The organism is Oceanobacillus luteolus, assembly GCF_023715655.1.
Lineage (GTDB): Bacteria > Bacillota > Bacilli > Bacillales > Amphibacillaceae > Oceanobacillus > Oceanobacillus luteolus.
The window spans coordinates 1-57,671 of sequence record NZ_JAMBON010000018.1 but is presented as its reverse complement, the minus strand read 5'-3'; the positions used below and the strand labels follow the sequence as shown (position 1 = coordinate 57,671).

49 protein-coding genes (1 of these 49 running past the window's edge) are annotated in these 57,671 nt (G+C 40.4%); 41 read left to right on the top strand and 8 right to left on the bottom strand.

Features of this window, described 5'->3' with window-relative positions:
• The 6 genes from M3210_RS11735 to M3210_RS11710 form a co-directional block, all read left to right on the top strand.
• Positions 1–1,212: the 3' portion of a 6-phospho-beta-glucosidase gene (locus tag M3210_RS11735; protein ID WP_251514563.1), read on the top strand. It extends 123 nt beyond the left edge of the window; the window shows 1,212 of its 1,335 coding nt (coding positions 124–1,335); its start codon lies beyond the left edge, outside the window; its stop codon occupies positions 1,210–1,212.
• A 69-nt stretch (positions 1,213–1,281) separates the two neighbouring features.
• Positions 1,282–2,721: a glycoside hydrolase family 1 protein gene (locus M3210_RS11730; protein WP_251514562.1), complete on the top strand. Its 1,440-nt coding sequence runs from the start codon at positions 1,282–1,284 to the stop codon at positions 2,719–2,721.
• Positions 2,722–2,803: 82 nt separating this feature from the next.
• Positions 2,804–3,124, top strand: a complete 321-nt coding sequence (locus tag M3210_RS11725; protein WP_251514561.1) for a PTS cellobiose transporter subunit IIB — start codon at positions 2,804–2,806, stop codon at positions 3,122–3,124.
• Between the two features lie 120 nt (positions 3,125–3,244).
• Positions 3,245–3,748, top strand: coding sequence for a hypothetical protein (locus tag M3210_RS11720; RefSeq protein WP_251514560.1), 504 nt, complete (start codon positions 3,245–3,247; stop codon positions 3,746–3,748).
• A 21-nt stretch (positions 3,749–3,769) separates the two neighbouring features.
• Entirely contained in the window at positions 3,770–5,125 is a 1,356-nt protein-coding gene (celB, locus tag M3210_RS11715; protein ID WP_251514559.1) for a PTS cellobiose transporter subunit IIC, read from the top strand.
• A gap of 724 nt (positions 5,126–5,849) precedes the next feature.
• Positions 5,850–11,000, top strand: coding sequence for a S8 family serine peptidase (locus tag M3210_RS11710; RefSeq protein WP_251514558.1), 5,151 nt, complete (start codon positions 5,850–5,852; stop codon positions 10,998–11,000).
• Between the two features lie 108 nt (positions 11,001–11,108).
• Here the strand turns inward: M3210_RS11710 and M3210_RS11705 are convergent, their stop codons facing one another.
• Complete coding sequence (locus tag M3210_RS11705; protein WP_251514557.1) at positions 11,109–11,354, bottom strand: alpha/beta-type small acid-soluble spore protein; 246 nt, start codon at positions 11,352–11,354, stop codon at positions 11,109–11,111.
• 368 nt (positions 11,355–11,722) lie between these two features.
• Here M3210_RS11705 and M3210_RS11700 point away from each other — a divergent pair, with 368 nt between their 5' ends.
• On the top strand, positions 11,723–12,127 hold the full coding sequence (locus M3210_RS11700) for a VanZ family protein (protein WP_251514556.1): 405 nt from the start codon (positions 11,723–11,725) through the stop codon (positions 12,125–12,127).
• A gap of 59 nt (positions 12,128–12,186) precedes the next feature.
• Here M3210_RS11700 and M3210_RS11695 read toward each other — a convergent pair whose 3' ends face one another.
• Together M3210_RS11695 and M3210_RS11690 are read right to left on the bottom strand one after the other, a co-directional pair.
• Positions 12,187–13,443 (bottom strand): Nramp family divalent metal transporter, encoded by a 1,257-nt coding sequence (locus tag M3210_RS11695; protein ID WP_251514555.1) that lies wholly within the window; start codon positions 13,441–13,443, stop codon positions 12,187–12,189.
• Positions 13,444–13,504: 61 nt separating this feature from the next.
• Positions 13,505–14,443, bottom strand: coding sequence for an agmatinase family protein (locus M3210_RS11690; RefSeq protein ID WP_251514554.1), 939 nt, complete (start codon positions 14,441–14,443; stop codon positions 13,505–13,507).
• A 216-nt stretch (positions 14,444–14,659) separates the two neighbouring features.
• Between M3210_RS11690 and M3210_RS11685 the strand changes: the two genes are divergently transcribed.
• On the top strand, positions 14,660–15,277 hold the full coding sequence (locus M3210_RS11685; RefSeq protein WP_251514552.1) for a flavodoxin family protein: 618 nt from the start codon (positions 14,660–14,662) through the stop codon (positions 15,275–15,277).
• Positions 15,278–15,321: 44 nt separating this feature from the next.
• On the opposite strand, the gene M3210_RS11680 is transcribed toward M3210_RS11685, so the two are convergent.
• Together M3210_RS11680 and M3210_RS11675 are read right to left on the bottom strand one after the other, a co-directional pair.
• Positions 15,322–16,371: an FUSC family protein gene (locus tag M3210_RS11680; protein ID WP_251514550.1), complete on the bottom strand. Its 1,050-nt coding sequence runs from the start codon at positions 16,369–16,371 to the stop codon at positions 15,322–15,324.
• Between the two features lie 85 nt (positions 16,372–16,456).
• Positions 16,457–17,596 carry an acyl-CoA dehydrogenase family protein gene (locus M3210_RS11675; RefSeq protein WP_251514548.1) on the bottom strand — a complete coding sequence of 380 codons (1,140 nt, stop codon included), beginning with the start codon at positions 17,594–17,596 and terminating at the stop codon, positions 16,457–16,459.
• 199 nt (positions 17,597–17,795) lie between these two features.
• Between M3210_RS11675 and M3210_RS11670 the strand changes: the two genes are divergently transcribed.
• The 16 genes from M3210_RS11670 to M3210_RS11595 all read left to right on the top strand — a co-directional run bounded on the left by M3210_RS11670 (position 17,796) and on the right by M3210_RS11595 (position 33,652).
• Positions 17,796–18,206 (top strand): acyl-CoA thioesterase, encoded by a 411-nt coding sequence (locus tag M3210_RS11670; protein WP_251514545.1) that lies wholly within the window; start codon positions 17,796–17,798, stop codon positions 18,204–18,206.
• A gap of 152 nt (positions 18,207–18,358) precedes the next feature.
• The gene (locus M3210_RS11665; RefSeq protein ID WP_251514543.1) at positions 18,359–19,309 is read left to right on the top strand and encodes a hydroxyacid dehydrogenase; all 951 of its coding nucleotides are present in this window, start codon (positions 18,359–18,361) and stop codon (positions 19,307–19,309) included.
• A gap of 328 nt (positions 19,310–19,637) precedes the next feature.
• Entirely contained in the window at positions 19,638–20,330 is a 693-nt protein-coding gene (locus M3210_RS11660) for a CoA transferase subunit A (RefSeq protein ID WP_432806985.1), read from the top strand.
• Positions 20,314–20,964, top strand: coding sequence for a 3-oxoacid CoA-transferase subunit B (locus M3210_RS11655; RefSeq protein ID WP_251514539.1), 651 nt, complete (start codon positions 20,314–20,316; stop codon positions 20,962–20,964). The genes M3210_RS11660 and M3210_RS11655 overlap by 17 nt, the downstream gene beginning before the upstream one ends.
• A 51-nt stretch (positions 20,965–21,015) precedes the next feature.
• On the top strand, positions 21,016–22,086 hold the full coding sequence (locus tag M3210_RS11650) for a TAXI family TRAP transporter solute-binding subunit (protein ID WP_251514537.1): 1,071 nt from the start codon (positions 21,016–21,018) through the stop codon (positions 22,084–22,086).
• Positions 22,087–22,127: 41 nt separating this feature from the next.
• The gene (locus M3210_RS11645) at positions 22,128–24,086 is read left to right on the top strand and encodes a TRAP transporter permease (RefSeq protein ID WP_251514535.1); all 1,959 of its coding nucleotides are present in this window, start codon (positions 22,128–22,130) and stop codon (positions 24,084–24,086) included.
• Between the two features lie 98 nt (positions 24,087–24,184).
• A complete protein-coding gene (locus M3210_RS11640) occupies positions 24,185–25,030 on the top strand; it encodes a 3-hydroxyacyl-CoA dehydrogenase (RefSeq protein ID WP_251514532.1) in 846 nt (281 codons plus the stop codon).
• 11 nt (positions 25,031–25,041) lie between these two features.
• Positions 25,042–25,824, top strand: a complete 783-nt coding sequence (locus tag M3210_RS11635; RefSeq protein ID WP_251514530.1) for an enoyl-CoA hydratase/isomerase family protein — start codon at positions 25,042–25,044, stop codon at positions 25,822–25,824.
• A 13-nt stretch (positions 25,825–25,837) separates the two neighbouring features.
• Positions 25,838–27,004 (top strand): acyl-CoA dehydrogenase family protein, encoded by a 1,167-nt coding sequence (locus tag M3210_RS11630; RefSeq protein WP_251514527.1) that lies wholly within the window; start codon positions 25,838–25,840, stop codon positions 27,002–27,004.
• The gene (locus tag M3210_RS11625) at positions 27,001–28,200 is read left to right on the top strand and encodes a thiolase family protein (RefSeq protein ID WP_251514525.1); all 1,200 of its coding nucleotides are present in this window, start codon (positions 27,001–27,003) and stop codon (positions 28,198–28,200) included. Before M3210_RS11630 ends, M3210_RS11625 begins: the two co-directional genes overlap by 4 nt.
• A gap of 110 nt (positions 28,201–28,310) precedes the next feature.
• Positions 28,311–29,300, top strand: a complete 990-nt coding sequence (locus M3210_RS11620) for an NAD(P)-dependent oxidoreductase (protein ID WP_251514522.1) — start codon at positions 28,311–28,313, stop codon at positions 29,298–29,300.
• A gap of 2 nt (positions 29,301–29,302) precedes the next feature.
• Positions 29,303–29,707 (top strand): PaaI family thioesterase, encoded by a 405-nt coding sequence (locus M3210_RS11615; protein ID WP_251514520.1) that lies wholly within the window; start codon positions 29,303–29,305, stop codon positions 29,705–29,707.
• 99 nt (positions 29,708–29,806) lie between these two features.
• Complete coding sequence (locus M3210_RS11610) at positions 29,807–31,144, top strand: hypothetical protein (RefSeq protein WP_251514518.1); 1,338 nt, start codon at positions 29,807–29,809, stop codon at positions 31,142–31,144.
• A gap of 16 nt (positions 31,145–31,160) precedes the next feature.
• Positions 31,161–31,940 carry an IclR family transcriptional regulator gene (locus M3210_RS11605; RefSeq protein ID WP_251514516.1) on the top strand — a complete coding sequence of 260 codons (780 nt, stop codon included), beginning with the start codon at positions 31,161–31,163 and terminating at the stop codon, positions 31,938–31,940.
• A gap of 11 nt (positions 31,941–31,951) precedes the next feature.
• On the top strand, positions 31,952–32,977 hold the full coding sequence (locus tag M3210_RS11600; protein WP_251514513.1) for an Ldh family oxidoreductase: 1,026 nt from the start codon (positions 31,952–31,954) through the stop codon (positions 32,975–32,977).
• A gap of 69 nt (positions 32,978–33,046) precedes the next feature.
• Positions 33,047–33,652 carry a short chain dehydrogenase gene (locus M3210_RS11595; RefSeq protein ID WP_251514511.1) on the top strand — a complete coding sequence of 202 codons (606 nt, stop codon included), beginning with the start codon at positions 33,047–33,049 and terminating at the stop codon, positions 33,650–33,652.
• A gap of 91 nt (positions 33,653–33,743) precedes the next feature.
• On the opposite strand, the gene M3210_RS11590 is transcribed toward M3210_RS11595, so the two are convergent.
• The 3 genes from M3210_RS11590 to M3210_RS11580 all read right to left on the bottom strand — a co-directional run bounded on the left by M3210_RS11590 (position 33,744) and on the right by M3210_RS11580 (position 37,700).
• Positions 33,744–35,204: a sodium/proline symporter gene (locus tag M3210_RS11590; protein ID WP_251514508.1), complete on the bottom strand. Its 1,461-nt coding sequence runs from the start codon at positions 35,202–35,204 to the stop codon at positions 33,744–33,746.
• 51 nt (positions 35,205–35,255) lie between these two features.
• A complete protein-coding gene (locus M3210_RS11585) occupies positions 35,256–36,218 on the bottom strand; it encodes an ornithine cyclodeaminase family protein (protein ID WP_251514506.1) in 963 nt (320 codons plus the stop codon).
• Positions 36,219–36,521: 303 nt separating this feature from the next.
• Positions 36,522–37,700: a CdaR family transcriptional regulator gene (locus M3210_RS11580; RefSeq protein WP_251514504.1), complete on the bottom strand. Its 1,179-nt coding sequence runs from the start codon at positions 37,698–37,700 to the stop codon at positions 36,522–36,524.
• 168 nt (positions 37,701–37,868) lie between these two features.
• Here M3210_RS11580 and M3210_RS11575 point away from each other — a divergent pair, with 168 nt between their 5' ends.
• The 17 genes from M3210_RS11575 to M3210_RS11495 all read left to right on the top strand — a co-directional run bounded on the left by M3210_RS11575 (position 37,869) and on the right by M3210_RS11495 (position 57,478).
• Complete coding sequence (locus tag M3210_RS11575; protein WP_251514502.1) at positions 37,869–39,029, top strand: NAD(P)/FAD-dependent oxidoreductase; 1,161 nt, start codon at positions 37,869–37,871, stop codon at positions 39,027–39,029.
• A 39-nt stretch (positions 39,030–39,068) separates the two neighbouring features.
• Positions 39,069–40,241 (top strand): LL-diaminopimelate aminotransferase, encoded by a 1,173-nt coding sequence (locus M3210_RS11570; protein ID WP_251514575.1) that lies wholly within the window; start codon positions 39,069–39,071, stop codon positions 40,239–40,241.
• A 42-nt stretch (positions 40,242–40,283) separates the two neighbouring features.
• On the top strand, positions 40,284–41,777 hold the full coding sequence (locus M3210_RS11565) for an aldehyde dehydrogenase family protein (protein ID WP_251514499.1): 1,494 nt from the start codon (positions 40,284–40,286) through the stop codon (positions 41,775–41,777).
• Positions 41,778–42,105: 328 nt separating this feature from the next.
• Positions 42,106–43,785 (top strand): sigma-54 interaction domain-containing protein, encoded by a 1,680-nt coding sequence (locus M3210_RS11560; RefSeq protein ID WP_251514497.1) that lies wholly within the window; start codon positions 42,106–42,108, stop codon positions 43,783–43,785.
• A 15-nt stretch (positions 43,786–43,800) separates the two neighbouring features.
• Entirely contained in the window at positions 43,801–44,745 is a 945-nt protein-coding gene (locus M3210_RS11555; RefSeq protein WP_251514495.1) for a ketopantoate reductase family protein, read from the top strand.
• 277 nt (positions 44,746–45,022) lie between these two features.
• Complete coding sequence (locus M3210_RS11550) at positions 45,023–46,171, top strand: acyl-CoA dehydrogenase family protein (protein ID WP_251514492.1); 1,149 nt, start codon at positions 45,023–45,025, stop codon at positions 46,169–46,171.
• Between the two features lie 95 nt (positions 46,172–46,266).
• Positions 46,267–48,240 (top strand): TRAP transporter permease, encoded by a 1,974-nt coding sequence (locus M3210_RS11545; protein WP_251514490.1) that lies wholly within the window; start codon positions 46,267–46,269, stop codon positions 48,238–48,240.
• Between the two features lie 5 nt (positions 48,241–48,245).
• The gene (locus M3210_RS11540; protein ID WP_251514488.1) at positions 48,246–49,259 is read left to right on the top strand and encodes a TAXI family TRAP transporter solute-binding subunit; all 1,014 of its coding nucleotides are present in this window, start codon (positions 48,246–48,248) and stop codon (positions 49,257–49,259) included.
• A gap of 25 nt (positions 49,260–49,284) precedes the next feature.
• Entirely contained in the window at positions 49,285–50,886 is a 1,602-nt protein-coding gene (locus M3210_RS11535; RefSeq protein WP_251514486.1) for a long-chain-fatty-acid--CoA ligase, read from the top strand.
• Between the two features lie 6 nt (positions 50,887–50,892).
• The gene (locus tag M3210_RS11530) at positions 50,893–52,086 is read left to right on the top strand and encodes a thiolase family protein (protein WP_251514485.1); all 1,194 of its coding nucleotides are present in this window, start codon (positions 50,893–50,895) and stop codon (positions 52,084–52,086) included.
• A 26-nt stretch (positions 52,087–52,112) separates the two neighbouring features.
• The gene (locus M3210_RS11525; protein ID WP_251514484.1) at positions 52,113–52,532 is read left to right on the top strand and encodes a PaaI family thioesterase; all 420 of its coding nucleotides are present in this window, start codon (positions 52,113–52,115) and stop codon (positions 52,530–52,532) included.
• 25 nt (positions 52,533–52,557) lie between these two features.
• Positions 52,558–53,331: an SDR family oxidoreductase gene (locus M3210_RS11520; protein WP_251514483.1), complete on the top strand. Its 774-nt coding sequence runs from the start codon at positions 52,558–52,560 to the stop codon at positions 53,329–53,331.
• A 92-nt stretch (positions 53,332–53,423) separates the two neighbouring features.
• Positions 53,424–54,602 (top strand): acyl-CoA dehydrogenase family protein, encoded by a 1,179-nt coding sequence (locus M3210_RS11515; RefSeq protein ID WP_251514482.1) that lies wholly within the window; start codon positions 53,424–53,426, stop codon positions 54,600–54,602.
• A 28-nt stretch (positions 54,603–54,630) separates the two neighbouring features.
• The gene (gene fabG, locus M3210_RS11510) at positions 54,631–55,395 is read left to right on the top strand and encodes a 3-oxoacyl-ACP reductase FabG (protein WP_251514481.1); all 765 of its coding nucleotides are present in this window, start codon (positions 54,631–54,633) and stop codon (positions 55,393–55,395) included.
• Positions 55,396–55,416: 21 nt separating this feature from the next.
• On the top strand, positions 55,417–55,866 hold the full coding sequence (locus tag M3210_RS11505; protein ID WP_251514480.1) for a MaoC family dehydratase N-terminal domain-containing protein: 450 nt from the start codon (positions 55,417–55,419) through the stop codon (positions 55,864–55,866).
• A complete protein-coding gene (locus tag M3210_RS11500; RefSeq protein ID WP_251514479.1) occupies positions 55,863–56,273 on the top strand; it encodes a MaoC family dehydratase in 411 nt (136 codons plus the stop codon). Before M3210_RS11505 ends, M3210_RS11500 begins: the two co-directional genes overlap by 4 nt.
• Positions 56,274–56,308: 35 nt before the next feature.
• Positions 56,309–57,478 (top strand): thiolase family protein, encoded by a 1,170-nt coding sequence (locus M3210_RS11495; RefSeq protein WP_251514478.1) that lies wholly within the window; start codon positions 56,309–56,311, stop codon positions 57,476–57,478.
• The last annotated feature ends 193 nt before the right edge of the window (positions 57,479–57,671 follow it).

Genomic DNA, 57,671 nt, shown 5'->3' with positions numbered 1-57,671 from the left:
ATTGAAGAGGGTAGAGAGAAACTTGAAATTGTTGGGAACCTCGCCAAACGAATGATTGAAAAGGCAGGCCTCCCAATTGATATTCATTTAACACTAGACCGAAAAGCTGCATTAAAAGATGCAGACTTTGTCACGACGCAATTTCGTGTTGGTCTTCTTAATGCACGGGAAAAAGACGAACGTATCCCACTTAAATATGGTGTTCTTGGTCAAGAAACAAACGGTCCGGGAGGATTATTTAAAGGGTTACGTACTATTCCGGTCATCTTAGATATTTGTAGAGATATGGAGGAACTTTGTCCAGATGCATGGTTAATTAATTTTACAAATCCAGCTGGGATGGTGACAGAAGCTGTTCTTCGTTATTCTAACATTGAAAAAGTTATCGGCCTATGTAATGTTCCTATTGGAATGGAAATGGGGATTGCTAAACTACTAGATGTTGATCATTCACGTATACGTATTGATTTTGCAGGATTGAACCATATGGTTTATGGATTAGACATTTATGTTGATGGTGTTAGTGTCAAAGAAGAAGTAATTGAGAAGTTATCTGATCCAAAAAATAGTAGTTTTGTTAAAAACATAGATGGTATGGGGTGGGAACCAGAATTTATTCAGGCATTGGATGCTCTTACGTGTCCGTATCACATGTATTACTATAAATCTCAAGAAATGGTAGATAAAGCACTCGAAAGCTCGAAAAATGAAGGAACTCGAGCGGAAATTGTTCAAAAGTTGGAAGATGAACTATTTGAATTATATAAAGACGAGAAGTTAAATACTAAACCACCACAATTAGAAGAGCGTGGGGGAGCATATTATTCAGATGCCGCAGTTCGCTTGATTACTTCTATTTATACAGATAAACGTGACATTCAACCTGTAAACACAAAAAATAATGGAGCAATAGCAAGTATTCCAGCGGATTCAGCTGTTGAAATAAGCAGTATCATTACAAAAGACGGACCAATCCCATTAACAATGGGAGATATTCCTGTAGCGGCACGTGGGCTCGTTCAACAAATCAAATCTTTTGAGCGGGTTGCAGCTCAAGCAGCTGTGACAGGGGACTATAATACAGCAATTCTCGCTCTAGCGATTAACCCGCTTACGCCCTCTGATACAATCGCAAAAGAAATAGTGGATGAAATGTTGGAAGCACATAAAGACTATTTACCACAATTTTTTCAAAGTGAAACAGTAAATTAGTGAGGTAGATGGTTATGGCGAGCTGCCTTCAGAACGATAGAAAGATCAAAAAAAGGAGTGGCTTTTACAATGTTACATGAAAAGCTTAAACCATTTCCAAATGATTTCTTATGGGGAGCGGCTTCTGCTGCCTATCAAGTAGAGGGTGCATGGGATACGGATGGAAAAGGGAAATCTAATTGGGACGAATTTGTCCGTATTCCGGGAAAAACATTCAAAGGAACAAACGGCGATGTAGCTGTTGATCATTACCATCGTTATAAAGAAGACATAGCTTTAATGGCTGAAATGGGTATGAAAACCTACCGATTCTCTGTAGCATGGACACGTATTTTTCCTGAAGGAAAAGGTGAAATAAATCAAAAAGGAATAGATTTTTATAATCGTTTAATTGATGAGCTGGTTAAACATGATATTGAGCCAATATTAACCATTTATCATTGGGATTTACCGCAAGCACTTCAAGATGAATATGGTGGTTGGGAGTCAAGGCAAATTGTCGAGGACTTTAAAAATTATAGTATTACATTATTTAAGGAGTTTGGAGATCGTGTGAAATATTGGGTTTCTTTGAATGAGCAAAATATATTCACTAGACTAGGATATCAAACAGGGATGCACCCGCCTGGGGTGAAAGATGATAAGTTATATTATCAAGTGAACCACCATGCTAATTTAGCAAATGCGATTGCTATTAAAGAATTTCGAAATTATATTCCTGATGGGAAAATTGGTCCAAGTTTTGCTTACTCACCCGCATATGCTGCTACATCAAAACCAGCAGATATTCTAGCGGCAGAAAATGCGGAGGAATTAACAAATCATTGGTGGATGGATGTCTATGCCTGGGGTGTATATCCGAAAGCAAGTTGGGATTACCTCGAACGTAGAGGAATAGCGCCAGAAGTAAATGTAGGCGATTTTGAATTACTAAAAGAAGGAAAGCCTGACTTTATGGGTGTGAACTATTATCAAACAACAACGTATGAAGAAAATCCTTTAGATGGCGCTACTTTGGAAGGTCATTTTAATACTACTGGTAAAAAAGGGACGATGGAGGATACAGGAATACCAGGCCTCTATAAAACTGTTATGAATGAGAACTTGGAGAGAACAAATTGGGACTGGAATATAGACCCACAGGGATTGCGAATAGGCCTTCGCAGAATTACAAACCGATATGGTTTACCAATCTTAATCAGTGAAAATGGACTTGGTGAACACGATAAGGTGGAAGACGGCTCCACAATTAATGATGATTATCGCATTGAGTATATTCGTACACATATAAAAGCAATTCAGGAATCGATTACTGATGGTGTGGAAATGATTGGTTATTGCGTATGGTCATTTACAGATTTGTTAAGTTGGTTGAACGGATTTCAGAAACGCTATGGCTTCGTATATGTTAATCAGCATGAAGAAGGGGTACATGACCTTCGCCGTATGAGAAAGAAAAGCTTCTATTGGTATAAGGAAGTTATTGAGAGCAATGGGAAAAGGATTTAATGACGTGTAAACGCTATCTTTGCATATTTCGCAATATAAATCAAAGAAATTTATAAAAAAATAATTCAACGGAGGAATAAAAATGAAAAAAGCATTAATTATTTGTGCAGGTGGTATGTCATCTTCGTTAATGGCAAAGAAAACGTCAGAACTTCTTAAAGATAAGGGGCATGATATTGAAATAGATGCAGCAGGATCTAGTGAGGGTCAGAAGTTGATTGAAAAAAATGACTTTGATTTATTTTTGATAAGCCCTCAGACAAAAATGTATTATAAAAGGCTTAAAGAAGCTGGAGATCGTGTAGGCAGACCAGTTGTAAATATCCCGCCCCAGGCGTATGTTCCTATTCCAATGGGGATTGAAAAGCTAGCAAATGTTATTTTGGAAGAACTGGATAAATGATTGATATATGTTGAAGACAGGTTGATTAAGTGAGAATTAGATATAAGTACGTAATATACAGATTCTTCGCTACTGCTTTTGCAAGTAGCGAGGAGCTGAATTGATAGAAGAGGGATTTTAATGAAAAATAGTGGAATGTCACAGATAGAACGCAATAGAAAGAATTTAAGTGTAAAGACAATGTATTTTAATAGATATTTACTTGTAAGATATGTTTCGTCACTATTCTTTTTTACGAATTTATATTGGTTAATTCTATTGGGAATGAGTAAATCGTCACTATTTTTAATTCCAGTTGTTTTACTTATTGTCTTTGTCGTTAGTGCTGCGGAACAGGTGAAGATATTTAGCAGTCATACTAATAATGCTAAGTATACAAAGTATTATTTTTACATTCAACTTGTTACAAATATTATATTGCTATTTCCGACTTATCTTTCTTCTACCTTTACTATATTTTATCCTTTCTTAATAGAAAAAGAGCAGTCTAAACTATTCATTATAGCGATTTTGATGATAGGAATATTTTTAAGTGCAATTATTGTTAAGCGTTTACATTCAATTCAGCACAATGAAGATAAACAGTATGAATGTATAAAGGAATATGAAGAGGCTATTTATTAAGAATAGATCGGGGGAATTACGATGGAAAATGAAAATAAAGTATTTGCTTTCTTGGAAAAGTATCTAATGAGTCCCATGGGTAAAATCGCATCCTTTCGTATAGTTCGTGCAATTATGGCTGCAGGGATGGCCTCTATTCCGTTTGTAATTGTAGGATCGATGTTCTTAGTATTAAACGTATTACCAGATACATTTACATTTCTAGAGAACCTTTTTGATAATACATTTTTTAGAATTAGCGATTTGTATATGTTAGCTAACAAAGCAACTATGGGATTATTAGCTTTATACTTTGGGCTTGTTATTGGTTATGAGTATACAAAAATATATGCTGAAGAAGAAGAATTAAACTTAAACCCATTAAATGGTGCATTACTATCTTTATTTGCATTTTTTATGACTGTTCCTCAGTTAGTTATTGAAAATGGGAAAATGTCTCTGATTCATCAAATCGATGAAAATAATACAATTGTTCATGGATGGGAAATGATTGCAGAGGGTGTAAGTCGATTAGGAGCCACAGGGATATTCACGTCCATCATCATGTCTATTATAGCAGTACAAATATATAGATTATGTGTGAGACAAAACTGGGTTATTAAAATGCCTGAAGCAGTACCAGAGGGTGTATCCAGATCGTTTACGGCATTAATCCCTGCATTTTTAGTAGCTTTCGTTGTTTTATTAATTAACGGTGTTCTAGTTGCAGTAGGGACAGACATATTTAAGATTGTTGCTATTCCATTTGGCTTCGTGGTTAATTTAACAAGTAGCTGGTTAGGTATTCTAGTTATTTACTTCCTTATCTCAGCACTTTGGATTGTAGGTATACATGGTGCAACTATTATATCAGGCTTCTTAACACCAATCGTTCTTACAAACTTGCAATCTAACATAAATGGGGAAAATATTCCATTCGCTGGCGAATTCCAGAATGCATTTGTATATATTGGTGGATCTGGAGCCACTTTAGGGCTGTGTATTTTCATTGCATTCTTAGCTAAATCAAAGCAATTAAAAGTTTTAGGCAAGGCAGCTCTAGCCCCTGGTATTTTTAATATTAATGAGCCATTAATATTCGGATTACCGATTGTATATAATCCGTTTTTAGCAATTCCGTTTTTCCTAGCACCAATGGTATCAGCTTCAGTAGGTTACTGGGCAATTAAACTAAATGTTATAGGACCTGTTATCGCGCAACTTCCTTGGCCTACTCCGATAGGTGCGGGTGCTTTCTTAAGTACAGGAGGAGACTATATGGCGATAATTCTTGCATTGATTTCCGCTTTTGCAGCATTTATTGTTTGGCTGCCATTTATTAAAATGTATGATAATAAGTTATTTAAGCAAGAAAAAGGTGAAGAAGCATTAATTTAGATGATGTAGTAATAGATGAAAAATAGTTTCTGTCTCAAATAAAATCCATATTGCAAATACGCAATATGGATTTTATTTTTTTATAAAGATATGATACCTATTAGAAAAATATAAGTACGAATATATATCATTCTACGGGTTACTTTTCATTGTCAATTACAGGTTAAGCTAGTAACTTGTATGGATAATATATTCATATAACAAGCTTCACTTTTTAAGTCTGAGTAGAAATGAAATCAAGTAATAGAAATTAATGGAAATTTCGGCCTCCTTTCACATGAGTCTTTTGCCTATATTACCTCATGTTATCTGAAAATGAAGTACTCCTTTCGGATGCATCTTAATAGTTCATAAGTCCCCTATTTCATGTGTTGAGAAAGTATAGCGTTTTTTTCGTTAATTGAATGAGTAAATATCATTATTTTTAGAAACAGGTCATTCGGCTGCTTATAAAGAAATAGTAGAAAAGTTATATTTTAAGGGAATCTTGTATCTTTGATCGATTAAAACAGGGTTTCTACCTATGAACAAAACTAGGAAAACTCATTACTAATCTATCAATTACAAAAACAAGAGTTTTTTTCGACAAGAATCGCCTTTATCTTTTCTCTCATTCTACTATAGTTATGTTAACAACTAGACTGAGGCAGTAGGTTTACAAGTAGATAAAAGGGGGGCAGGAGTTTAAATTTAGAAAACAAAAAAATGAGAGGAAGGATGAATCTTGAGGAAAAAACAAAGACAGGCTCGTGCATTTAGTATTTTCGCGTCCATCATCATGATTTTTACATTATTTACTCCAGGCTTGACCTTTGCACAGTCGAACGGAAAGATTAGTCACTCTCTAAACGACTCCAACGTTAACGTAGAGAACAAAGTGAGCAATAGCTTACAAAAAGAGTTGGAAAAAGAAGAGAGGGTAACGTTTTTAATTAAGTTTAAAGAGACGACTGATACGATGAAGGTTGCCGAAGAAGCTAAAGTGAGTGCACAAAAAGCAAATCTTTCGGCAATGAATCAGGAACATGCACAGCGATCTGCCGTTATTTCTGCATTGAAGCAGACTGCATTGGAGTCCCAACAAAATGTGTTGGATTACCTTGAAGAAGCAGAACAGAATGGACAAGCAGAAGATGTTCAACCGTATTTTATCGTTAATGGTATAGCTGTTACAGCGACAAAAGAAGTTGCAGAAAAAGTTGCTTCTTTCCAAGAAGTAGAAAAGATCCTTCCAAACGAAAAGCGTGAGTTGATTCGTACGGTAGATATAGAAGAAGCTCCGCAAAATGAAACAGCATCCGTCGAATGGAGTATCGAGCGCATCGGCGCACCGGCAGTTTGGGATATGGGTGTTGACGGTCAAGGAGCGGTTGTTGCGAGTATCGATACTGGTGTTGATTGGCAACATCCGGCACTTCGCGATAAATATCGAGGATATGACCCAGCTACCGGCGAAGTTGATCATACGTACAGTTTCTTTGATCCAGTAAATGGACGAGATGTACCGTATGACGATGACGGTCATGGAACACACGTAACTGGAACGATGGTAGGTAGTGAGCCAGACGGTTCCAACCAAGTGGGTGTTGCGCCAGGTGCGAAGTGGATTTCTGTTCAAGCATTTACGCCATTGGGAGCTTATGACAGGGATTTACTTGCTGCGGCAGAGTGGATTTTAGCTCCAGGCGGTGACGTAACGAAAGCACCAGATGTGGTGAACAACTCTTGGGGTGGCGGACCAGGTCTGAATGAGTGGTATCGTGATGCAGTAACTGCATGGAGAGCGTCAGATATTTTCCCTGCTTTTGCAGCTGGAAATACGACATTGTCCAATCCAGGTGGACCGGGATCAGTAGCTGTGCCGGCAAACTATCCAGAATCTTTTGCAGTCGGTGCGACGAATTCCAATGATGAACGGGCCACTTTCTCCTTATTAGGTCCATCACCATATGATGAAATCAAACCGGATATCGCAGCTCCAGGTCAAGGAGTTCGTTCCTCAGTTCCGGGTGGCGGTTATGCTGCGTACAACGGTACTTCAATGGCATCACCAGCAGTTGCCGGAACAGTTGCCTTGTTGAGGTCAGCGAATGCAGGTCTTGACGTGGATACGATAGAAGAAGTACTGATGGAAACAGCTGATTCGGCTGCAGGAACCGACGATCAATTCCCAGAGTCCCCGAATAACGGTTACGGGCATGGAATTGTCGATGCATTTGCTGCAGTTTCTTCTGTAATCTCCGGATTAGGAACCATTGAAGGGCAGGTTACGAAGGATGGAGAGGATACAACTCCTCCGACGTATGAGCATGAAGCACCTGCAGAAACGTATTCCCAATTGGATTTAGATTTAACGATTCAGGTTTCAGATGATGTGAGCGTCACTTCGGTAGAACTTCACTATGGTGATGAAGTTTTAGAAGCAACACGTACGGCTGGTGACTTCCGTTCTGGTGAGTATTCCGTCACTGTGCCAGGTGAAGCGATTGAAGAAGGGACATTCACATACACTTTCGTCATCAATGACTTCGGAAATAATACAGTGACAACAGAAGAATATACTGTCAACGTTATGTCCGGTATTACAATTGGTTACTCTGAAGATTTCGAAGGCAATAACGAGCCGGTTGGCTGGTTGAAAACTGGAACGAATAACGTTTGGGAATGGGGCGCACCAACCTCAGGTCCAGGTGAAGCAGTTTCTGGAGAAAATGTCTATGCCACGAATCTGGCTGATAACTATACCGGTAATATGCGTGCGGAATTAGTTATGCCGCCTATTGATATGCCGGAAGATGGGGATGCCTTTCTGCAACTGAAGAGCTGGCATAATTTTGAGCAAAGTTCGTCAGGTACGAACTATGATTATGGTCAGTTGGTCATTTCCACTGACATGGAAAACTGGGAGCCAATCCGCAACTTCTATGGGATTGAAGATTACTGGTCCAGTGTGGAAGTGGACTTACGTGACTACGTAGGAGAGCGTATCTATCTTGCTTATTACACGCATTCCGATGGTAGTGTTCATAGACCGGGCTGGTATATTGATGATGTCACGTTAACAGATGTATCTCAATATGCCGATGATGATGTAGCACCAACCTTTGAACATGAGTCACCTGTTGAAACGTATGAGGGTATGCCACTACGTTTAAGCATCGATGTCTATGATGACTTGTTGATTGGTGACGCGGTACTACATTATCTAGATGATAATGGTGAATTCCAAGACCTTGAAACAGAACTTGTTGAAGATAATGCGACACATGGCTTGTTCTCGGTAACTGTTCCAAGTGAATTTATTACAGGGGACGAGTTCACGTACAAATGGACAGTGAGTGACTATGCTGGAAATGAAGTGGAAACTCCGGAATATGTTGTAACGCTCGCGGATCCAATTACAGTCGGATACTCCGAAGACTTTGAAGATACAGCTGTCGGCTGGACGTCATTCGGGGAAAACGATGTATGGGAAAGAGGAGTACCAACCTCTGGACCAGGTGAAGCAGTATCCGGTGAAAATGTATATGCTACAGATCTTGATGCAAATTATCCGTCAAGAATGGATGCAACCTTGTTAATGCCGGCAATCAGCTTGCCTGAAGGAGAATCTTATTTACAATTCAAGAGCTGGCATAACTTTGAACGCTCCTCTTCTACTGGAAGAGACTGGGATTATGGTCAAGTAGTCATTTCCACTGATTTAGAGGAATGGACAGAGCTTCAACTATTTGGCGGCATTGAAGAAACTTGGCAGGATGCAAACATTGATTTATCAGCATATGCAGGTCAGCAAGTTTATATCGGTTTCTATGCTTACTCTGATGGAAGTGTAGTAAGACCGGGCTGGTATATCGATGATGTTGCATTAACCGATACTTCAGAAGGCGAAACGACGAACATGACGCCTGAAGAAATTGCTAAGTATTTACCAACTGAAACAAAAGACGAACTAGAGAAGAAGGAAGCGGAGAAAGAAGCAGAAAAGAAAGCGTCCCTAGGCGCTGAAAAGCCATCTAAATCCTCAGGAAAAGATGCTGATTCTGCTTCAGCAAAAGATGGTGAGCAAACTGCAGAAGAATCAAGTGGCATTCCACTTGCTGCTCAAGTGAGTGTGCTGGAAACGAATCGTTCGGTCAGCACAAACCCACAAGATGGTTCTTACCGGTTAATGCATGCAGCTGGTGAGTTCACAGTTGTAGCAGAGGCTTACGGTTTTGCTTCAGAAGAACAAAATGTTGAAGTGACAGCAGATGAAAGTGTCACTGCCAACTTTGTATTGGATGAACTTCCACAAGGAACGGTAAGTGGAACAATTACCAACGAACGTACTGGTAATCCAATCGAAGGAGCTACAGTTCTTTTAGCGGAAGATGCGAATGTGGAACCTGTCGTAACGGATGAAGACGGTAACTATGAATTAACCGGTTACGAGGGAACGTATACACTGAAAGTTGTTGCAAGAGACTATCAATCTAAAGAAGTTGAAGTCGACCTGAGTGGTGACGTTTCACTCGATATTGAGCTGGAGCCATTCTACACCGTACCAGGCGGCGAGATTTATTATGATGATGGAACAGCTGAAAACGCTCGTGCATTTTACGATGCAGGAAACAAATGGGCTGTGAAAATGTCTCTTCCTGAAGGCAGGGATACAGCGCTTGTAACGGATGGTGTGTTCCAGTTCCATGGTACAGATTGGCCGATACCGGGAGATACACCATTTGCAGTTGAAGTCTGGTCTGCTGGAGAAGACGGTATGCCTGCTGAGAAATTGGCTGGTCCAATTGAAGCAGAAGCAATTCGGGATCTAAATGAGTGGACGGTCGTGGACTTGAGAGAAGAAAGTATCCAAGTGGATGGGGACTTCTTTATGGTTTACGTACAAACTCAGGCAAATCCTAACGTCCCTGGTCTAGCGACAGATGAAAGCAGTCAAAATGCGGGGAGAAGCTATCAAGGTGTTGGAGGAAGCTGGTCACCATCTCCTGCATCAGAAGGTAACTATATGATTCGTGCCCGTGTAGCTTATGGTGTTGATGATCCAGTTATCACATCACCTGCGGACGGAACAGTGACAAATGAAGCGGAAGTTACGGTAGAAGGAACAGCTTCTCCGGAAACCACGCTTGAAGTCCAGCAAAATGGTGAGGTTATCGATTCTGTCGAAGTTGAAACAGATGGAAGCTTTGCAATAGACACAGAGCTGGAAGAGGGAGCAAACGAATTCGTCGCAGTAACGTATATTGATGGCGAAGACGCTGCAAACTCGGAAACAGTAACGGTAACCCTGGATACCGAAGCACCAGAATTGGTGGTTACTAGTCCAAAAGATGGTGAGAAGACCAATCGGGAAACGACAACGGTCGAAGGTACAGTGGAAGATGCCAACCTTGATAAAGTGACGGTAAACGGCCGCACAACAACTGTTTCTGAAGATGGTTCATTCTCTCAACGGATCATTTTGGATGAAGGTGAAAACGTGATTGAGGTTGTGGCAACTGACTTGGCCGGTAATGAGACGACTCAGGAAGTAACTGTGTTTGCCAAGTACACTGCACCTGAAATTACGAACTTGACACCGACTGAAGATGTAGAACTACAAGCAGGTCAATCAGTTAAAATCGAGTTCCAAAGTGAACCAGGATTACGTGCAACCTTCTCTATCCACATGCCATTGACGAATCTTGGCATTGCGAGGAATGTTACAGAGCTGCCGATGATGGAAACATCTCCTGGTAACTATGTAGGATTCTACACAGCGACAAGCAATGTTGTTGCTGATGGAGCGGTCATCGAAGTCAAAGTGGTTGATGACTTTAAGAATACAACAAGGGAGCAAGCAGAAGGTAAGTTGTATTTGAACGTAGAATAAGTATCTAAGAATAATGAGGGAGTACAGGGGACTATGTCCTTGTACTCCTTTATTTATAGTTAAGCGAAAGGGTAAATTCTCAAGTGGGGAACTCTATACATAAAAGATTCATTTTTTCTGTCTCATCTGTTCCTGTGCCATTCTTACCATTTCCTTTACCATGTTTCCTCCTATCGGGCCACCAACTTTTCCCGCTTGCTCGGAAGTTAGATGTCCATTGTAGCCTTCCTGCAAGGGGATTCCTTGCTCTTTGGCAACCTCGTATTTAACGTCATCAGGTTTCTCGCTGTTCACATTATACCCCTTTGCTTTCATGACGTTATTTTTAAATTGGTTTAATTCTTTCTTGCCCATATCTTCGCCTCCTTATATATAGGATTTCCGGTTTGTTTCGAATTACACGGATTCTTTCTTGATAAGGTAAGATAAGCCCGCTCACTATCCTAGTGAACGCGCTCATATTCCTAAATATCCGCTCACTTTTATGGGAAAAGCGCTCGTCATTACGTGAATTCCGCTCACAGACTATAAAAAGGCGCTCGCCCTCAATTGAAACCCGCTCGGACCTATAATAAATTCGCTCACTCCAGCTCCGTAGGCGCTCACCTTACCACCTCACCCATCTTCACAGGAAGTTCCCGCCCTTGCTATGAGCCCTTAAATAAGATAAAGTTTATATCATTCATGGAAACCGGATAAACATGATTAGAGAGGGAAGACCTATGGTATTCGTAATTTTGATATGGATGATTGCTATATTCTTGATGCTTTGTTCCACCCCAGCTTTTGCCGTATTTTCGGGAGATGTACATTTCCAGTTTCATCCAAATCCAAGCTGGTCTAATTTCTTACATGGAGAATTCAGCAACATTGAATTTACAGGTCACTTCCTGTTGTTTTTCGTATTGGCGTCCTTGCTGCGGCAAGTGACTAAGAAGTTCGTAATAGTATTCCTTCTAACATTTACGTATGGACTACTGATCGAGTTCATACAGCCATTCTTCGGCCGTGGTGCAGAATTAATTGATGTTGCTGCAAATGTTGCTGGTATTGTCAGCTATATTATTTTGCATGTCTTGTTATCGCCGCTATATCATCGAATCCCATCAAGTATGGTAGGAAAGTAAAAAATGCTAGAACATCTGGATAGCAACATCCACCTGTTCTAGCTTTTTTGATTCACATATTAACTAAGAAACGATTGAATCGCATCCACTAAGCTGTAGATACCTAATCCCGTACAAATCAGTGCCACAATTCCTCCGAAAATATTAGCCCTTAAAGTATTGGTATAGTTACCGAGGAATTTTTTATTATTCATGATGATAAGCAGCATGATCGCAATGACCGGAAGTAGAATTCCGTTCAATGCTTGAGCAAAAAGCAGGACGCTAAGTGGATTCAGGTTCAGTGCCGAACCGATAATACCAATTGAAATGATGATTACGAATACAATTTTGAAACGTTTATCTTTCATGTTGTTGCCCCATTTTAACACACTGCTCACTGTCATTGCTGCTCCAAGTGGTGCGGCAAGCGCGGAAGAGAATCCGGCTGCAAACAACCCGATACTCATGAAAACAAGTGCCCATTCACCCAATATTGGTTCGAGCTGTAATGAAAGGTCTGCGGCACTTTTTATTTCCAGACCTTTAATCGTAGCGCCCGCAGTGATGATGATTGCTGCAGTAATCAATCCTCCGACACTAATGGAAATGATGGTGTCCCAACGTGAATCTCTTAAATCTGAGGGCTTGTTCCAACGTTCTTGAACATTGGAAGCATGCAGGAATAAATTATAGGGAACGACTGTTGTCCCGATTAGTGCAATAATCATAATGATTGATCCAGCAGGGATGTTAGGCATAAATGCACCTTGGAATAATTCTCCTAAGTCTGGCTTTGTCATAAACATCGTAGTGATAAAGGTAAGACACATAGTGACAATAAGTACAATCATTAATTTCTCAATCAGTCTATAACTGCCGGAAAGGCCTAGAATCAAAAGGATGACCCCTACTATTGGTCCAAGTATGTTTGGTGAAATACCGGTTAATGTCGAAATGCCTAGTGAAGTGCCGAGCAGGTCACCGGCCATGTAAGCGGCACATCCTATACTGATTGCAATGATGACGAGCCACATGGAACCGTATTTAAGTATGGGATTTACGAATTGTTCGCGGACCGCATCACCAAGTCCTTTGCGCGAGATGATTCCGAGTCTTGCCGTCATTTCCTGTAGTATAATTGTGGCGATAATGGAAAAAAGTATCGCCCATAATAATGCAAAACCAAATGATGCACCGGCCCTAGTCGCAGTGGTGACCGTTCCTGGACCAATGAAGGACGCAGTAACGATTGCCCCGGGTCCAATGACTTTCAGCCTGTCTTTCCACGTTCTTTTCTGTGGTTCTGTATTTTCCTCGCTTTTGGTCAATGCCATAAAATTTCCTCCAATTTATTACATGTCTTACTTTTATCTCTATGCGTTCTACTCATCTTTATCACTTTTTCGAATGGATCCACCCTGCCAAGGCATATAAAATAACTGTAGAAACAAAGTGGGCAGAATTTTGGTTGTTATCCTGCTGTGGGTATACTTCTACAAAGTCCATGCCGATGACACCCTGCTTACAGATTTCATGAACAAGTGTCACAAGCTCATAAGAGGTTAATCCGTTGCCGTCGACAGGACCACCGGGATTAAAAGCAAAGTCCAATACATCACTGCAAATGCTTAAGTAGACACAGTCGACATCTTTGCTAGCCATTGCGTATAGTTCACGGGCATACTTCGCCAGATCATCTTGCTTACGGATATCATTAATCGTCACTGTGACCGCACCTGCATCCCGTGCATTTCTTCCGGCTTCAGGAAGATTTCTTGGTCCATGAATACCTGTATGGATGATGCTTTCGTTGCGCACACCTTCTTGTTCGTACAAACGGGCGAAAGGACTGCAACGTGCATATTGATCTCCATTATGTGAGGGGAGGTTGTCGTAATGTGCATCCAGGTGAAGGATACCGACCTTTTTACCTTGTTCTGCCAGTGCTCTTACGATCGGAAATGTGATTCCATGGTCACCACCGAGGCCGATTAGAAATTTGTCGCTTTGCCAAAGCTTGCTCGTAAAATCAGTAATTCTCTTCATCGTTTCCTCGACATCTGCTGGAACGACATCCACATCTCCGACATCTCCAAGCTTCACATGTTCAAATACGTCAATATGGTCAAGTTCCGGCAAATAGCCGCTATATCTTCCAGATGTCAAACGCATGACTTTTGGCCCTAGTTCGCATCCTGTATAATCACCCCAAGTGACGGCACCTTCCCAAGGCACTCCGTAAACTACAGCATCCACATCTTCTAGAGACTCTCCAGCAGATAGATTCTTTGCGCCGAGAAAAGTCGGTGTGTTCCCATAAAGATATTTACTCAAAATGAATCCAATCCTTTCTTGTCATTAATTGATAAGTTGCTATATAAATGTCTATACTGCAGGTGATTCCCTTATGTATGGAGAATGAAACGTGGAATTGAGCGTGTCATACAAGTATTTCATCCTGTATTATCAAGCGACATAGTGAAATAAGATTATATTTCAGTAAAACAGGGAACAGGACCTATATATCAAAGATAAAAAAGGAGTGTTTTCGTGAAAGCTTTAATCTTAAACTGTTCATTAAAGAAATCTACTGAGACATCCAATACAGATGCATTATTAGAGGAATTCATTCAGGTCTTTGACCAAAATGGAGTGGAATCAGAAACGGTCCGAGTGGTTGATTACAATGTAGCTTTTGGCGTAGAGGCAGATATGGGAGAGGGTGATGAGTGGCCGCTTATTGCTGACAAAATTAAGCAGGCAGATATTCTGCTTGTTGGAACGCCAATATGGCTTGGAGAAAAAGCGAGTGTGGCTAAAATGGTCATGGAACGAATTAGTGGATCGGGTTCGGAGACGAATGAAAAAGGACAACCTATTTACTATAATAAAGTTGCTGGTGTAGTAGTGACTGGAAATGAAGATGGTGCCAAACATGCGGCTAGAGATATACTCTTCAGTTTAGGACATTATGGCTTCACGTTACCGCCTAATCCGCTTGCTTATTGGGTGGGCGAAGCAGGACCTGGAGCTTCTTATATCGAAGCAAATGGACAAGAAAATGAATTTACACAGCAGAACGCAAAAACAGCAAGCCATAATCTTGTTCACATGGCAAGAATCTTAGCAGAAACACCTATTCCAGCTGAGGGAAATGTAAGTGAATAGAGTGGAGTGAATCCCCAAATACGTAAAGAGCCAAGACGGTTGATTTATGTCATCATCCGTTCTGGCTCTTTTGAGTTATCCCTATCTTCTTTTAAAAATCGTTCCACTAAGTTGAATAGCGTTGATAGTTCGTATAGAAGGATTATTTCAGGCTGAATGGTTGTTGAGTGACTTTCCGTATTTTTCATGAAATTCGTACGGTCTTGCCAAAATCTAGAAGTGATTTTTTGCTTATTTTCAAGATGTATGGATAAATCAAATCTACGTTTGTCTTGTAAACTGTCTGCCAGTTCCTGTACAACGGTATGAATCAATTCTTTTTCTTCCTCATTCCAATTTAAGTCATCCATTGGATGATGAAGTAAGTACTCCAGGCGACCGTGCATCTTTTGCAGTAATTTTGCCTGTTCCTCCAGTTGAAGAAATAACTTTTCTTCACTAGCCACTAAAGGGTGATATTTTAGCTCGTCCTTTTGAAACTGAATCAGTCTAAGGGTGTTGTTAAGCTTTTTTTCCAATTTAATGAGCAATGTAGATGATTTTGTCCTATTGGCTTTATTTACACTTATACTGTCTGAGTATATCTTATTTATCAGGTAGGCAGTATGATTCGTAATTTTTCCGATGTTAGTAAAAATGTCCTCTCTGTAATCTGGAGGTAGGATAAACATATTGACTGCGGTTGAAATAACAAGTCCAATGGTCGTCGTACCTAATCGAATCAAAAAGGCAATAAATAAATGCTCATGTATTACTTCAACCATCGCTACAGATGTCAAGGTTGCTACAAGTAATCCGGCGTGAAGGTTTAATTTAAAGCAAGTGGCTATAGTAAGAACAGCTGCTAACGTATAGGTGATAGGGGAATTGCCGAATAAGGAGATAAATATGACGGCATAGGCTGAACCGATTGCTGAAGCTGGAAAACGTACAATCCCCTTCTTGATGGAGTCTGAAACAGTTGGTTCGATCGTTACAATCGCTGTAATTACTGCGAAGACAGGTGGCCAACCAATTAATTCGCAAACCCAAGCTGTCAATAATACTGCTAAGCCTGTTTTAATGATTCGGCTTCCACCTAATCGTTTTTTCACTTGTCATGACCCTTTCTGTTTAATGGATATAAAAGTATTGTATCATTTATCCGAAGGGAAAAGACCCCACAGTACTTTTGTGGGGTCAGCCGCTCGCCAAATTCATGATCGTCATATCATCCATCGGTGGATTATGAAGTCCTGCACGTACATCACGGTAATAGCGTTGCAACGGATTAGCTTGTGACAGGCTGCGTGCACCGGTAATCCGCATCGCCAAGTCGACAATGTGGATTGCTTTATTGACGACAGATAATTTCACGGCACCAAGTTCTGATCCCATTGTTTGTCTTGTTTCATCATCGGCTTCATCCCATTTTCTCGCGACTGAAAAGAGGAAATGTTTTGCTTCTAGAACAGACAACTCCATTTCTCCCATTTTTTGTTTCACATTAGGAAAGTCTGAAATCGTTTTTGACTTATCCATGCTATTCGGTGAATAGGTCCGTGCGAAATGATTGGCGTATTCTTGAGCAGCCAGAGCGATGCCGAGGTAGCAAGCTGGGATGTGCAAGAGCCATCCGGCCGCTTCTTTCTTCGGTTTACGATACTCTACCAACGCATCTTTTTCTACATGAACATTTTCAAGAACAAGATCATGACTGCCTGTTCCTCTCATAGCGATACTATCCCAAGTTTCATCAATGCTCACACCTGTCAGATCCCGTTGGATCAGGAAATTACCGACGTCATCGGTCCCGTCAATCGATGCACTGACGACAAAATAGTCTAGGATCGGAGCAAGGGTTGTGAATGTTTTTCTTCCGTTGATGATCCAACCATTTTCCGTTTCTTTCGCGTACGTTTCCGGTTTACCTCCACGTGTCGGACTGCCGGTAGCCGGTTCTGATGCTGCATTATTTAGCAAGGCTCCATTTTCTACTACATCTTTTGCCACTCTTTGGAACGTTTCTTCGTCCCATGATTTATTTTCACCTAGGTGTTTAATAATGCCCATATGCCATCCAATGGAAAGAGCGGTTGATCCATCAGCCTTTCCGATAATTGCCTGTAAGTGAAGCATTTCAGTAAGAGAAATCCCTGCTCCACCATATTCTTTAGGAAGTGTAAGAGCAGGATAGCCTATTTCCTTTAATTCTTTGAAGTTTTCAAAAGGAAAAGTCAAGTTCTCATCGTGTTCTTGAGCGCGTTCTTTAAAAGATTTTACCGTCTCATTGAGCAACTCTGCCCGCTCTTCCTTCGTTTGTAGTTCCGTAATTTTCATTGTTACCCCTCCATCCCTGTAATCCTTATGTATCTAGTCGGATTTATAACTATATTATTTCATTATTTGCAGGTAAATTCAATTTAGGTATGCTCCTCTTTGAACTTATTATATCTTATTTTCTAAATATTCCATAACTGAGCTTGACTACGATAGAACGTTCGATTATGTTTAATCTAAAACCAATGGAGGGGTTTTGATGGATGCAGAAAAACAGATCATAGTAAGTGAAGAGGATATTGACGGGTTGAACCATGTCAATAATAGTGTGTATTTGAATTATTTGGAGCACGGAAGAGAAGCCTGGTACATAAAAAATGCAGGGTATTCGTATGAAGATTTTCATCAGGCTAATCTAGGTACGGTCGTTCTAAGAATGGATATTCTTTATAAAAAAGAAGCACTGCTTCATGATGTGTTGCGGGTAATCACAACTCCAAAAAAACTAGGTAACACTAGTTTTGTATTTCAACAAAAAATCATCAATCAAGAAAATGAAATCATTTGTGAAGCAGAAGTCACAAAGGTCATGATTGATTTTACTACAAGAAAAAGCAGACCGGTTATTCAAGAAATCGCCCGTAACTTTAGAGAGGTACGAAATGGTTAAAAGCATCCTCTGTTTAATCAAGTAAATTTTTGTAAAATAAAATATCAGAATAAAACCATAATAATATATTATTGCAAAATTAAAAAACAAACACTATAATTAGACAATGAAATTTACGTAAGAGGGCTTTTATACAAAGGGGGAAGAAAACCATGAAAATTCTTGTGACGGAATTAATGTGGGATGATGGAATCGAGGCTTTAAGAAATAAGGGGTATAGCGTGGATTATGATATGGAGTTGAGCCGAAAACGGGAAGAATTGTTAGGCTTGCTTCCAGCATATGATGCGGTGATTGTGAGAAACGAAACGAAGGTGGATACGGAATTTTTAAATGCAGCGGAAAAAGTACAAGTTATCGGACGTCTCGGTGTCGGACTAGATAATATTGACTTAAAAGGTGCAAGAGAGCGAAATATCCCTGTAGTATCTGCAAGAAATGCCAATGCAACATCTGTGGCTGAATATGTGATGGCGGCAATGCTTGATGCATCACGTCCATTACAAGCAGCCGATGCGGATGTACGGGAAGGGAATTGGAATCGCAAGCTATTTACTGGCTATGAATTAAATAATCGGACGCTTGGTCTCGTCGGTATGGGGGAGATTGCCCATCGTGTTGCCAAACGTGCTAAAGCATTCGGCATGAATGTAATCGGTTTCGACCCTTTTGTTGCTCCGTTTGACCATGTTGTCCAGGAGACTGGAATTAAACAAGTCGACCTAGAGGAACTGTTGAAGACGTCTGATTTCATTTCGGTTCATGTGCCACTTACGAATGGAACGAGACATCTGATCAATCGTGATAATATGCGATCGATGAAAGACCATGCCTATATCATTAATTCGGCTAGGGGTGGAATTGTGCATGAAGGGGACTTGGCAGCAGCAGTTGAAGCTAAGGAAATTGCAGGTGCTTATCTGGATGTCCTAGAGAAGGAACCTGTACAAATTGATTCCCCGCTACTTAAGGTGGAAGGGATCCGACTATCTCCACATATTGCTGGTTTGACCGTGGAAGCTCAGTCACGTACAGCGATGTTGATTGCCGAAGAGGTGGATAGGGTGCTCCATGTTGGTCAATCTCTTTGTGTGGTGAATTAAAGCCTTTATAAAATACTATATATGACCCGTCTTCCTAACGAATGAGGAAGGTGGGTCTTTTATATTTAATACGAATTTACCTCCTTTAGTCATTTTTATCCCTGTTTCATCGAAAGAAAGTAAATAAACAGCGACTTCATTATGGTTTTAAAATTAGGGTGTAATTTAAATTAATAAAAAATTTAAAAATCATTGACTTTTGATAATCCTTTAAATATAATATGTCTAACAGAATGCAGAATGAAGATTCCGTAAAATGGAATAATTAATAGCTTTCGCTGTGCTTTAAGTATTATTTCTGCTTTCTATGAGTGTGAGGGGAGGAAGATTGTTGAGTAAAGTAATTAAACGCTCTGAACTATCGAATTTGATAAACGATGGTGATACATTGCTTGTCGGCGGGTTTGGACTTTCAGGAACTCCATTCACGTTGATCGATGAATTGGCCACTTTAGGGAAGAAAGATTTAACTGTAGTGAGTAATAATCTAGGTGAGAAGGATAAGGGTCTTGGTATCCTTCTGCACACAGGTTGCCTGAAAAAGGCAGTCGGTTCATATTTTACATCCAATCGTGATGCAGTAAACGAGTGGTCCAAAGGAAATTTGGAGATTGAACTGGTACCACAAGGGACACTAGCTGAACGCATTCGTTGTGGCGGAGCAGGGATTGCCGGTTTCTATACAAAAACAGCGGCCGGAACGAAACTTGCGGAAGGAAAAGAAGAAAAAGAATTTGACGGTGAGACTTATATCTTGGAAAGGGCAATTAAGGGGGATGTTTCTTTAATTAAAGCTTTGAAAGCGGATACGAAAGGTAACCTTGTCTATGATTATACAGGAAGAAATTTCAACCACGTCATGGCTACTGCGGGCAAAACCGTTATTGCAGAGGTTGATGAAATTGTTGAAGTGGGAGAATTGAGTCCTTATGAAATCGTCACGCCGCATGTCTATGTAGATTATTTGGTCATGAATAATTATGTGAAGATTGGTGGGAGATACGTTGTCGCTGGAGAGTAGAATTAAGATTGCAAAGCGGGTAGCACAAGAATTATCAGATGGGGATACGGTCAATCTTGGGGTTGGAATTCCGACATTGATTCCTGATTACTTAGGGGATAAAAAAGTGGAACTGCAGTCGGAAAACGGCATCCTTGGTATGGGTCCCACGCCAGATGAGGAGAACGTCAACATGGATTTAATCAGTGCGAGTAAACACCCAGTCACATTGGATGTAGGTGCATCCATCTTTGACAGTTCCGATTCCTTCGTCATGATACGTGGTGGTCATATTGATGTTGCGGTGTTGGGAGTTCTGCAAATTGATCAGTATGGAGAAATTGCCAACTGGGCGATTCCAGGAAAAGATATTTTAGGTGTTGGAGGCGCAATGGACTTAGTCGCTGGAGCAAAACGAATCATAGTTGCATCTATGCACCAAGCAAAAGATGGTAAGCCGAAACTTGTAGAGAAGCTGACATTTCCAACAAGCGGAAATGGTAGAGCCGATATGCTGATTACGGAACATGCAGTATTCAAGTTTACAGAGAATGGCGCTGAGCTGGTCGAGCAACTATCCGACTTGAGCTTGGAGGAATTACAAGAGATAACAGGAGCTCCGTTTACTTATCAAGATTCAGTAGTTAATAGATGATAGCACAAACTTATCACTGAAATGAAAGCGTTTTATATTGGAGGTAACATTGTGAGTGGGACGGAGCGATTGTCGTACTGGTATTTCAGCAATACAAATAGTCATGAAAAAAAAGGAGAGTCAGAGAAGATGAAGAAATATCTTACCTTGTTTATCGTTTCAATACTGATGATTGCTTTAGTCGCTTGTGATGATGGAGATAGTGCGGGCGAAGCGGATGCTGAAGGTAACTTAACTACTCCAGACACAATTGGATTTGGTGCTGCTACAGTAGGTGGTGTCTGGTACACACTTGCAGGTGCGATGAGTGATAAGATGAACGAAATCTTCCCGGATTCAGCGGTTTCAATCGTAGAAGGCGGATCAACTGCAAATATTTTAGGACTTGGCAATGGAACATTTGATATTGCATTTACCAATGGTGAAGCTATTTCGGAAGCGAATAATGGTACGGGTGAATTTGAAGAAGTGATTGATAACTTCAGTACTGTCGCAACACTATATCCGAACCCTGTTCAGATTGTGGTCCGGGCCGATTCCGATATATATTCGGTTGAAGATTTAAAAGGGAAAAAAGTGAGCCCTGGAATTAAAGGTTATAGTGGAGAAATTGCTTTTCAGAAAATATTAGATCTTGTTGGCATGTCTTATGATGATTTGGATGGGATTGAATATACCGGTACAGAAGCAGCAGCAGATTTAATGCGAGACCGCCATATTGATGCTTGGGTTGGAAATTTAGCTGCACCGGCTGCTACTTGGCAGGAGATGGACACGACGGTCGGAATCCGATTAATCTCACTTGATCAAGAAATCATCGATGGGCTGTATGAAGATAATCCTGGTTATGTTCCATATACGATTGAAGCAGGTACGTATCCGAAGCAGGAAGAAGATGTTGAAACAGTGGCTCCGTATACTGTATTACTCGTAAATAATGACACGATGCCGGAAGAAGATGTGTATAATTTGACGAAACTTGTAGTGGAAAATAATGAAGCATGGAAAACACTCTCCGCTACACTGAATGACTTTGACGCGGAATACTCCGTAGAAAACAACGTTGGTGAAATGCATCCTGGCGCCATTCGATACTACAAAGAAGTTGGAGCTATGGAATAAAACAAAAGAAGTGATTCACTGGGGTAAAGGAGAGTGAAAACATGGAGAGCCTAAAGCAACAGGTCGAACTAGAAGAGAAAAAGTCAGATGAATATGATGATGACGGTAATAAGGCGGGAAAACTGCGTCCATTAAAAGGGAAGGCAGGCTTGATTATTTCCCTCCTAGCCATCGCCATGTCGCTATTTCATTTATATACCGCGTTGTTTGGTATTTTTGAATCCATTATGCAGCGATCTGCTCACCTTGGATTTGCCCTGATGCTCGTCTTTGCAATTTATAAACCAGCGGCAAAGGCGGCCAAATCAGAAAGTATTCCTTGGTATGATTGGTTGTTTATCGGAGTTTCTGGTGTTGTTTACAGTTATTTTGTCTTCAATGCCGTGGATATATCAGCAAGAATGACGTATATTGAACCACTTTCTTGGCTGCAAATATTATTAGGTATTGTAGCAGGAATAGTGTTGATTGAGGCAACGAGAAGGGTAGTAGGAAACGCTCTCGTTATCATTATCCTAATCTTTTTAGTGTATGGATTCTTTGGGCAGGTCTTGCCTGGCGCAATATCCCATGGCGGGTTCACCATGGAGTGGATTATTGACCATTTGTATTATACGACATCAGGGGTTTTCAGTACCCCTCTCGGAGTATCTGCTACATTTATCTTTCTGTTCATCTTATTTGGGAAATTTTTGGAAGTTTCCGGAGCAGGCCAGTTCTTTATAGATTTATCTGTAGCTGGAATGGGGAAATATCGGGGTGGCCCAGCAAAGGTTGCTGTTTTAGCTAGTGCCATCATGGGGACGATTTCAGGAAGTGCGGTTGCCAACACGGTTACAACAGGTGCCTTCACCATCCCGATGATGAAAAAGACAGGGTATAAAGGACATTTTGCAGGTGCGGTTGAATCCGTTGCTTCCACAGGGGGACAAATAACACCGCCGATCATGGGCGCATCCGCTTTTATCATTGCCAGTTACTTAGGTGTTCCATATATTGAAATCGCTCTCGCGGCCATTATCCCAGCGCTCCTATACTATGTCAGTGTGTTTATGCAGGTAGATCTGCGTGCAAAGCGAACAGGTTTACATGGGCTGAATAAGAATGAATTGCCACGGACGTGGGACGTATTTAAAAAAGGATTTATTTTCTTTCTGCCACTCATCGTAATTGTCGTCATGCTTAGTACAGGGACATCTCCAATGAGAGCAGGTCTATTCGCTATCGGGGCTACCATTTTAGTTGCATTAATCAATCGAGTGGCAAAAATGGATATGAAATCAGTCGTCAAAGCACTTGATCTTGGTGCTAGAGCCTCCTTAGAAACGGCTATTGCTTGTGCAGCTGCTGGTTTGATTATTGGAGTTATCGGCTTTACTGGTATCGGACTTCAATTTAGCAGTCTTATCATCAGCGTGTCTGGTGGAGTACTATTTATTACACTAATTCTTACCATGATTACAAGTATCATCTTAGGGATGGGGCTGCCGACAGTTGCTGCATATATTGTGCAAGTTCCGTTAACCATTCCAGCTTTGATTGAACTAGGTGTTTCACCACTTGCAGCCCATTTCTTCGTATTCTATTTTGCATCTGTCTCAGCAATTACACCACCAGTAGCATTGGCATCATTTGCTGCAGCTGGAATAGCCGGGGCAGATCCGATGAAAACAAGTATGTCAGCAGTGAAGCTTGGAATTGCTGCCTTTATCGTACCGTTTATTTTCGTATATGGAGAAGTTCTATTATTGGTAGGAAGTCCATTGGAAATCATCGTGGCTACAATTACAGCAATCATCGGTATCATTGGTGTAGCTGCAGCTGTGGAAGGATGGCTGCTAAGACATGCGTTTTGGTATGAACGGCTCATCCTGCTAGTAGGTTCCATCTTAATGGTTGTACCAGGCTTGTTTACGGATCTGATTGGGCTTGTTGTTCTTGCTGGCGTTTATACTCTACAACGTTTTTATCGTAAAGAATTATTGCAGAATGAAACGTGAACTAAGTGAATATAGTAGCTGGGTGCATCCCTCTTACAATTTAAGTAAATGAACACTCAGCAGATTCATATAAAACTAAAGTCAAAAAGGATGATTACATGAGTAAAGTTACCGTTGTCGGTTCTGGCGTCATGGGAAAAGGAATCGCTTATGCTTTTGCAATTAGTGGTTATAGCGTGTATGTCAATGATATTAGCGATGAGATTTTAGAAAGAGCAAAGAATGATATTTATAACCTGTTGGATGGCAGTCTACAAAGAGGGTACTTAACGGAGGAAGTCTATCAATCTGCCAAAGACAATCTAGTTTTTGATTCCAATTTAAACACTGCAGCGGAAAACGCAGAATTGGTCGTTGAAGCTGTACTCGAGAAAATGGATATAAAGATTGATGTATTTAAAAAACTGGATGAAATTTGTCCACCTGAAACGATTCTTGCATCCAATACATCGACGATGAGTCCGACGGAAATCGGAGCACAGACTTCAAGACCGGATAAAGTAGTAGCTATGCATTTCTTTAATCCGGTGCATAAAATGAAGCTGATTGAAGTCATCCGTGGATTGGAAACATCCGATGAAACAGTGGAGTTCGTGAAAGAAACAGCTGAGAAGATTAATAAAACGACCGTGGAAGTGAATGAGTTCCCTGGTTTCGTTACTTCCCGGATGAATTGCCTGATCGGTAATGAAGCAATGAATCTACTAATGGAAGGTGTTGCTTCTGCGGAGGATATCGATAAAGCGATGAAGCTCGGATTGAATCATCCGATGGGACCTCTGGAGCTGGCGGATCTAGTTGGACTGGATACAAGACTTCGAAACATGGAGTATTTGCATGCCACATTAGGAGAGAAATATCGTCCATCACCGCTATTGGTGAAATATGTAAAAGCAGGTCGCTTAGGAAGGAAGTCGGGTCGCGGATTTTATGATTACAGTTAAGGAGGAAGATTGTGGTTACTTCATATGAAAATGTCGAGGTAAAAGTAGAGGATGGAATTTTTTGGTTGACTCTCAATCGTCCAGAAGCAAGGAATGCCCTAGATGCCAACATGCTGCGTGAAATCGACGAAGCAATCACAGCGGCTGAAGTGGACCCTGCGGTTCAAGTGATTGTCATTCAAGGAGCGGGTGAAAAATCATTCGCAGCCGGAGCAGATATCCGCCAGTTGCATGAAAGGAAGCCATTGGAAGCATTGGTGCCTGGAATGCAAGGACTATATAGCAAAATTGAAAATAGCACGAAAGTTACCATCGCTGCAGTTCGCGGATATGCACTCGGCGGAGGCTGTGAGTTGGCGATGGCATGTGATATTCGCATCGCTACGAAAAATGCCAAATTTGGCCTTCCCGAACTTAACCTGGGAATTGTTCCAGCTGCAGGTGGAACCCAACGCCTCGCACGTATTGTTGGAAAAGGCCGGGCGCTGGATATGATTTTAACAGGAAAGATTATTGACGGAGAAGAAGCGGAACGGATCGGTCTTGTTTCCTATTATGTAGATGAGGAAACGTTGCAGGATAAAATTGTTGAAGTGGCATCTGCGGTATTGAAAAAGGGGCCTGTTGCAGTCATGCTTGCCAAACGTGCTGTTCATAAAGGTTACGACATTGATGAAGATACTGCGTTATGGATTGAAAAGCTTTCCCAAGCTGTAGTGTTTGGAACAGAGGATAAACAAGAAGGAACGCTTGCATTTCTAGAGAAGAGACAAGCGGAATTTAAAAATAGATAAGGAGATAGTTGACATGGACTTTAATTTTTCGGAAGATATTGAATTTCTTAGACAGAATGTAAGAAAGTTCGTCCGGGAGCAAGTAGAACCAATTGCGATGGAAATTGAGGAGAAAAATGAAATCCCAGAGCATATTGTGGAAGCATCCAAGGAGATGGGGCTTTTCAGCTTAGGAATTCCTGAAGAATATGGTGGACTCGGGCTTAATATGGTTGGGAAATGTGCGATCTACGAGGAATTGGGAAAAACACATAACGGCTACACAACGTTAATTGGGGCACATACAGGAATTGGTACAGTCGGGATTGTCGAGCTTGGCACCGAGGAACAAAAACAAAAGTACTTGCCGAAAATGGCTACAGGTGAATGGATTGCAGCCTTTGCCCTGACAGAGCCTAGTGCTGGTTCTAACGCTGCCAATATGAAAACAACTGCTGTGAAAAAAGGTGACAAATACATTATTAACGGCTCGAAGCACTATATTACAAACGCAGTGGATGCTCATGTTTTTACAGTAATGGCTGTTACCGATCCGTCTAAAGGAGCAAGAGGAATTACGTCATTCATCGTTGAGAAGGACTTTCCAGGCTTCGTTCTCGGAAATGTAGAAGAAAAAATGGGACTTCGTGGTTCACATTCGGCAGAACTATTCTTTGAAGATATGGAAGTACCTGCTGAAAACGTCCTTGGAGAAGAAGGGCAAGGATATATTAATGCATTGAAAATTCTTGCCAACGGACGTGCGGGGCTTGCTGCACGAAATCTTGGATCAAGTAAACGTCTGTTGGAGCATTCCTTGGAATATGCTCATGAGCGTCAGCAATTTGGGCAACCAATTGTTGATATCCAGGCAGTACAGCATATGCTTGCAGAAATCGCAAAAGAGATTGCAGCACTAGAAGCATTGACATACAAAGTTGCATGGATGACAGATCAAGGGCAGCGTGTCGTTAAAGATGCGGCAATCGCAAAGCTCTACGGATCTGAAGTATACAATAAAGTAGCAGATCTTGCTGTACAAATCCATGGTGGTATTGGCTACATGAGGGATTATCCGATCGAACGTTACTTCCGTGACGCCCGAATCACGAAAATTTACGAAGGTACATCAGAAATTCAGAAAAATATTATTGCTAATGAATTAAAGCGTGAAATGAAAAAAGGAGCTGCAGTTAAATGAATGAATCCTACATTGTCGGTTCGGTGCGGACCGCAATTGGTAAAATGGGTGGTACATTAAAAGATGTCACCGTTGATTATTTAGCTGAGAGTGTCATACGCGAATTGATGGAGCGGAATGGTTCTGATATTAAGGTGGATGAAGTCATTCTCGGTCAGGCGAAACAAAGTGCAGATACATCCAACCTTGCACGCTTGGCTGCGTTACGTGCTGATTTGCCTGTAGATGTCAGCGCTTATACAGTCCACCGCCAATGTGGTTCTGGATTGCAGGCAATTAACAATGCCGATATGCAAATTAAGCTCGGTCTATCTGACGTCGTCATTGCAGGTGGAGCAGAAAGCATGAGTACAGCACCTTATTATTTAAGAAATGCCCGTTTTGGTTATCGTGCTGGAAATGGTGTATTGCTCGATCCGAACACGGAGAGTCAGCCGTGCTCACAGCCAATAGAGAAATACGGAAATTTAACTATGGGACTGACAGCTGAAAACCTAGCGGAAAAATACAATATCTCGAGAGAAGAACAGGATGAATTTGCACATCGAAGCCAGCTGCTTGCTGATGAAGCCATCAAGTCTGGCCGATTTGAGAAAGAAATTGTGCCGTTCGAAGTAAAAGAAAGGAAAAAAACAATTACATTTGATACCGATGAACATCCTTTCTTAACTTCACCAGAAAAACTGGCAACACTTCCAGCAGTATTTAAAGAGAATGGAACGGTAACGCCAGGTAATGCTAGTGGAAGAAATGACGGTGCCTCTGTAGTGTTAATGATGAATCAGGATAAGCTTAATGAATATGGCTTGAAGCCGAAAGCAAAGATCATTGGTCAGGCTACCAGCGGAGTTTCTCCAGAAATCATGGGAATCGGCCCTGTGGAATCAACTCGTAAGGCGTTAAAACAAGCTGGCCTGTCAATCAAAGACATTGGTCTCATTGAATTAAACGAAGCATTCGCCGCTCAGGCACTTTCTGTAATCAGAGAAGCGGAGATGGATCTGGATAAAGTAAACGTCAATGGTGGAGCTATTGCACTTGGCCATCCAATCGGTGCGACTGGTGCTATTCTTATGACGAAATTGCTCCATGAAATGGAACGTAGAGGAGAAAAATACGGTCTCGTAACACTATGTATTGGTGGAGGCCAGGGGATTTCCACGGTTATTGAATACTTGGATAGAAAAGAAACTTAAAAGCTCAACATAGATGGTGGTTCGTATCGAATCACCATCTATCTTTAAATTGTTAATCATTCAAAGGAAGGGCATTCCACTTATTTGAAGAATATTGAGGAGGTCAGTGTATGCACATTTTACAAATTCTCCCTATGTATCATAAAGATGGAGAAGCGGTCTTACAATCTAGCTCAAACGTGACTAGATTTGATGAATTTGATGAACAAGAGATTATTACTTTTTTACAATCGACTTATGTCGACGGGATTATTCTTCGAGCACCAGCACGGATTACTCCAGCCATCTTAGATGCATGCAGCAATGTAAAGGCCATATCTGGAGCAGGTGTCGGTTTGGATAACATTGATGTGGATTACGCGACAAAGAAAGGAATCCGCATTTTGCATGCACCGAAAATTAATACAACAGCGACAGCAGAACATGCTGTCAGCCTCATTCTTGCAGTTATGAAAAATACAGTGAAATTCCACAATGAAATGGAAAAAGGAAACTACTCCTACCGTGATGGGAAGTTCACATCGGAATTGTACGGGAAGAAGCTTGGACTGGTAGGGTTTGGATCCATCGCGCAGGAAGTGGCGAAAATAATGAAATATGGCTTTCGAATGGATGTGCAGGCTTATGTACGGAGAATCCCTGATGAAAGACGTGAAATTGCGGCCTCCATTGGTGTGGAGCTTACAACTGATATGGAGAAAATATTCCGGGAAAGTGATGTTATTAGTCTGCATATTCCATTAAACGATAAAACAGACGGCTTAGTCGATGCATACTACTTCAATCTGATGAAGGAAGATGCGGTACTGATCAATACGGCACGTGGCGGAATTATTAATGAAAGAGATATGGTTGAGGCACTAAAGTCTAAAAAATTCCGTGCCGCTGGTGTAGACGTTTTTCGTGAAGAACCGGCACCACCGGATCACCCATTCATAGGAATCGATGAAATCGTTAAGACTCCGCATATGGGAGGCATCAGTTTAGAAGCAGCTAGAGAGACGAGTAAAACAGTAGCAGCGAATTTGATTAAAGCAGTGGAAGGGGAAAAGGTAGATACGATTGTAAATTTAGATGCCCTCTCCACCGTGGAGGGATAAGAATGCAGCAAATCATAAGGGATTTTGAGGAAAGTAACTTTTGGAAGTTTATCGGCCTGGAATTGGAAAAGGTGGAGGCTGGCAGTGTGACATTGAAGCTCCCAATCAAATCTTCGTTCATGAATGTGAGGGAATCGGTGCATGGCGGAATATATGCAACGATCTTAGATACGGCAATGGGATTTTCTGCACGTTCACTTGGTTTTGATGAAGTCATTACGCTGGAAATGAATGTCCATTTTTTAAAAGCTGTCCGTGAAGGGACGGTTTATGCTATCGGAAACACGATTCATCAAAACCGGTCCACTGCATTAATGGAAGCTGTATTAGTGGATGAAAACGATAATCAACTTGCCCATTCTACAGGGACTTTCCGCGTGGTGAAGACTGATTCATCGTGGTCATGATTCTGTTTCTTCCTATTATATAAGGTGGAAAATATCGACACTAATTCTATTTTATAAGAAGGTAAAATGTTTTTGTGAAAAGAGAAAGCTGGTTGATCCATGTTTCATTTTATCATGATTATGCTGATGTGTTTTTTCTATATTACACAGTCACTCGTTGAACATGATGTAGTCAATATATTGTACATTCTAACCTGTTTGACAGCATTTTTACTGGCTTTTCGTAGGCTCGGCAAGAAAAACAAAGTTTTTACCGGCTTTTTATTTACAGCTGGTGTTGTCATTCATTATCTTTACGGTAACACAGGGTTGGAGTTAGTCGATGGCATTACACAGAACTTGGCGCTATTATCTATTATCTTATTAGCTCCAATGATTTCCTTCCCGCTTGAGGGAGAAGGGGTAATCAAGACTGTCGTTGCCAAGCTCGATGAATGGAAAGAAGATCCCCGCAAGTCATTTTTTGGGGTAAGTAGCTTTATGATGATGCTTGCTCCGATTTTGAATATGGGGGCCATTCGGGTCGTTCATGGATTTGTAGGCAAGACTCCAATGGTGCCGAAACTATTATCTCATGCCTACGTTGGTGGATTTACACCAGCTGTTTTATGGTCGCCATTTTTCGCTTCTGTCGGAATAGTTATATCGATGGCAAATATGCCCTATGTGACTTACATGCCAATCGGAATTATATTTTCCCTGATTATGGTGTTTGCGGCAATCATTTTATTCCGTCCAGAAAAAAATGAAATAGCAGCGACAAGAGAAGAGCCTGTATTTGAAATGGAACAAGATAATCGACGGGATTATTTGCTTCTCATTTTATTTGTACTTTTTTTAGTCTTGCTTTTGATAGTTTTAGAGTTTTTGACGAAACTGCCGATGCTTTTATTGGTAAGCATGAATTGTGTATTCATTCCACTTCTGTGGACGCTCGTTCGAAATAAATGGGGCTGGATAAAGGGAGAGATGCTTCGATATAAGGACAGTATCACTTCCAATTCCAATATGGAAATCTCACTGTTTCTGAGTGCGGGATTGTTTGGGAATGCATTAATGCATACACCGATCACTTCCAGTTTGGGAAGTGCGATTATATGGGCGTCCCAATGGTCGGTATTATTAGTCGCATTATTTGTAGTTTTATTTATTACGATGTTGGCGCTGCTTGGCATTCATCAAATTATTTCGATACCGATTATTTTCCCTTTACTTCTCGTACCAGAAGTCGATGTCACTTTGTTTGCAGCAGCTTTCATGTGCATCTTCTCCTGGATGTTTTCATCTACACTCAGTCCATTGAACGCTTTGAATATCATCATCAGCTCCTGTGTACGGACAAATGGTGTAAAAGTGGGAGTAATCTGGAACGGAAAATACTTTCTCGTCATATTTATAGCGGCGCTCGGTTATGTTCTATTGTTAAACCAATTGTAATTAGAGGTGGTTCATGTTGAGTAGGAGTTTAGTGAAAGCAATTCAAATACTAGATTGTTTTTTAGAAAGACCAGTCATGACAATCAATGAATTGGCTGAAATTGCACAAATGCCAAAAACGACTGTTTTCCGACTGGCTGGTGGTTTAGAAGAAGCAGGATTGTTGATCAAAGACCGAAAGTCGAGCCATGATGTGACGTATCGTATGTCGTTGAAACTTTTAGAGTATGGTAAAGCCGTTAGTGAACAGCTTGAATATAGTAAAGTTGCCCGATCACATATGAATAAATTGAATGAAGAAATTGATGAGTTGGTCCATCTTACTATTATGGAGGGGTATAAGGCTGTTTATGTAGAGACGGTCAACAGCTCAAAGCCAGTACGCTTAGTCGTGAAAGTCGGTGCACGCGCCCCTCTGTATGCGGGATCGGCACCTAAGATGCTATTAACCGGGTTAAGCGATGAAGAGATAGAAGAGTATTTAGATCATGTTGAATTCAAACAGTTTACACCTAATACATTGATCCAAAAAGAAAAGATAAAAGAGGAAATTGAAAAAATCAGGGAACGCGGCTATTCCATCAGTTATTCGGAGCATTACCAAGCCACGATTGGAATGTCTTATCCGATATATGACCATGATGGAAAAATGGTTGCTGCAATAGGAGTGAGTATTCCTTATATTGATCATTCCAAAGAACGGGAAGAATTTATCCTGAGCAAATTAGAACATACAGTGAAAGATATATGGAGTGAGTTAGGTTATAGAGGGGTTATCAGCCGTAATTTTAGTTAGGAGAAGGATATATGAAAATTGCTGTGGACGACCTGAAAAAATTTTGTAAGGAAATATTGGAGAGAAATTCCGTACCAATCGAGGAAGCGGAAGTTATTGCTGATAGTTTAGTAGACGCGAATACGATAGGAGTAGATTCACACGGAGTAACTAGACTCAGCCTTTATTTGCAGAGATTGAAAGAAGCTACCATAAACAGTAATACGAAAATGGAGATTTTAAGAGAAACAGAAACGACGGCATTATACGATGCGAATAATGGATGGGGGCAATATGCGGGTAAAATTGCTATGCAGGAAGCAGTGAAAAAAGCAAAAAAGTATGGCACCGCAACAATTGGTGTAACAAATTCGAACCACTTTGGAACAGCCTCCTATTTTACGAAAATGGCTGCTAAGGAGAATTGTATTGGAATTGCCATGTGCAACACGACTCCAATTATGGTTTCCTGGGGATCCAATGAACCAACGCTCGGGACGAATCCTCTTTCTATTGCTATTCCAACAAATCGTCATCCCGTCGTTCTCGATATGGCAACAAGCAACGTCGCCCGTGGAAAAATCAACTTGGCCGCCAAGGATGGAGAAGAGATTCCGACTGGCTGGGCGATTACGAAGGAAGGAAAGGATACGACAGATCCCCATGAAGCACTAAAAGGTTATCTGCTTCCTTTAGGACCAAAAGGATCTGGGCTTGCCATGATGATCGATATTATGTCTGGTGTCATGACTGGTGCCTTATTCGGAAAGGATATTCCGCGGATGTATGATGATAAAGAGCCACAAAGGCTGGGTCATCTATTTATGGCAATCGATCCAGAATGTTTTATCGAAATTGAAACATTTAAAAGCAGAATGGATGAGCGAATCGAACAGACTGTAAAAAGTACCCCCGCAGATGGATATGAACAGGTTTATATGCCTGGGGATATCGAGGAAATGAATCGAGAAAAACATGAAAGGGAAGGTCTGACGCTTTCTACGGCTCTGTATGAGGAACTGAGGGCATTAGGTACTAAATATGATGTTTCGATTTAGCCGCCAAAAGTAGGTTATTATTCTATTACAATATAATAAATGTTAGGTGATATTTAGGGAGGCAAGTGAATGAGGATTTTAGTTGTAGGAGCAAGCGGTACAATTGGTAAAGCTGTCGTCGAGGCATTGCAGGGCGTGCATAGTGTTGAAATCATTAGGGCAAGTCGGAAAAACTCAGATGTAACCGTCGACATATCATCTACTGAAAGTATTAAAGCGATGTTTGGACAAGTAGGAAAGATTGATGCATTGATCTCTACTGCAGGTTCGACTCATTTTGGGTTAGTGGAAGAAATGACACCGGAACAAAATCAATTCACTGTAAATAATAAGCTTCTGGGACAAATCAATTTAGTGCTTCTCGGTTTGAATTATATTCGTGATAAAGGAAGTATTACTCTAACGACAGGAATTACAATGGATGATCCTTTAGTGACTGGTGCATCTGCGGCAATGGCAAGTGGCGGTATCGCAGCTTTTGTTAAATCAGCAGCGATTGAAATGCCGAGAGGGATTCGTATTAATACGGTGAGCCCAAACGTGTTGGAGGAATCATTCGAAAAATATGGTTCATTATTTGTTGGCTATGAACCGGTATCATCTAAACGTGTTTCTTTGGCATATAAGAAGAGTATTTATGGAGCACAAACCGGTCAATGCTACCGTGTATATTAAAAAGGAGTTTAGTTTTCTACCACTTTGGCTAGCTGAAAAATAATGTCCAAACCTATTTGCAATAGGTTTGGACATTATTACGGAGTAAACCTTAAAGTGCACCCTGCACATTATCTGCCTTTTCCGCTTCCTCTTTATCCGGGAAGATCAAACTGAACACAATTCCGAAGATAGCAGCGATGAAAAAGGTGGAAAAACGGGATGTGATGATTGCTTCTAAAGGTGTACTGATCCATAGGATTGTAAAAATGATTCCTGATAGTATCGTAGCAATTACTCCAGCGCTGGAATAACGTTTCCAGAAAAATGTCATCAGAATTGCCGGTGATAAGGTACATCCCACGCCTGCCCAAGCCCAACTAACAACAAGATACACTAAAGAATCTGATACAACTGCGATAACTAACCCGATAATCCCAAAGATCAATACGCATAGACGGGATAGCCACACGAATTGTTTTTGTGTCAAGTTCACTTTTAATGTCTTATTTAAAATATCTTCCGTTACAGAACTAGTAATAACTAAGAGTTGCGAGTTGGCGGTTGAGATAATCGCCGCCAGAACTCCAGCTAATAGGATTCCCGCTAGCCATGTTGGAAATAATTGCATGGTCATTGTTGGAAGGATGGTTTCTACGTCAGTAAAGGAGCCTTGGTCATACATCGTAATCGCTGTAATCCCAATCATGAATGCCCCTCCATAAGCGAGTATGGTCCAAATTGTAGCAACGATTGTTCCTTGTTTTGCTTCTTTGTCATTTTTCAATGCCATAAACCGTGAACTAAGCTGAGGTTGTCCACCTAAAAAGCCAAAGAACCATGAAAAGTTATTAAAGAATAGTACACCAATAGCAAACCCAGTTAAACCTCCAAACCATGCGTTATGCGTATCACCTGCTGCTTGAACGGATTGGACGATAGAAAGATCATTCGTAAAGATATACACCAATGCCACAATCGGCAAGCCTACTAATGTGACTAACATTAATATCGATTGAATAATGTCTGTCCAAACAATCGAGATAAAACCAGCTGAAAAAGTAGTGAATATAATAATGATAGCAGCTAAGATAACACCGTATGACATCGGTATATTAAGGGCTGATAGGAACATTTTTCCGGCACCGGCTATTTGGGCGCCTACATAAAAGATGAGGAACCCGGATATTAAGATACTTGCCAACCAGCGAATTAGGTTTGCCTTTTGCCCAAAGCGAACAGCTAATAAATCTGTAAGGGTCAATACATTGTGTTTTTGGGTTTCTCTCATAAATATCTTCGCAAGGAAAACCCAGGCAAAGATAATTCCGATTGCAATCCCTACGGCTACCCAAATACCTGACAAGCCTGTCATAAATACAAAACCTGTATAGCCGAGCAATAACCAAGCCGATTCACCTGTCGCCCGTTCAGAAAATGCGAGTGCCCATCCTGGGAGTCTCTTACCGCCTAAGATAAAGTCTGATTGTGATTGTACTTGCCGAGAAAAATAATACCCAATACCGACCACGACGAGACCGTATAAAATAAATACTACTAAAATTGTATTCATTATGATCCTCCATCCGATAATTTTTAAAATCTATGGTTCAACTTATTTGTGTTAACCTAAGTGGGTACCAATTTCTTTTTGCATTGCTTTTTTATAAATAGCTTGTGCAACAATGACATCGAAAAGGGCCATACCAGTTGATTTGAAAATAATACTTTTGTCAGACTGGTATTTAGGAACAGTCCCTTGTTGGATAAATGATGATATTGTTTGGATTTGCTCTTTTTGGAACCAATGATTTTCTAAAGGAGTGATCAAATCGCCAGATTCCACTAACGCATCATGGGAATCAATGAATATTTGGTCTGTCATGGAATAAAGTACATCAGGAAGTTCTCTCATAGAAGGCAGAAACGAGCCGATGGCGACAATTAATTTTCCAGCGAAAATTTCAGGATCTTCAGGTAAGACTGGAGTGTTCGAAGTCGTAGCTGTAATGATGATATCAGCGTTTACAGCTGCTTCCTCTGCATGATTTGTTTTATGAATAGTAATTGGTGAAGAATCCCAACTTTGAAAAGCATCGATAAACGAGTCCAGTTTTTCTGTTGTTCGATTGTATAGATAAATATCGGTAATCGGCCGTACAGCACAAGCTGCAATCGCTTGGTATAGACCTTGAACTCCTGTTCCGATGATTGCAATTTTCTTAGCTTCTTTAGGTGCCAGATGCCGGATGGCCGATCCGCCAATTGCTCCTGTACGGAATCCAGTTATAAAAGATCCATCCATTATTGCTTGAATTTCTCCTGTCTCACTGCTGTTCAACACTACTAATCCGTGAAGTGTCGGCAACTGTTTATTGCTTGGGAACGATGTGACTAACTTTGTGCCGATTGCAGCATCTGTCAAGCAAGGCATGATGATGAGTGCGTTGGGATCGTCTGTTAATTTCATCCTTGTCGGCATTTGGAACTCTTTTGTTTCGTACAGTTGGTATGCACTATCAATGGCATCAATTGCTTCTTCCATCGTCAAGGATTCCCGAATTTGACTTTCATTCAGAAATAACACAAATACACCTCCAATCGTCTGCGGTTAAATGAATATTTTTAATATTAACTACATTATTATCGCTGTATGAATGGAAGTCTATAGGCAATCCGCATAAAAAATTAGGCTATTGACGGAAAAAATGACAGAGTATGCACCTTCACATGTGCTCAAAGCAATAAGTAATAGGATTTTATCGATTATGCATATTGCATAACAAAATAATGAAAACGCTTACTGTATTTACGATAGGAGAGTCATCCCAACATCACTTACAAATTTAGAAGGAAATCCTATATTTTGGATGAAGAAAAAATGTTTATTTTAAAGATTGGAATCTTGTTTCAATGCCACATACAATACAACACAATGCTGAAAAGACTTTATGTTAAGCGATGTAATTTCTTCAATCTTTTTCAGACGATAAATTAACGTATTTCGATGGAGGTATAGTTTTTGAGCTGTCTTACTGACATTCAATCCTGATTCACAATAAGTAATGAAAGTATTCGCAAGTTCGGCATAATTTTCATGTTCTATAAAACTATGGAGTTGGAATGTAATTTTACCAAGAAAATCATTACTAATCTGTTTAGGAAGTATATTGGATACGAGATTCCAATCATGATAACTGTAAATCTTTGGGTTGATGCTAAGACTTTCTCCGTGTTCAATCAATCGTTCTGCTTCAACATAAGAATGATGAACATCTTCCAGTGAACTGCAAATATTACCTGCTGCGATAGAGACATCGTGAATTTGTAAGGAGTGGAGCGATTCAATCAATTTCTTCCCTTTGTCATGAAATCTCTTTAAAGAGGAAGTGTATTCGAGTTCACTATTTACTGGTTTCAACAAAATTATCTTCTCTGTGTTTAAAAAAGTGCCTAAGAAATTTTCTTTACATTCAAATACCTCACATACCATTCTTAATAATTCCTCTTTGAATATATCGATTTGAAAGTTGCTGTTTATATTAGACAATAGCGAATTACCGATATCGATGAGGATACAAAAGCGCTTTACATCATAATCAAGGTGAAATAAGCTGCAATATTGTTTTATTTTTTCTTTATTCACATTGTCATTTAACAAGATATATTGGGCAAAGGTTTCAAGAGTTTTTGTTCTGAAATCTTTTGTTTGTTTTTGAATGGTTTCTTGCCATGTCAATTCCACGTATTTTTTCACTAAATGCGTATATGGCTTTACTTGTACAGGTGGCCCAATTATTCCCAGAACTCCTAAAGTTTTATTATCCAATACGAGAGGCGCAGCTACACCTGGAAGAACATTATGAATGTCTTTAATATTATCCTCATCATACTCGATCATCTCATTCTTATGTAACACTTCAATTGACGGCGGATGTAGCTTGCCGATCCGGTCCGGTAAAGTAGATCCGATGATATAACCTTTCTCATCGCTTAAACTAATCGGAAAGGGTAAGATATCCGAAACTCCATCAACGACTCTTTGTGCAAGTTGCACTAAACCATCCATCACTCATTCCTCCTAATATTTTCGCTGATCCATGTTATATACTACTTATTGAATTATTAGTGTTATTTAAAAATCTATAATATTTTGTATACTTTGTCTATAGATATTTAAAATTTCCAGATATATAAATGAAGTAGAGACGGAATATGTTAGTTGGAGGTGGTCGAGATGGTTAAACAGACAGATATGATTATTGTCGGCGGTGGAGTTATTGGCTCGAGTATTGCATACAATCTATTGAGTGATGGATTTGAAGGGGAAGTCACCATTTTTGAAAAAGATCGAACGTATGAATTTGCATCGACACCGCGCAGTGCCGGAGGGATAAGGCATTTATTCACAACAGCGATTAATGTACAAGTAAGTAGATATAGTATTCAAAAATATTTGACCTTTCCTGAAGACATGGCAGTTGGTTCGGATAAAGCGGAAATTGATTTCAAACAACGTGGTTATCTCTTTCTTTCAAAGAATATTGAAGAACTGAAAGAACAACATGCAATGCAAGTAGCGAATGGAGCAAACTCTGAATTACTTAGTAGAAATGAGTTGCTGAAGATTATACCGGAATTAAACATAGACGATCTGGATGGTGGACTATATTGCAAGGATGATGGCTATCTCGATCCCTATTCGGTGATGCAAGGTTACGTGCGTAAAACGAAGCAATTGGGAGGAGAGTACATTTATGAAGAGGTAGAAACCATTTTACAAGAGGCTGGGAAAGCGACGGGTGTAAAGTTGAAAAATGGAGAGGTTTATCAAGCACCGATTGTCATTAATAGCGCAGGGCCATGGGCTCCAATATTAAGCGAAGCATCTGGTTTTCCGATTCCGGTGGTTCCATTGAAAAGACAAATCATCCAATTTGATACTGCGGAACCTTTAGTAAGAGAGTTGCCTTTAACGGTAGATCCAACAGGTGTCTATTTTCGTCATGAAGGAAGCTCGATTATATCCGGTTTCTCTGAAAAAGTTAAGCCTGGTATTGATTTTAAATGGAGCCGTGACTTTTTCATGGAGCAATTATGGCCGGTCTTAGGACATCGCGTTAAGAACTTCGAACAAGCAAAAATTGTCGGAGGCTGGGCTGGAATGTATAGTCATAATACGAAAGACCAAAACGCGATCGTCGGTGAACATCCAGAACTTAGTGGATATTATATGGCAGTCGGATTTAGCGGGCATGGAATGCAACAAGCACCAGCAGTTGGAAAAGGATTATCCGAGCTCATCCGAAAAGGACGTTATGAGACATTGGATTTAAGCCCGTTCTGTTTTGAGCGGTTCTCTACAAATCAATTAATTATAGAGGGTGCCGTTGTTTAATGAAAATCTTACCTTTACTAGAGGGGAGAGCCAGTGCAAATGTATATTTCCGATATCGTCAAAAACATGCCGGAATATGTATTTTCCGAGTTTCAAAAGAAGAAAAAGGATTTAGAAGAGAAGGGCGTAGATGTTATTGACTTAGGAATTGGTGCACCAGACCTGCCGACTCCAGAATTTATTTATGACATTCTCGTAGACGAGGCAAAAAGGCCAGCCAATCATCGTTACTCCAACTATAACGGAACATTAGAATTTAGACAGGCAGTGGCAGATTTTTATCACAAACATTATGGTGTCGAGCTTGACCCGGAAACAGAAGTATTGACGTTAGTCGGTTCCAAAGAGGGGATTGTTCATGTAATCCAGGCAGTGATCAATGAAGGTGACACAGTACTATTACCTGATCCCGGTTATCCTGTATACAAAATGGGGGTACATTTAGCCGGTGGGAAGAGTGTCGCCATCCCACTAGTACATGAAAATGGTTATGTACCAGATTATGAAAAGCTTGCGGATGAAGAGAGGAAAGATGCTAAACTCTTATTCCTCAATTATCCGAGCAATCCAACAGCCGCGACTATAGAGTTGGAGACATTCGAACAGGCGGTTGAATTTGCACGGAAGAATAACATCATTGCTGTAAATGATTCTGCTTACAATCTAGTTACGTTTGACGATTATAAGGCACCTAGCATTTTACAAGTGGAAGGTGCAAAAGATGTTGCGGTGGAATTGGGCTCGTTATCGAAAAGTTTTAATATGACGGGCTGGCGTATTGGATTTATCGTTGGCAATAAAGATGTAATCAAAGCCGTGGCAACATTAAAGAGTAATATCGATACAAGCCAATTTATACCGATACAAAAAGCCGCAGCTGCAGCATTACGGAGTGATCTTCAAGCGGTGAGAGCAAATAATAATGTGTTTGCAAGCCGGATGGAGAAGCTTTATCAATCATTGAATGAGATTGGGCTGACATGCGAAAGGCCAAGAGGTACCATTTTTATTTGGGCACAAGTACCTGCTGGATTTACTTCTGCATCATACAGCAACTTACTATTAGAAGAAGCCGGAATTATTGTCACTCCTGGGACAGCATTTGGTTCCTATGGCGAGGGATATGTAAGATTTTCATTATCTGTAACGGAAGATCGTTTGGATGAAGTTATTCGCAGATTAAAGGATTTACGAAAGCCTGAAGCGAAATAATCTATATAACATATAAAATATTTTAGAAGGGGAGAAATTAATATGGCAACGGTACTAGATACAAAAAACTTAGCAAACCTTATTGGTGGAGAATGGGTTCCAGCAGAAAAGTCCACAGCGGTAATTAACCCTGCCACAGGAGAAGAAATTGTTCAAGTTCCATTATCTACAAAAGAAACGGTTGATCAAGCGGTCCAAGCAGCAAAAGCAGCACAAAAAGAATGGGCTCTCGTTCCGGCGCCACAACGCGCGGAAGTCTTATATCGCGTCGGTTATCTATTGAAAGAAAATAAAGAACGATTATCTAAACTATTGACGATGGAAAATGGCAAAGTCATTGAAGAAGCTCGTGGTGAAGTGCAAGAAGGAATTGATATGGCATTTTATATGGCGGGAGAAGGACGTCGTCTATTCGGACAAACGACTCCAGCTGAATTAAAAGACAAATTTGCGATGAGTCAGCGAGTGCCAGTAGGAGTGGTGGGACTCATTACACCTTGGAATTTCCCAATCGCAATCGCTACTTGGAAGTCCTTCCCGGCAATTGTCGCAGGTAATGCAGTCATTTGGAAACCGGCAACGGAAACACCAATTATGGCTTATGAACTGGCGAAAATCTTTGAAGAAGCTGGCTTGCCTAAGGGGATTGTGAACGTTGTGTTCGGATCTGGGCAAGAAGTTGGTGATGCCATGGTGCAGCATGAAGATATCCGTGTTATTTCATTTACCGGTTCCAATGAGACAGGAAGAAACATTGCGGCGGAATGTGGAAGACACTTAAAGAAAGTATCCTTGGAAATGGGCGGGAAAAACGCGGTAATTGTAATGGAAGATGCGGATTTGGATTTAGCGGTGGAAGGCATAGTCTGGAGTGCGTTCGGAACGAGTGGGCAAAGATGTACCGCATGTAGCCGTGTCATCGTCCATGAGTCCGTGAAAGAAAAGTTAGAGCAAAAACTGCTTACTGCAATGGAACAACTAACCGTCGGTAATGGTTTGGATGAAAGTATTAAGGTTGGACCAATCATCAACAAATCCAGTATCGAAAAAATCAATCGTTATATTGAGATTGGGAAAGATGAAGGAGCAAAATTACTCGCCGGCGGATATGTTTTAAACGAAGGCGAAATGAAAGATGGAAATTATTTTGCTCCGACCCTGTTTACCGATGCCAAGTCGGATATGCGGATTGCCCAGGAAGAAATTTTTGGTCCGGTCGTATCTTTGATTCCAGTGGGAAGTTTTGAAGAAGCGATTAAAGTGAATAATAGCGTATCTTATGGGTTATCTAGCTCCATTTTTACAAAAGATGTGAATCGAGTATTTAAAGCTCAACGCGATCTAGATACAGGAATTGTCTACATTAATGCAGGTACGACTGGTGCGGAAATCCATTTACCGTTCGGAGGCAGCAAAGGTACTGGAAATGGCCACAGAGATTCTGGTGTCCAGGCACTAGACGTTTATACAGAATGGAAAGCGGTATATGTTGATTTTAGTGGGAAGTTGCAACGTGCGCAGATTGATGTGGAGTAAATAAAGCAACGCTTCAAAAGCATAGGAATACATTCTAAAAGGGCAGAAATCATTCTGTCCTTTTCTGTTTGGTTGTTTGTATTATTTAATGACTCCGCTCTATTAGACAGAAAAGAATATAAATAGCAAATAATTCAAATAGTTGTTTGATTTCTGTCTGGTTAAACATTAGAATACATATATAGTGATAATTTGATAGACAGAGAGTATTCATATATTCAAGGAAAAAGGGCCGTTTGGTATGGATAGGGATGTAAGGGAATTGGAATTGAATTCTAGAAAGAAATGTGAAAAATCCTATTTAATAAATTATAGTAAGGGTGGTTTCATGGAGCTTACATTAAATACAAAGTTGCTGGAAGAATACCTTGTCCCTTTTTTAATCCTTGATGAAGATGATATGGTATTAACAAGTGGAATTGGTTCGGGCGAAGAAAAAAAGAGGATGGCAGGAAAGCGTGTTTCGGAACTCTTTACGAAATGGAAAGAGACAGCATCATCTAAATTTATCCATACTGAATATAAAGGCAAGGTGTTTGTCTTTATAAAAAGTGGTGTTCATCCATGCAATAAGAGATTATTAATAGGAACAGAAACTCCCGAAATAGATAATTTATTAAAGGAAATCAAGAAATTACAAACCCTTAATCGGGAGCTGGATGCAATTATTGAAAACTCCTACGACGGAATTTACATAACAGATAACAAAGGCGTAACTTTGAAAACAAATTCAGCTATTGAGCGGATAACAGGGATACCTAAAGAATATTACATCGGAAAAAATGTTAACGCTCTCATGGAAAGAGGAATATTAAAAAACTCAGTGACGAATAAAGTCTTAGCACTGAATAGGACAGTTTCCCATGTTCAAAAAAATTACGCTGGCAATCAAACATTATTAACTGGAGTCCCGGTACATAATGAAAAAGGCGAAATTGAGAAGGTAGTAACTAATATTAGAGATTTATCAGACTTATATGAGTTGCAAGCGGAAGTAATGAAAGTAAATAAACTGAATGATAGATATAAAAAAGAGCTCGACCGTCTGAAAAATAAACCCGATCAATTAAAAGGGATTATTACTAAAAGTGAACATATGAAACTACTTTATGAAACCGCGGAAAGAATAGCTAACATCGACGCTACCGTGCTTATACTCGGAGAAACTGGAGTTGGAAAAGATGTATTAGCTAATTATATTCACTCGACTAGCAAACGGTCAAAGGCAGGAGAATTTATTAAAGTGAATTGTGGGGCAATTCCATCGGAGTTGCTGGAATCCGAGCTGTTTGGTTATGAAAGTGGAGCATTTACCGGAGCTAGTAACCATGGGAAGGTTGGTTTGTTTGAACTAGCCGATAAAGGTACAATCTTTTTGGATGAAATTGGTGAACTGCCCCTGACTCTCCAAGTTAAATTATTGCGAGTTCTGCAGGAAGGGGAGATACAGCGAGTAGGAGGTACAAAACCTAAAAAGATAGATATTAGAATCATCACCGCAACAAACCGTAATTTAAAACAAATGGTGGATGACGGGGAATTCAGGGAGGATTTATACTATCGACTGAATGTCATACCGATAAAAATACCACCACTAAGAGAGCGGAAGGACGACGTTCTCCCGATGACTCAAATGTTTCTGGAAGAAATGAATAAAAAGTATAGTCTTAATAAAAAGATAGATTATGATTTGATAAATTTTTTCTTAACTTATAACTGGCCTGGTAATATTAGAGAACTCTCGAATTTAATAGAAAGATTAGTTGTCACGACTCCTGATGATCTTATTTCGCTGGATAGTCTTCCTGCAGAATATATGGCTAAGAACAACGAGGAAGCAGTGGAACTTGTGACGCTAAAGGACGCCGTAGAAGAAGCGGAAAGAAAAGTACTGACATTAGCTGCGGAAAAATATGCTAATACTTATGAAATCGCAAAAGTGTTGGACACAAGTCAGCCAACGATTGTAAGGAAACTTAAAAAATATAATATTTATATCAACAAATGATGAGAGGGTGTTTTTATGAAAATTGGTGTAGTCGGTGCTGGAGCTGTAGGTGGCTTTTTTGGGGCGTTTCTGCAAAAAGCCGGACATCAAGTTACCTTCTTGGCGAGGGGAAAGCATTTAGAAGCTTCTAATGAAAATGGATTGCTTGTAAAACATGGTGAGGAAGAGTTTAAGATTCATAGTAATTTTACAGATGATATACAAGCGCTATCGGATTCTGAAGTAGTATTGTTTTCTGTTAAATCAAATGGCACCAAGCAATTAGGACAGGAATTGCTTCCCATTCTAAATAAAGATGCGAAAGTAGTTACAATGCAAAATGGCGTCGATAATGAGGAAATATTGACGGGGATATTTGGAGTTGATCGTGTAATCTCATGTGCAACATATATTCAATCAGCCATTGAAAAGCCGGGAGTAATTAAACAGTCTGGAAGAGTGAAGTTAGTGTTGGGAGAACTCGATGCTTCAATACGAGAAAGCTGTTCTGATATTGTTTCCATGTTTCAGCAAGCTGGGATTGAAACAGGACATAGTCGAAGGATAGTAGAGCGAAAGTGGAGCAAGTTGCTCTGGAACATTACATTTAATCCATTATCTGCTATATCCACTGCAACTGTTGGGGAGATTTTAGATGATGAACATTTAATGAAAACTGCAACTGCCATATGCACGGAAGCAATCGATGTTGCTTTACGAATAGGTGTAGATTTAGACCGTGATTCGACGTTAGAGACTACTTTTTCTAATGCAGAACGGGCAAGAAATCATGCTACATCCATGCTTCAGGATCGGATGAATGGAAAACCTATGGAAGTTGAAGCCATTTGTGGATATATATTGAGAAAAGCGGAAGAATTAAACATAGATACACCGACTATTAAAATGGCCTACAGTATTCTAAATCACCTGAATAAGGAATTAATACAGAAGGCAAAAGATGTGAAGGTAAACATGTGATGAAAAGCTTATCACCAAGTTTCGTGGTGATAAGCTTTTTACTTTTTATGTTGTGTTGATTTAATTTTGAATCACTGATTCATTATTGAATCGATAACTGCCACTTTCCATCCACGATAATAATAATTTATATATCATTCATTTTAAATTTTTGATGTTATCATGCGGTAGATAGAGCATCTGTCGGATTATTTGTAATGCTTTCTCCATTTTGTCTGGTGGTTGGCATGATTTTTGCTACTAATAAAGTGAGGACAAAACTGAAGGAGGAAATACAATGGCAGTAGCGCTAACAGATGAATTGGAACAAATGAAAACAATGATTAAAAGTTTTGTAGATAATGAAGTGGAGCCGTATGCACAACAAATTGAAGATGAAGATGCCATACCACCGCATCTGATTGAAAAAGCGAAGGAACTCGGCTTGTTTGGAATCAGCATACCCGAAGAGTATGGTGGCATCGGTTTAAACACAGTGGGAAAAGTTGCGGTGCTGGAGCAATTGGGCAGGACACATAATGGATATGTCTCCTTGATTAGTGCGCACACTGGAATTGGCAGTACAGGAATCGTGAAATTGGGATCGGAGTACTTAAAACAAAAGTATTTGCCGGATATGGCTTCAGGTAAGAAGATTGCAGCTTTCGCATTATCTGAACCTGGGGCTGGGTCTGACGCGACCAACATTTCGACTCAAGCAGAAAAAAGAGGAAATGAATGGGTTCTGAATGGTACAAAACACTTTATTACAAATGCACCAGTTGCAGATGTATTCACTGTATTTGCTGTCACAGATAAAGAGAAGGGTGCGAAAGGTGGAATTACTGCATTTTTAGTAGAGCGTGATTTCCCTGGTCTCATCGTAGGTAAAAAAGACAAAAAGATGGGGTTACGAGGTTCCTACACTGCACAAGTCATCTTCGAAAATTGTATTGTACCTGAAGAAAATGTAATTGGTGAAGTTGGTATGGGATACATGAATGCTTTACGGATCTTGGGAGAAGGACGGGTAGGGTTAGCAGCTCGAGCGGTTGGATCATGCGATAAATTGATTGAGCTTTCTGCGAGTTACGCAAATGAACGCGTTCAATTTGGCCAACCGATTGCAGTAAACCAGGGGATTCAATGGATGTTGGCGGATATGGCGACGGAAACAGAAGCAGCACGAGCTTTGACGATGATGGCTGCTGAAAAGATCGATGCAGGTGAGAAAGTAATTAAAGAAGCGGCAATGGCTAAATTGTATGCATCTGAGGTCTTCAATAAAGTAGCTGATAAAGCCCTACAGATTCATGGAGGAATCGGATATATTGCAGAATATCCAGTTGAACGCTTTTATAGGGATGCAAGAATTACTCAAATTTATGAAGGGACAAATGAGATTCAACGAGTGATCATAGCGAGAAAAATATTGGCAGGGGATTAAATTCTATACGTAATATTTGTAAGCGTTTTCTATCATTGTCTATGATGAAGGTAGACTTATAGATTCGCTAAAAAATTAGGAATGGTGGTGACTGAGTGGTGGCTCAAGCTGCAGCAGTTCAAAAACTGGATACGAAGGTAAAAGAGAAACCGTCGCATATTGAAGAGCTATGGAATTCCCGAAGAGATAAGTGGAACAGAACTAGAATCTTCATGTCTATCATTTCATTATTGGCAATAGGACTCTCTGTATTTCATGTGTATACCGCAGGTTTTGGTACGTTGTCTTCTTGGCAGCATAGAAGCATTCACGTTTTGTGGGCGATTCTGCTCATATTTCTTCTATTCCCATTTCGTAAGGGAAAGAAATTCGGGATTGCAGATATTTTAATCGTTGTTATTACTCTTTTAACAGCAGGCTATATGATTATGGATGCGGAAGGAATTCAAAGCAGACAAGGAAATATCAGTCCGACAGATGCCGTATTTGGAACTTTTTTCATCGCCCTCGTTCTTGAAGCGACGAGGAGAACGAATGGAATTCTAATGGCAGCAATTGGAGTATTCTTCTTGGGTTATATCTTGTATGGACAATATTTTCCAGGTGCGCTTGCCCATCCAGGCGTACGATATGAAAAGATGGTCGATCACATGTTCAGTGGAACATTAGGGATTTTCAGTGAACCAATCTATGTCAGTTCGACGGTACTGATCCTGTTCGTCATCTTTGGATCATTTCTCATGAAATCCGGTGGGGGACAATTTTTTACGGATTTTGCATTTGGTTTACTAGGCAGGAAAACAGGTGGGCCTGCTCTATCTGCAGTAGGTTCCAGTGCGTTAGTAGGAACAATTACCGGCAATGGGGCAGCAAATGCAGCGATTACCGGTGGATTTACTATCCCTTTAATGAAAAAGCTCGGATATGATAAAAAATTTGCTGCTTCGGTAGAGGCCGTTGCTTCACAAGGTGGGCAGATTATGCCGCCAATCATGGGAGCTTCTGTCTTTATCATGGCTGAAACACTAGGAATCCCTTATATAAAACTTGCTTTATATAGTTTGGTGCCGGCGATTATATACTTCTTTATTGCTGGGATGGTTGTATACTTCCATGCCAAACGATTAGGGATGCAAGGAATACCTAAGGAACAGTTGCCTAGTGCAAGGAAGGTATTAATCAGGCAAGGGTATCTATTTTTACCTATTCTCATCATCATTGGCTTGATGGTTTATGGATACAGTCCAATGAAGGCGGGCTTCTATGGAATTTTAGTGGCGATCCTACTCAGTTGGATACGTAGTGCCACCCGTATGAGTTTCATTGATGTCTTAGCAGCTTTAGAAAATGGCGCAAGAAGTGCATTAACAGTGATAGCAGCTTGTGCAACCGCAGGAATTATCGTTGGCGCAGTATCCATTACAGGATTAGGAATTACTTTTTCACGATTTGTTATTGATTTAGCAGGAGGCAATTTATTCTTTTTACTGGTTCTCATCGGGGTAGCGTCTATCATTATGGGAATGGGGATGCCGACTGTATCTGCGTATGTCATTTTAGCTGTCTTAGGAGCACCCGCATTGATTCAGCTTGGAGTCAATGAAGTTGCAGCACATATGTTTGTATTTTACTTTGGTGTCATGTCAGGATTAACGCCGCCTGTAGCGATTACAGCTTATACAACGGCAGGGATAGCTGGTTCTAATCCTCTGATGACCTCTGTATACTCTATGAGAATTGGAATGGGAGGTTTTTTCATACCATTCATATTTGCTTATAATCCAATTCTTCTCATGCAAGGTGGCACTACTATAGAGATGTCAATCGCGATATTCAGTGCATTCTTAAGCTGTATTCTATTTGCTGGAGCCTTAGAGGATTATTTTTTCGGTCGACTAGGAGCATTAAAAAGAATCATTATGTTTGTCAGTGCTTTGTTGCTTGTTGTACCGGGAATACTCACAGACTTGATAGGATTAAGTATTGCGATAACTATCTTGGTTTGGCAAAAGAAATATTCAAATCGTCTGGCACATATGGAAGATAAAAAATTAGCAAAGGTAAGGTGAAACAAATGAAAAAGAGCTTAATTAGCGGTTTGTTCCTTCTTTGTATTCTCTTGTTAGCAGCATGTGGCAATGGGGAAAGTACGGCTTCAGGTGAAGCGAGTGATAAACCATCTGCTCCAGAAAAGTTCTTAACAATAGGCTCTGGACCAATGGGTTCGGGATGGTATCCAATTACAACTACCATGACGGAACTTTTCTCAGAGGAATTTAATAATTTAAACTCCACCCAACTTGAAGGTGGTTCTACTGCAAACTTGCATTCACTTGAGGTTGGAGATATTCATATGGGATTGAATTATACAACAGACTTTAATGCTGCACTTGAAGGTGGGGATGGATTTACGGAGCCGCTTGAGAATATTGCAGCCTTAGGAACTTTGTATCCGGTTTTCCAAACGATTGCTACAACGGGGAACAATACACAAGTAAATAGCATTGAGGATATTGTAGATAAGCATATTTTTCTAGGTCCAAAAGGTGGCGGTGGGCCGGTAGCATTTTGGACGATGCTAGAGCAATATGGAATTGATGAGCAGACGATTACGGATGCTGGAGGAAAACTATCGTATGGAAACTATTCGGACGGGGCCTCGATGCTTAAAGATAATAACGTAGATGTTTACTTGGCAGGGGGAGCTCCAGCTGTACCTGCATTGCAAGAAATGGAAGTGACAAACCCAATTAAAGTACTTGAAATTGACCAAGATAAGCTCGAGCAACTTGAAGCAATGGGGTTAGGAATTACTGCAGGTGCGCTTCCAGGAGGCACTTACGATGGAATCGAGGAGGACGTTCCAACTTATGTTATTGAAACGATGATTACTGTGAGAGCTGACTTAGATGAAGATTATGTCTACAACATCACTAAAATCTTCTGGGAAAACCTTGCTACTTTTGAACAGCAAGTACCTGAAAGAGCGAAGGATTTCAGCTTGGATACAGTGTTAAACGGTCTTGATCCGGAAGACTTGCATCCTGGGGCTAAAAAGTACTATGAGGAAATGGGTGTACTAGAATAAAGCAATAGTGAGAGGGGGGCGGATTTTGAGTCAATTAAAAGAACGTAGATGGTACAAAGCTTATCCAGAAGGTATTGAAAAAGAATTGGAAATACCGGAAATATCTTTATACGCTGTATTTCAAAAGACTGCAGAACGGTATGGAAATCGAGCTGCGATTATCCAAGAAGATATAAACATCTCGTATAAGAGATTGAAAAATAAGGTTGACCGTCTGGCAGGAGCGTGGAGTAAGTTAGGTTTAACAAAGGGTGATCGAATAGGATTAATGGTTTCCAATCACCCTTATTATATCGTGTCTTACTATGCGGCAATGAAATTAGGGTTGATTGTTGTCCAAGTTAACCCCCGTTATACAACAAGAGAGCTATTGCAAATTGCGAATGATGCAGAGCCCAAATGCATCGTAGTTGAAGGGTTAGCTATTCAAACCGTCAATAAAGTAAAAGATATGTACACTTTTGAACATATTTTTGTAATTGATGGAAAAAGCTCAGAAGGTCTGCACGTAGAAGAGTTGGTACAATCGACAGAACCTTTGGAAGTGACAGTGCCAATTGATGTGAAAGAGGACGTTGCAGTTATTCAATATACAGGGGGAACTACCGGCTCAATTAAAGGAGCGATGCTTACTCATTATAATCTGGTGGCAAATATCCATCAAAGTCATGGAATGTTTGGTAAAGATATGAGGTTCGGCAAGGAAATCGTTCTCACCGCTACACCTCTTTACCACGTTTATGCGATGACAACTGCCATGAATCAAGGAATCTATTTAGGTGCAACAATCTTATTGATAAAAAAATTTGAAGTCGGTCAAGTATTGGAAGTCATTGAGAAGTATCGCCCAACATTTTTTCCTGGTGTGCCTAAAATGTATAATGCCATTGTAAATTATAAAGAAGTGGAAAAATATAATCTTAGCAGTTTGAAATTTTGCTCATGCGGATCAGCTCCTCTCCCAATTGAAGTTATCCGCAAGTTTGAACAACTAACAGGGACTGTAATTGGTGAAGGTTTTGGCCTGTCAGAAGCATCTCCATCTACCCATCGAAATCCACCACGTGGCGTTCGGAAGATTGGTAGTATTGGAATACCTTTTCCAAATACAGATTGTAAAATCATGGGTGAAGATAATGTGGAACTGCCAAATGATTGTATCGGCGAGTTAGTTATAAAAGGACCCCAAGTAATGAAAGGGTATTGGAGAAATGAAGATGAAACAAGGCACGCTTTAAAAGAAGGCTGGTTATACACGGGTGACCTGGCAAAGCAGGACGAAGACGGTTACTTCTATATTGTTGGAAGAAAAAAAGAGATGATAATAAACGGCGGATTTAATGTTTACCCACAGGAAATAGAAAATATTTTATATGAACATCCGGATATTCAAGAATGTGCAGTTGTTGGGATTCCTGATTCAAAGATAGGAGAAATTGTAAAGGCCTATCTAGTTGCTAAAGAAGGAAAAACGATTGATTTGGACGAAGTGAAAGGGTTTTGTTATCGGAATCTAACTCCTTATAAAGTTCCGAAAGAGTTTGAAGTGATTGATGAGTTACCTAGAAATACGGTAGGAAAAATATTAAAAAGAGTTTTAATAGAGAGAGAATCTAACAATAGTTAAAAGGGGATGAAAGGATTGAAGGATAATATTGTCATCGTGAGTGCAGTTAGAACGGCAATCGGTGCTTACGGAGGTTCGTTGAAAGATATTAGTTCAGGTCACCTTGCTGCAGTTTCAATTAAAGAAGCAATTAACCGGGCAGGGATTTCGCCTGATAAAGTAGACGAAGTTATTATGGGTGAGGTACGTCAATCGACTGAAGCGTCCAACGTTGCAAGGGTTGCAGCTTTACGTGCAGGTGTACCGGAAGAGGCAACTGCTTTTACAGTTAATCGCCTTTGCGCCTCAGGAATGCAAGCAGTAGCATCTGGAGTCCAGCAGATTTTGTTTGGTCAGGCAAATATTGTTGTTGCCGGTGGTACGGAGAGTATGAGCCGCTCACCACTTTACTTACGGAATGCAAGATTCGGAGGAGACAAACCAATTTTAGTGGACGGAAATACAGAAGCAGGCCAGCAACCTCCAGAGATATATGGAGATAATTTAGGAATGGGTATTACTGCGGAGAATATTGCGGAAAAGTACCAGATTTCAAGAGAAGATCAAGATGCTTTTGCAATTGAAAGTCAACGAAGGGCAAGTCGGGCCATCGAAGAAGGAAGATTTAAGGATGAGATTGTTCCAGTCGAAGTGAAAGAACGAAAAGGAACATTTCTTTTTGAGCAGGATGAACATCCGCGTCCGAATACTACTATTGATAAACTTGCAAAACTAAAACCGGTTTTTAAGGAAAATGGCACAGTAACAGCAGGAAACGCCTGTGGAAGGAATGATGGTTCAACCGCTTTAGTAGTAATGAAAGAATCCGAAGCAAAAGCTTTAGGACTAAAACCACTAGCACGTGTTGTTGATTGGGCAACTGCTGGGGTTTCACCAGAAATAATGGGGATAGGTCCGATTCCAGCAGTGCAAAACCTATTAAAGAGAACCGGTAAGCAAATTCAAGATATTGATTTAGTAGAATTGAACGAAGCGTTTGCATCACAATCACTTGCAGTCATTAGAGAACTAGGGATTGACATGGAAAAAGTAAACGTGAACGGTGGGGCGATTGCGCTAGGTCATCCGGTCGGATCAAGTGGGGCTCGGATAATTACAACCTTGCTTCACGAACTGATTAAACGCAAACAGCAATTTGGTGTAGCAACGTTGTGTGCTGGTGGCGGACAGGGAATGGCAATCATGATTGAACAAGTTTAATAGAATGGCTAGAAGGAGGGCTTGAAATGAGTAAAGAATTGCTTGATACAGATGTGGATCTGCTTGATATAAGAAAGAGTTTTGAAAATAGCCCCTTCTTTTCTTTGGTTGGTTTTCAAGTGGTCCGTTTGGAAGAAGGTAATGTGAAGATTAAACTATTAGTTCGAGACGAACTTCTTAACGCCAACAATACGCTGCATGGTGGTGTACATGCCACTATGCTTGATACGATTATGGGCATGTCTGCCCGTTCGCTATCAAAGACACGTTGCACAACCATCAATCTTAATGTGAATTATCTCTCCCCAACTAAAGGTGGAGAAGTGTTTGCAATCGGCAAGGTCCTCAATCAAGGTTATCGAATTGTAGCTGCGGAAGGGGAACTTGTCGATGGTGAAGGGAATTTGCTGGCTAAAGCTACAGGTACGTTTAAACTGATCAGATAAAAGTTGTTATATAGGGGTGTATCTATTGAAGGTAAAAGAACTTTTCGACTTAACTGGTAAAGTTGCACTAGTGACAGGTGGCGGACGGGGCTTAGGTAAGCAAATTGCTGAAGTCTACGCGGAGATGGGCTGTGAATTGGCTCTATGTTCAAGAAAAAAAGAAAATTGTGATGAGACAGCAGAACTGTTAGTCAATGAGTATGGAATCAAGGCGAGAGGTTATCAGTTAGATGTGACCTCAGAGACCCAAGTAATAGAAGTCGTCAATCAAATCATTGAGGAATTCGGAAAGATTGATATTTTAATAAATAACAGTGGGGCGACTTGGGGAGCGTCAGTAGAAGAAATGCCATTAGAGGCTTGGAACAAAGTGATGAATGTGAATGTGACCGGTACATTCCTCCTCTCCAGAGAAGTCGGCAAGCATATGATTGAACGTAATTATGGAAAAATAATCAACATCGCTTCAGCGGCGGGATTAACAGTAAGACCACCGGAAGTTACCAATACAATTGGCTACACGACGAGTAAAGCTGCCGTTATCCATTTCACAAAGGATCTAGCAATCAAGTGGGCAAGACATAATATTTATGTTAATGCGATAGCTCCCGGAATGTTTCGTACAAAAATGACAAAAGGAACGCTTGATGAGAAAGAAGAAAATATTAAAAAGACAATACCACTTGGAAAAATTGGTGACGAGAACATGCTTAAAGGAGCAGCCATCTATTTAGCATCTCAAGCTAGTGACTTTGTGACTGGAACTGTATTAAGTGTAGATGGTGGAAGTACGCTATAGTTGTTCCCGTGGTGGTCTAAAGTTAAATTTCTGAATAAAGATATATCATTAATTATTCAAAATTTAAGTGTGGATAAAAAGGAGAGGTGTTCATGTATTTACGCTTGACGGACGAACAAAAAATGGTTCAGGAAACTATACGAAAATTTGTGGAGAAGGAATTAATGCCCCTCGAAAATGAAGTGCTTAGAAATGAAAGAGAAGGCAGACCAAGTCTATCACCAGAAAAACAAGAAGAGCTTGTATTGAAAGCAAAGGAAGCAGGATTTTGGGGCATTAATACACCAGAGGAGTATGGTGGAGCAGATCTTGGTCAAGTGATGCAAGCAATCGTCACTATCGAGGTGGCTAAGACATTTGTGCCATTTAAATTCGGTGGGTCTGCGGATAACATCCTTTATTATGCAAATGATGAACAGAAAGAAAAGTATTTAATTCCTACTATTAATGGAGATAAAAAATCTTGCTTTGCCATTACAGAACCTGATGCTGGATCTGACACAAGAAATATTAAAATGACGGCTGTTAGAGATGGTAGTGAATGGATTTTAAATGGTGAGAAAACATTCATTACTGGTGGAAATGAGGCAGACTTTACGATGGCAATTGCAATCACAGATAAAGATCTTCATCAACAATCAAAAGGAAGAGAAGGTGTTACTTGTTTTATCGTTGATCGCGATATGGGCTGGAAATCGGAGTATATTCATACGATGGGGGAATGGGGACCTGCTAGTTTAATATTTGAAAATGTTCGTGTGCCGGAAGAAAATATCCTCGGAGAGTTACATAAAGGTTATAACCTAGGATTGGAATGGATTGGATATGCAAGATGGATTATCGGGGCGAGGGCAGTGGGGTCAGCAGAACGCTTATTACAGATGGCGATCGATTATGCAAATGAGCGGAAAACGTTTGGTAAGCCGATTGCTGAAAGGCAAGCAATCCAGTGGCAAATAGCTGATTCTGCTGTAGAAATTGAAGCAGCGAAGTTTTTAGTGTTAAATGCTGCGTTTACACTCGATCAAGGAGAAGATAATCGTCATTTAGCATCGGTGGCAAAATTATACGGTTCCAATATAGGCAATAAAGTAATTGATCGCGTGCTGCAAATCCATGGTGGAATGGGGTACACAAGAGAATTGCCTATTGAACGTTGGTATCGGGAAGCAAGACTTTGGAGAATTTTTGATGGTACAGATGAGATACAACGATTAATTATTTCTAGGAATCTATTAAAAGGTCATGTGAGAATCGGACAATATATTTAATAGTAGTTTACTTGAGGAGGAAAATGGAATGAGTAAAAACTTTAATAATAGAGTCGCTTTAATAACCGGTGGCAGTCGAGGAATTGGGAAAGGAATAGCATTGCGTTTTGCGGAAGAAGGTGCAAAGGTTGCAATTGTCGATATCAATGAAGAGGCATTAAAAGAGATACAAGACGAATTTAATGAAAAAGGGTTTGAGATCCTCACGAAGAAGACAAATGTTGTAGAAGCTGAAGAAGTAGAAAGAGCAGTGCAAGAAGTAGTTTCTACTTTTGGCAGAATTGATATTTTGGTGAACAATGCGGGAATCATTCGCGATAATTTGTTGTTTAAGATGACCGATAGTGATTGGCAACAAGTAATGGATGTTCACCTAAAAGGATCTTTTAATGCAGCACGGGCCGTACAAAACCATATGGTCGATCAAAAGTATGGCCGTATCATCAACATTTCATCAACCTCTGCATTAGGTAATCGCGGACAAGCAAACTATGCGGCAGCCAAAGCGGGATTGCAAGGATTTACTAAAACACTTGCTATTGAGTTAGGTAAATTTGGTATTACCGCGAATTCGGTGGCTCCTGGATTTATTGAAACGGAAATGACGAAGGCTACTGCTGAGCGAGTGGGAGTTCCATTTGATGAATTTATAAAGCTAAGCGTAAGCAAAATCCCGGTCGCAAGAAGTGGAAAACCGGAAGATATCGCGAATGCAGTTGCTTTTTTCGCAGATGAAAGATCTTCATTTGTTAATGGTCAGGTCATCTATGTTGCTGGTGGACCTAAGGCATAAAGTTAGGAGGGGGAGAGTGATATGTTTAAGGATGTTGTTGGAAAAAAGAGTGAAAAAATAAAGAATATCATTGAACGAGGATTAGTAAAACGTTTTGCAGAAGCAATCGGTGATCCACATCCTATCTACATCGATGAACAAGCAGGGAAAGCGTCGAGGTTTGGTGGAAATATTGCCCCGCCTACAATTCCTCGTACGTTTGATTACGGGGTGGTGGAAGGACTGAATCTACCTAAGAAAGGGTTGATTCATGGGGAACAAACCTATCATTATAATCGTCCCTTGTTGGTGGGAGAGGAAGTCTACTGTTATATGGAACTAAAAGATTATTATGAGAAAACCGGTAAGAATGGTCTCATGAGTTTTTTAGTTGTAAAAAGGTATGGTGAAGATAAAGAAGGCAATGTCATTTTTACGGAAGGATCTACAATCATTATTAATGAGGCGGTACGGGAGGGAATGAAAGTATGACACAGCACATCGTTGAATTGAGGCCGGGTGATCTACTAGAAACTGTACTTGAGCCGGTAAGTAGAATGGATTTAATTAAATACTCAGGCGCTTCAGGGGATTTTAACCCGATTCATACCATTGATGAAGAAGCAAAAAAAGCTGGATTACCCGGGATTATTGCTCATGGGATGTGGACGATGGGGAACTTGGCTAAGCTTTTCACACCATATTATGAAGAAGGATTTATTCAAGATTACCAGATTCGCTTTGCCGGTATGGTATTTTTAAACGACATAATTACACTTCAGGCTGTAGTAGTTGAAGAGAGCGATGATGAATACATCGATTTTGAAGTCAGAGCAGTTAATCAACATGGGAAACCAGTAATTAAAGGAAAGATACGTTTTAAAAAGTTAAAGGAGTAGGAAGTATCGATATAACAGATTAGGGGTGAATAGTGATGAATAGAGATGCTGTAATCGTTTCTGCAGTTCGAACACCGATAGCTAGACAAGGTGGAGCTTTAGCAACTGTTCCTGCACATGTTTATGGAGCGGAAGTAATAAAGGAAGCGGTTAAACGGGCAAACATTAATCCTGAAGAAATAGATGATGTGATTTTTGGTAATGTTTTGAGCGGTGGTGGAAATATTGCTAGATTATCTGCATTACAGACTGGTTTGTCTATTAATCTGCCTGGAGTGACCGTTGATCGTCAATGTGGTTCAAGCATCAATTCGGTGACTCTCGCTGCCCAGGCCATTCAAGCGGGTGCTGGGGACGTTTATATTGCAGGGGGAACAGAAAGCATGAGTCGTGCGCCATATTTGATGGACCGGCCGGAACGAGCCTACAGTCCTGCACTTCCACGATTTAGAAAGTCCCAATTATCCCCGGAAGAAATTGGTGATCCGCCAATGGGAATAACGGCAGAAAATCTAGTGAAGAAATATGAAATTACGAGAGAAGAACAGGATGAATATGCACTTAGAAGTCAGCAAAGAATGGCAAAAGCAATGGAAGAAGGATACTTCGACGAACAGATACTACCAATAATAGTACCCGTTCGGAAAGGTGAACCAATCACCTTTGACAAAGATGAACATCCACGTCCAGCGACGACATTGGAAGCATTGGCTAAATTACCTCCAGCATTTGTAAAGGATGGATCTGTAACTGCAGGGAGCAGCTCTGGGCTAAATGATGCAGCAAGTGCATTAGTCGTCATGTCCAGGGAAAAAGCGGATGAATTGGGACTTACTCCACTGGCCGTCGTTCGAACTTCAGCAGTTGCGGGTGTGGATCCAAATATTATGGGGATTGGTCCGGTGCCTGCAACGAAAAAAGTATTGGAAAAGTCTGGCCTACGTTTAGATGATATGGATATTGTTGAACTGAATGAGGCCTTCGCTTCTCAAGTTCTTGCCTGTGACCGAGAATTGTCTTTTAATCCTGAAAAGTTGAATGTGAATGGCGGTGCAATTGCCCATGGTCATCCTTTGGGAGCTACAGGAGCAATTTTAATAACAAAAGCTGTATACGAATTAAAACGTAGAGAAGGTCGATATGCATTGGTAACTGCTTGTATTGGAGGAGGGCAAGGAATTGCACTCGTATTAGAACGTGAATAGTTGATGGATTTTAAAAGGTTCATAGTAAAAAACCAATGAACAGTTAATCTGTCCATTGGTTTTTTCTGTGTGCGCCCGGCATGGGTGTAATCTCTAGGGTGAGAGTCCCGAGCCATGAAGGCAGAAGTAGTGGTTAGCTTAACGCAAGGGTGTCCGTGGCGACGCGGAATCTGAAGGAAGCGGGCGGCAAACT

Coding starts and splice junctions, on each gene's coding strand:
- M3210_RS11730 (WP_251514562.1), top strand. CDS start 1,282: ATGTTACATGAAAAGCTTAAACCATTTCCAAATGATTTCTTATGGGGA.
- M3210_RS11725 (WP_251514561.1), top strand. CDS start 2,804: ATGAAAAAAGCATTAATTATTTGTGCAGGTGGTATGTCATCTTCGTTA.
- M3210_RS11720 (WP_251514560.1), top strand. CDS start 3,245: ATGAAAAATAGTGGAATGTCACAGATAGAACGCAATAGAAAGAATTTA.
- celB (WP_251514559.1), top strand. CDS start 3,770: ATGGAAAATGAAAATAAAGTATTTGCTTTCTTGGAAAAGTATCTAATG.
- M3210_RS11705 (WP_251514557.1), bottom strand. CDS start 11,354: ATGGGCAAGAAAGAATTAAACCAATTTAAAAATAACGTCATGAAAGCA.
- M3210_RS11700 (WP_251514556.1), top strand. CDS start 11,723: ATGGTATTCGTAATTTTGATATGGATGATTGCTATATTCTTGATGCTT.
- M3210_RS11695 (WP_251514555.1), bottom strand. CDS start 13,443: ATGGCATTGACCAAAAGCGAGGAAAATACAGAACCACAGAAAAGAACG.
- M3210_RS11675 (WP_251514548.1), bottom strand. CDS start 17,596: ATGAAAATTACGGAACTACAAACGAAGGAAGAGCGGGCAGAGTTGCTC.
- M3210_RS11670 (WP_251514545.1), top strand. CDS start 17,796: ATGGATGCAGAAAAACAGATCATAGTAAGTGAAGAGGATATTGACGGG.
- M3210_RS11665 (WP_251514543.1), top strand. CDS start 18,359: ATGAAAATTCTTGTGACGGAATTAATGTGGGATGATGGAATCGAGGCT.
- M3210_RS11645 (WP_251514535.1), top strand. CDS start 22,128: ATGGAGAGCCTAAAGCAACAGGTCGAACTAGAAGAGAAAAAGTCAGAT.
- M3210_RS11640 (WP_251514532.1), top strand. CDS start 24,185: ATGAGTAAAGTTACCGTTGTCGGTTCTGGCGTCATGGGAAAAGGAATC.
- M3210_RS11630 (WP_251514527.1), top strand. CDS start 25,838: ATGGACTTTAATTTTTCGGAAGATATTGAATTTCTTAGACAGAATGTA.
- M3210_RS11625 (WP_251514525.1), top strand. CDS start 27,001: ATGAATGAATCCTACATTGTCGGTTCGGTGCGGACCGCAATTGGTAAA.
- M3210_RS11620 (WP_251514522.1), top strand. CDS start 28,311: ATGCACATTTTACAAATTCTCCCTATGTATCATAAAGATGGAGAAGCG.
- M3210_RS11615 (WP_251514520.1), top strand. CDS start 29,303: ATGCAGCAAATCATAAGGGATTTTGAGGAAAGTAACTTTTGGAAGTTT.
- M3210_RS11610 (WP_251514518.1), top strand. CDS start 29,807: ATGTTTCATTTTATCATGATTATGCTGATGTGTTTTTTCTATATTACA.
- M3210_RS11600 (WP_251514513.1), top strand. CDS start 31,952: ATGAAAATTGCTGTGGACGACCTGAAAAAATTTTGTAAGGAAATATTG.
- M3210_RS11595 (WP_251514511.1), top strand. CDS start 33,047: ATGAGGATTTTAGTTGTAGGAGCAAGCGGTACAATTGGTAAAGCTGTC.
- M3210_RS11590 (WP_251514508.1), bottom strand. CDS start 35,204: ATGAATACAATTTTAGTAGTATTTATTTTATACGGTCTCGTCGTGGTC.
- M3210_RS11580 (WP_251514504.1), bottom strand. CDS start 37,700: ATGGATGGTTTAGTGCAACTTGCACAAAGAGTCGTTGATGGAGTTTCG.
- M3210_RS11575 (WP_251514502.1), top strand. CDS start 37,869: ATGGTTAAACAGACAGATATGATTATTGTCGGCGGTGGAGTTATTGGC.
- M3210_RS11570 (WP_251514575.1), top strand. CDS start 39,069: ATGTATATTTCCGATATCGTCAAAAACATGCCGGAATATGTATTTTCC.
- M3210_RS11565 (WP_251514499.1), top strand. CDS start 40,284: ATGGCAACGGTACTAGATACAAAAAACTTAGCAAACCTTATTGGTGGA.
- M3210_RS11560 (WP_251514497.1), top strand. CDS start 42,106: ATGGAGCTTACATTAAATACAAAGTTGCTGGAAGAATACCTTGTCCCT.
- M3210_RS11555 (WP_251514495.1), top strand. CDS start 43,801: ATGAAAATTGGTGTAGTCGGTGCTGGAGCTGTAGGTGGCTTTTTTGGG.
- M3210_RS11550 (WP_251514492.1), top strand. CDS start 45,023: ATGGCAGTAGCGCTAACAGATGAATTGGAACAAATGAAAACAATGATT.
- M3210_RS11540 (WP_251514488.1), top strand. CDS start 48,246: ATGAAAAAGAGCTTAATTAGCGGTTTGTTCCTTCTTTGTATTCTCTTG.
- M3210_RS11530 (WP_251514485.1), top strand. CDS start 50,893: ATGAAAGGATTGAAGGATAATATTGTCATCGTGAGTGCAGTTAGAACG.
- M3210_RS11525 (WP_251514484.1), top strand. CDS start 52,113: ATGAGTAAAGAATTGCTTGATACAGATGTGGATCTGCTTGATATAAGA.
- M3210_RS11515 (WP_251514482.1), top strand. CDS start 53,424: ATGTATTTACGCTTGACGGACGAACAAAAAATGGTTCAGGAAACTATA.
- fabG (WP_251514481.1), top strand. CDS start 54,631: ATGAGTAAAAACTTTAATAATAGAGTCGCTTTAATAACCGGTGGCAGT.
- M3210_RS11505 (WP_251514480.1), top strand. CDS start 55,417: ATGTTTAAGGATGTTGTTGGAAAAAAGAGTGAAAAAATAAAGAATATC.
- M3210_RS11500 (WP_251514479.1), top strand. CDS start 55,863: ATGACACAGCACATCGTTGAATTGAGGCCGGGTGATCTACTAGAAACT.
- M3210_RS11495 (WP_251514478.1), top strand. CDS start 56,309: ATGAATAGAGATGCTGTAATCGTTTCTGCAGTTCGAACACCGATAGCT.